Source organism: Klebsiella sp. JN_Kp122 (assembly GCF_040062085.1).
GTDB classification, from domain to species: domain Bacteria; phylum Pseudomonadota; class Gammaproteobacteria; order Enterobacterales; family Enterobacteriaceae; genus Klebsiella; species Klebsiella aerogenes.
In genome coordinates, this window is sequence record NZ_JBEAHW010000021.1 from 57161 (window position 1) to 104465 (window position 47305).

47 protein-coding genes and 1 pseudogene (1 of these 48 only partly in view) are annotated in these 47305 nt (G+C 57.5%); 38 read left to right on the forward strand and 10 right to left on the reverse strand.

All coding sequences use genetic code 11. From position 1 onward, the window contains the following. The 3 genes from ABLU78_RS10060 to yjiA form a co-directional block, all read left to right on the forward strand. Positions 1-1201, forward strand: partial view of a carbon starvation CstA family protein gene (locus ABLU78_RS10060; RefSeq protein WP_015368441.1) — the 3' portion only. It extends 950 nt beyond the left edge of the window; only the last 1201 of its 2151 coding nucleotides appear in the window; its start codon lies beyond the left edge, outside the window; it ends in the stop codon at positions 1199-1201. 109 nt (positions 1202-1310) lie between these two features. Further along, positions 1311-1514 carry a YbdD/YjiX family protein gene (locus tag ABLU78_RS10065; RefSeq protein WP_002887451.1) on the forward strand — a complete coding sequence of 68 codons (204 nt, stop codon included), beginning with the start codon at positions 1311-1313 and terminating at the stop codon, positions 1512-1514. A gap of 11 nt (positions 1515-1525) precedes the next feature. Further along, positions 1526-2482, forward strand: coding sequence for a GTPase (gene yjiA, locus ABLU78_RS10070; protein ID WP_015368442.1), 957 nt, complete (start codon positions 1526-1528; stop codon positions 2480-2482). A 57-nt stretch (positions 2483-2539) separates the two neighbouring features. Here yjiA and ABLU78_RS10075 read toward each other — a convergent pair whose 3' ends face one another. After that, complete coding sequence (locus ABLU78_RS10075) at positions 2540-3910, reverse strand: NAD-dependent succinate-semialdehyde dehydrogenase (RefSeq protein ID WP_048230064.1); 1371 nt, start codon at positions 3908-3910, stop codon at positions 2540-2542. A gap of 166 nt (positions 3911-4076) precedes the next feature. After that, positions 4077-4412: pseudogene (locus ABLU78_RS10080) on the reverse strand (ISNCY family transposase); the annotation flags it as partial. 57 nt (positions 4413-4469) lie between these two features. Here ABLU78_RS10080 and ABLU78_RS10085 point away from each other — a divergent pair. The 5 genes from ABLU78_RS10085 (at position 4470) to ABLU78_RS10105 (ending at position 9360) form a co-directional block, all read left to right on the forward strand. Next, positions 4470-5762, forward strand: a complete 1293-nt coding sequence (locus tag ABLU78_RS10085) for a DUF445 domain-containing protein (RefSeq protein WP_162866938.1) — start codon at positions 4470-4472, stop codon at positions 5760-5762. A gap of 56 nt (positions 5763-5818) precedes the next feature. After that, complete coding sequence (gene mdtM / locus ABLU78_RS10090) at positions 5819-7063, forward strand: multidrug efflux MFS transporter MdtM (RefSeq protein ID WP_020079709.1); 1245 nt, start codon at positions 5819-5821, stop codon at positions 7061-7063. Between the two features lie 117 nt (positions 7064-7180). After that, positions 7181-8332: a double-cubane-cluster-containing anaerobic reductase gene (locus tag ABLU78_RS10095; protein ID WP_048230063.1), complete on the forward strand. Its 1152-nt coding sequence runs from the start codon at positions 7181-7183 to the stop codon at positions 8330-8332. A 9-nt stretch (positions 8333-8341) separates the two neighbouring features. After that, entirely contained in the window at positions 8342-9109 is a 768-nt protein-coding gene (gene yjiL, locus ABLU78_RS10100; RefSeq protein ID WP_048230062.1) for a putative 2-hydroxyacyl-CoA dehydratase activator YjiL, read from the forward strand. Continuing rightward, complete coding sequence (locus tag ABLU78_RS10105) at positions 9106-9360, forward strand: DUF3343 domain-containing protein (RefSeq protein WP_045411641.1); 255 nt, start codon at positions 9106-9108, stop codon at positions 9358-9360. The genes yjiL and ABLU78_RS10105 overlap by 4 nt, the downstream gene beginning before the upstream one ends. Here ABLU78_RS10105 and ABLU78_RS10110 read toward each other — a convergent pair. The 4 genes from ABLU78_RS10110 to ABLU78_RS10125 all read right to left on the reverse strand — a co-directional run bounded on the left by ABLU78_RS10110 (position 9357) and on the right by ABLU78_RS10125 (position 12260). Continuing rightward, complete coding sequence (locus ABLU78_RS10110; protein ID WP_045365322.1) at positions 9357-10421, reverse strand: DUF2955 domain-containing protein; 1065 nt, start codon at positions 10419-10421, stop codon at positions 9357-9359. The genes ABLU78_RS10105 and ABLU78_RS10110 overlap by 4 nt on opposite strands. After that, on the reverse strand, positions 10411-11478 hold the full coding sequence (locus ABLU78_RS10115; RefSeq protein WP_015704273.1) for an HlyD family secretion protein: 1068 nt from the start codon (positions 11476-11478) through the stop codon (positions 10411-10413). The genes ABLU78_RS10110 and ABLU78_RS10115 overlap by 11 nt, the downstream gene beginning before the upstream one ends. Before the next feature lie 6 nt (positions 11479-11484). Beyond that, entirely contained in the window at positions 11485-11949 is a 465-nt protein-coding gene (locus ABLU78_RS10120; protein ID WP_015368454.1) for a MarR family transcriptional regulator, read from the reverse strand. Positions 11950-12095: 146 nt separating this feature from the next. After that, positions 12096-12260 (reverse strand): DUF1127 domain-containing protein, encoded by a 165-nt coding sequence (locus ABLU78_RS10125; protein WP_015368455.1) that lies wholly within the window; start codon positions 12258-12260, stop codon positions 12096-12098. Positions 12261-12437: 177 nt separating this feature from the next. Between ABLU78_RS10125 and ABLU78_RS10130 the strand changes: the two genes are divergently transcribed. The 3 genes from ABLU78_RS10130 to ABLU78_RS10140 all read left to right on the forward strand — a co-directional run bounded on the left by ABLU78_RS10130 (position 12438) and on the right by ABLU78_RS10140 (position 16545). Next, the gene (locus ABLU78_RS10130; RefSeq protein WP_020079716.1) at positions 12438-13850 is read left to right on the forward strand and encodes a PLP-dependent aminotransferase family protein; all 1413 of its coding nucleotides are present in this window, start codon (positions 12438-12440) and stop codon (positions 13848-13850) included. Positions 13851-14294: 444 nt separating this feature from the next. After that, the gene (locus ABLU78_RS10135; RefSeq protein ID WP_015704270.1) at positions 14295-15212 is read left to right on the forward strand and encodes an acetamidase/formamidase family protein; all 918 of its coding nucleotides are present in this window, start codon (positions 14295-14297) and stop codon (positions 15210-15212) included. Continuing rightward, a complete protein-coding gene (locus ABLU78_RS10140; RefSeq protein WP_048230060.1) occupies positions 15202-16545 on the forward strand; it encodes an APC family permease in 1344 nt (447 codons plus the stop codon). Before ABLU78_RS10135 ends, ABLU78_RS10140 begins: the two co-directional genes overlap by 11 nt. Before the next feature lie 157 nt (positions 16546-16702). Here ABLU78_RS10140 and fosA read toward each other — a convergent pair whose 3' ends face one another. Further along, entirely contained in the window at positions 16703-17122 is a 420-nt protein-coding gene (gene fosA / locus ABLU78_RS10145; protein WP_015704268.1) for a FosA5 family fosfomycin resistance glutathione transferase, read from the reverse strand. 178 nt (positions 17123-17300) lie between these two features. On the opposite strand from fosA, the gene dagR reads away from it, so the two are divergent. From dagR to trpS, 24 genes are all read left to right on the forward strand, one after another. Continuing rightward, the gene (gene dagR / locus ABLU78_RS10150) at positions 17301-20102 is read left to right on the forward strand and encodes a transcriptional regulator DagR (RefSeq protein WP_048230059.1); all 2802 of its coding nucleotides are present in this window, start codon (positions 17301-17303) and stop codon (positions 20100-20102) included. Positions 20103-20221: 119 nt separating this feature from the next. Further along, on the forward strand, positions 20222-20650 hold the full coding sequence (locus ABLU78_RS10155) for a PTS fructose transporter subunit IIA (protein ID WP_020079721.1): 429 nt from the start codon (positions 20222-20224) through the stop codon (positions 20648-20650). 10 nt (positions 20651-20660) lie between these two features. After that, complete coding sequence (locus tag ABLU78_RS10160) at positions 20661-21146, forward strand: PTS system mannose/fructose/N-acetylgalactosamine-transporter subunit IIB (protein ID WP_015368462.1); 486 nt, start codon at positions 20661-20663, stop codon at positions 21144-21146. A 25-nt stretch (positions 21147-21171) separates the two neighbouring features. Further along, entirely contained in the window at positions 21172-21921 is a 750-nt protein-coding gene (locus tag ABLU78_RS10165) for a PTS sugar transporter subunit IIC (RefSeq protein WP_015368463.1), read from the forward strand. After that, the gene (locus ABLU78_RS10170) at positions 21918-22778 is read left to right on the forward strand and encodes a PTS system mannose/fructose/sorbose family transporter subunit IID (protein WP_015368464.1); all 861 of its coding nucleotides are present in this window, start codon (positions 21918-21920) and stop codon (positions 22776-22778) included. The genes ABLU78_RS10165 and ABLU78_RS10170 overlap by 4 nt, the downstream gene beginning before the upstream one ends. A gap of 3 nt (positions 22779-22781) precedes the next feature. Beyond that, a complete protein-coding gene (locus ABLU78_RS10175; protein ID WP_048230058.1) occupies positions 22782-23891 on the forward strand; it encodes a DgaE family pyridoxal phosphate-dependent ammonia lyase in 1110 nt (369 codons plus the stop codon). Then, positions 23878-24624 (forward strand): 2-dehydro-3-deoxy-phosphogluconate aldolase, encoded by a 747-nt coding sequence (locus ABLU78_RS10180; RefSeq protein ID WP_048230055.1) that lies wholly within the window; start codon positions 23878-23880, stop codon positions 24622-24624. Before ABLU78_RS10175 ends, ABLU78_RS10180 begins: the two co-directional genes overlap by 14 nt. A gap of 165 nt (positions 24625-24789) precedes the next feature. Further along, positions 24790-25374, forward strand: coding sequence for a TetR/AcrR family transcriptional regulator (locus tag ABLU78_RS10185; RefSeq protein ID WP_015704263.1), 585 nt, complete (start codon positions 24790-24792; stop codon positions 25372-25374). A 21-nt stretch (positions 25375-25395) separates the two neighbouring features. After that, positions 25396-26199, forward strand: coding sequence for a winged helix-turn-helix domain-containing protein (locus tag ABLU78_RS10190; RefSeq protein ID WP_048230054.1), 804 nt, complete (start codon positions 25396-25398; stop codon positions 26197-26199). Then, on the forward strand, positions 26196-26714 hold the full coding sequence (locus tag ABLU78_RS10195) for a FidL-like protein (protein WP_023322003.1): 519 nt from the start codon (positions 26196-26198) through the stop codon (positions 26712-26714). The genes ABLU78_RS10190 and ABLU78_RS10195 overlap by 4 nt, the downstream gene beginning before the upstream one ends. 446 nt (positions 26715-27160) lie before the next feature. Then, a complete protein-coding gene (locus ABLU78_RS10200; protein ID WP_012542984.1) occupies positions 27161-27439 on the forward strand; it encodes a BMC domain-containing protein in 279 nt (92 codons plus the stop codon). A 17-nt stretch (positions 27440-27456) separates the two neighbouring features. Then, positions 27457-27741, forward strand: coding sequence for a BMC domain-containing protein (locus ABLU78_RS10205; RefSeq protein WP_002442227.1), 285 nt, complete (start codon positions 27457-27459; stop codon positions 27739-27741). A 12-nt stretch (positions 27742-27753) separates the two neighbouring features. Then, on the forward strand, positions 27754-28032 hold the full coding sequence (locus ABLU78_RS10210; RefSeq protein WP_004146125.1) for a BMC domain-containing protein: 279 nt from the start codon (positions 27754-27756) through the stop codon (positions 28030-28032). Positions 28033-28085: 53 nt separating this feature from the next. Then, on the forward strand, positions 28086-29687 hold the full coding sequence (locus tag ABLU78_RS10215) for an acetaldehyde dehydrogenase (acetylating) (RefSeq protein WP_048230051.1): 1602 nt from the start codon (positions 28086-28088) through the stop codon (positions 29685-29687). 24 nt (positions 29688-29711) lie between these two features. Further along, positions 29712-29969: a EutN/CcmL family microcompartment protein gene (locus tag ABLU78_RS10220; RefSeq protein ID WP_015368471.1), complete on the forward strand. Its 258-nt coding sequence runs from the start codon at positions 29712-29714 to the stop codon at positions 29967-29969. Positions 29970-29986: 17 nt separating this feature from the next. Next, positions 29987-31141 (forward strand): 1-propanol dehydrogenase PduQ, encoded by a 1155-nt coding sequence (locus ABLU78_RS10225; RefSeq protein ID WP_048230049.1) that lies wholly within the window; start codon positions 29987-29989, stop codon positions 31139-31141. Positions 31142-31166: 25 nt separating this feature from the next. After that, on the forward strand, positions 31167-34553 hold the full coding sequence (cutC, locus tag ABLU78_RS10230; protein WP_048230047.1) for a choline trimethylamine-lyase: 3387 nt from the start codon (positions 31167-31169) through the stop codon (positions 34551-34553). 85 nt (positions 34554-34638) lie between these two features. Further along, positions 34639-35586, forward strand: coding sequence for a choline TMA-lyase-activating enzyme (gene cutD, locus ABLU78_RS10235; protein ID WP_047056429.1), 948 nt, complete (start codon positions 34639-34641; stop codon positions 35584-35586). Between the two features lie 12 nt (positions 35587-35598). Next, a complete protein-coding gene (locus ABLU78_RS10240; RefSeq protein ID WP_015368475.1) occupies positions 35599-35997 on the forward strand; it encodes a BMC domain-containing protein in 399 nt (132 codons plus the stop codon). Further along, on the forward strand, positions 35994-36614 hold the full coding sequence (locus ABLU78_RS10245; protein ID WP_015704257.1) for a phosphate propanoyltransferase: 621 nt from the start codon (positions 35994-35996) through the stop codon (positions 36612-36614). The genes ABLU78_RS10240 and ABLU78_RS10245 overlap by 4 nt, the downstream gene beginning before the upstream one ends. A 12-nt stretch (positions 36615-36626) precedes the next feature. Further along, positions 36627-37295 (forward strand): hypothetical protein, encoded by a 669-nt coding sequence (locus ABLU78_RS10250; RefSeq protein WP_048230045.1) that lies wholly within the window; start codon positions 36627-36629, stop codon positions 37293-37295. A gap of 31 nt (positions 37296-37326) precedes the next feature. Continuing rightward, the gene (locus ABLU78_RS10255) at positions 37327-37740 is read left to right on the forward strand and encodes a multidrug efflux SMR transporter (protein ID WP_015704255.1); all 414 of its coding nucleotides are present in this window, start codon (positions 37327-37329) and stop codon (positions 37738-37740) included. A gap of 17 nt (positions 37741-37757) precedes the next feature. After that, positions 37758-38087 (forward strand): multidrug efflux SMR transporter, encoded by a 330-nt coding sequence (locus ABLU78_RS10260; protein WP_004146135.1) that lies wholly within the window; start codon positions 37758-37760, stop codon positions 38085-38087. 200 nt (positions 38088-38287) lie between these two features. Next, entirely contained in the window at positions 38288-39295 is a 1008-nt protein-coding gene (trpS, locus tag ABLU78_RS10265; protein WP_045358971.1) for a tryptophan--tRNA ligase, read from the forward strand. Positions 39296-39342: 47 nt separating this feature from the next. Here trpS and ABLU78_RS10270 read toward each other — a convergent pair whose 3' ends face one another. Next, positions 39343-40737 carry a GGDEF domain-containing protein gene (locus ABLU78_RS10270; RefSeq protein WP_048230044.1) on the reverse strand — a complete coding sequence of 465 codons (1395 nt, stop codon included), beginning with the start codon at positions 40735-40737 and terminating at the stop codon, positions 39343-39345. Between the two features lie 370 nt (positions 40738-41107). Between ABLU78_RS10270 and ABLU78_RS10275 the strand changes: the two genes are divergently transcribed. The 3 genes from ABLU78_RS10275 to ABLU78_RS10285 are packed head-to-tail and all read left to right on the forward strand — an operon-like array spanning position 41108 to position 46052. Next, entirely contained in the window at positions 41108-42172 is a 1065-nt protein-coding gene (locus ABLU78_RS10275) for an HlyD family efflux transporter periplasmic adaptor subunit (RefSeq protein WP_015704252.1), read from the forward strand. Continuing rightward, positions 42169-44928 (forward strand): ribosome-associated ATPase/putative transporter RbbA, encoded by a 2760-nt coding sequence (gene rbbA, locus ABLU78_RS10280; protein ID WP_323806297.1) that lies wholly within the window; start codon positions 42169-42171, stop codon positions 44926-44928. The genes ABLU78_RS10275 and rbbA overlap by 4 nt, the downstream gene beginning before the upstream one ends. Next, complete coding sequence (locus ABLU78_RS10285) at positions 44928-46052, forward strand: ABC transporter permease (protein WP_048230042.1); 1125 nt, start codon at positions 44928-44930, stop codon at positions 46050-46052. The genes rbbA and ABLU78_RS10285 overlap by 1 nt, the downstream gene beginning before the upstream one ends. Positions 46053-46080: 28 nt before the next feature. Here ABLU78_RS10285 and ABLU78_RS10290 read toward each other — a convergent pair whose 3' ends face one another. Both ABLU78_RS10290 and ABLU78_RS10295 read right to left on the reverse strand, forming a co-directional pair. After that, entirely contained in the window at positions 46081-46398 is a 318-nt protein-coding gene (locus ABLU78_RS10290) for a hypothetical protein (RefSeq protein ID WP_015368484.1), read from the reverse strand. 324 nt (positions 46399-46722) lie between these two features. Further along, complete coding sequence (locus tag ABLU78_RS10295; protein WP_072057568.1) at positions 46723-46998, reverse strand: DUF2574 family protein; 276 nt, start codon at positions 46996-46998, stop codon at positions 46723-46725. Between the last annotated feature and the right edge of the window lie 307 nt (positions 46999-47305).

Here is a 47305-nt window from a genome sequence, read left to right on the forward strand (position 1 = left end):
TGGTACCGGCCCGCTGTGGAAAGGCGCGCTGTTCCCGTTCCTGTTTATTACCATCGCCTGCGGCGCGGTCTCCGGTTTCCACGCGCTGATCGCCTCCGGCACCACGCCGAAGCTGCTGGCCAACGAGACCGACGCCCGCTTTATCGGCTACGGCGCGATGCTGATGGAATCCTTTGTTGCAGTCATGGCGCTGGTTGCGGCCTCGATTATCGAACCGGGCCTCTACTTCGCGATGAACACCCCGCCGGCAGGCCTTGGCATCGTCATGCCAAACCTGCATGAAATGGGCGGTGAAAACGCGGCGATGATCGCAGCGCAGTTGAAAGAAGTCACCGTCCACGCGGCGGCGACCGTCAGCTCCTGGGGCTTCGTAATTTCACCAGAGCAGATCCTGCAGACGGCCAAAGATATCGGCGAACCTTCAGTCCTGAACCGCGCCGGCGGCGCACCGACGCTGGCCGTTGGTATCGCCCATGTGTTCCATAAAATCATCCCGATGGCGGATATGGGCTTCTGGTACCACTTCGGTATCCTGTTTGAAGCGCTGTTTATCCTCACCGCGCTGGATGCGGGTACCCGCGCAGGCCGCTTTATGCTGCAGGATCTGCTGGGTAACTTCGTGCCGTTCCTGAAAAAAACCGACTCGCTGGTCGCCGGTATTATCGGTACCGCCGGCTGCGTCGGGCTGTGGGGCTACCTGCTGTATCAGGGCGTGGTCGACCCGCTGGGCGGCGTGAAGAGCCTGTGGCCGTTGTTCGGTATCTCTAACCAGATGCTGGCCGCGGTGGCGCTGGTGCTTGGCACCGTCGTGCTGGTCAAGATGCAGCGCACCAAATATATCTGGGTCACCGTTATCCCGGCTGCGTGGCTGCTGCTGTGTACCACCTGGGCGCTGGGCCTGAAGCTGTTCAGCAGCAACCCGCAGATGGAAGGCTTCTTCTTTATGGCTCAGCAGTATAAAGAGAAGATTGCCGCCGGCGGCGAGCTGACCGCACAGCAGATCGCCAACATGAACCATATCGTGGTCAACAACTACACCAACGCCGGCCTGAGCATTCTGTTCCTGGTGGTGGTGTATAGCATCATCTTCTACGGCATCAAAACCTGGCTCAATGTCCGCAACAATAAGGTGCGTACCGATAAAGAGACTCCGTACGTGCCGGTACCGGAAGGCGGCGTGAAGACCTCGTCACATCATTAATCCTGATGCCGGATAGCGCTACGCTTATCCGGCCTACAAAAAGCACATTAACGTAGGCCGGATAAGGCGCGAGTCGCCATCCGGCTTTATTCGTTATCTGGAACTTACAATGTTTGGTAACTTAGGTCAGGCAAAAAAATATCTCGGTCAGGCGGCGAAAATGCTGATCGGCATTCCGGATTACGACAACTACGTCACCCATATGCAAACCAACCATCCGGATCAGCCGTACATGACTTATGAAGAATTCTTCCGCGAACGCCAGCAGGCCCGCTACGGCGGCGACGGCAAAGGCGGCGTACGCTGCTGTTAATGGAGGCAATAATGGCACCGATTGCAGTCACCCTATTAACCGGTTTTCTCGGCGCAGGAAAAACCACCCTGTTGCGCCACATCCTTAATGAGCAGCACGGTTTCAAAATCGCCGTGATTGAAAATGAATTTGGCGAAGTGTCCGTTGACGATCAATTGATCGGCGACCGCGCCACGCAGATTAAAACCCTGACCAACGGCTGTATTTGCTGCACGCGCTCAAACGAACTGGAAGATGCCCTGCTCGATCTGCTCGACAGCCGCGATCGCGGCGAGATTGCCTTCGACCGACTGGTGATTGAATGCACCGGCATGGCCGACCCAGGGCCGATTATTCAGACCTTTTTCTCCCACGAGGTGCTTTGCGAACGCTATCTGCTGGACGGCGTGATTGCCCTGGTCGACGCCGTCCATGCCGACCAGCAGATGGATCAGTTTACCATTGCCCAGTCGCAGGTCGGCTACGCGGACCGGATTCTGTTAACCAAAACCGATGTCGCCGGCGACACCGAAAAGCTGCGCGAACGGCTGGCGCGCATCAACGCGCGGGCGCCGATTTATACCGTCATCCACGGCGATATCGATTTAAGCCTGCTCTTTAATACCAGCGGTTTTATGCTGGAAGAGAAGGTTGTCAGCGCCACACCGCGCTTTCATTTTGTGGCGGAAAAACAAAACGACGTCTCGTCGATTGTGGTCGAGCTCGACTATCCGGTGGATATCAGTGAAGTCTCACGGGTGATGGAAAACCTGCTGCTCTCCTTCGCCGAGCAACTGATGCGCTATAAAGGCATGCTGTGGATCGACGGCGAGCCAAATCGCCTGCTGTTCCAGGGCGTGCAGCGCCTCTACAGCGCCGACTGGGATCGCCCGTGGGGTGATGAAACGCCGCACAGCACGCTGGTGTTTATCGGCATTCAACTGCCGGAAGAAGAAATCCGCGCCGCGTTTGCCGGGCTCCGTAAATAGCCGCCGCAAGGAAGAATCCCTCCCCCGATGGGAGAGGGATACTTCATGATGGATGGTTTAGCGGCGAACGACCACCAGCTTCTGATTCACAAACTCTTTGATACCGAGGTCGGAAAGCTCACGGCCAAAGCCGGAGCGCTTCACGCCGCCAAAAGGCAGCTCCGGCGCGGTATCCGTTAACCAGTTGATATAGACCATGCCGGTTTCAATCCCCGAGGCCATACGCTTCGCCCGCTCAATGTCCTGACTAAACACCGCGCCGCCCAGGCCGTAGTGAGAGTCGTTGGCGAGCTCAATCGCCTCATCATCGTCTTTCACCACGTATATCTGCGCCACCGGGCCAAAGAACTCTTCGAAGTACGCCGGGTTCTCACGGGTAATTCCCGTCAGAATGGTGGGTTCGTAGAAATTACCTTCGCCGGAAACCGGCTTGCCGCCGAGGTGTAATTTGGCGCCATACTTCACCGCCTCATCTACCTGTTTACTTAAGGTTTCCAGCGCCTCTTTCGACGAGAGCGGGCCAAGGGTGGTGCTTTCATCGAGCGGATCGCCGATCTTCACCTGGCGGAAGGCATCGCTAAACTTGCTCAGGAACGACTCGGCGATTTTTTCATGCAGAATGAAGCGTTTAGCGGCGGTGCAAACCTGCCCGGCGTTGTTCAGCCGCGCCTGTACGCCTATTTTCACCGCGCGTTCCAGATCGGCATCGTCGAGTACCACAAACACATCGTTGCCGCCCAGCTCCAGCGTCGCTTTCTTAATATGTTTCGCCGCCTGCGATGCCACGATGCCGCCCGCTTTTTCCGAGCCGGTCAGCGCCACCCCCTGCACCCGATCGTCAGCGATGATTTTCGCCACCTGATCCTGGGAGATAAACAGGTTGGTCCACGCCCCTTCCGGCGCGCCAGCCTCGCGCACCAGATGCGCGAAGGTCTCGGCGCATTGCGGAACGATGCTGGCATGTTTAGCAATAACCGGATTACCGGCCGCCAGATTTGGCGCCAGCACGCGCATTAACTGGTAATAGGGGAAGTTCCACGGCTCCACCGCCATTAAGACGCCGATGGGATGGTGTTCAACCCAGGCTTCGCCAAGGTCGGAGGGATACTTCACCGGCGCCAGGAACCGTTCGGCGTTGTCGGCATAATAGCGGGCAATCTGCGCGCAGAGTTTGACCTCGCCGCGGCTCTGTTTAATGAGCTTGCCCATCTCCTGGCTGGCGATTTTCGCCAGCTCCTCCGTCCGGCTGTCGATAAGGTCGGCAAGCTTATGCAGCACCGGCAGACGCTGCGCAATATCGCCTTTCGCCCACGCAGAATGATAAAGCGCATCTGCCTTCTGCAGCGCTGCCTCCACGTCCGCATCGCTGTGTGCGGGGTAGCTCTTAATTAGCTGGTTATTCGCAGGATTCACTGTCTGATAAGCCATATCGCATGTCTCCTTGTTATCGCTATTAACGCAGTCAAAAATGCCGCTAAGGATATTAAGGGTAGTCGAGATGGCTGACGATGCGGGTAAAGTTAGGTATATCCGGAATATTCCATGAGAATGGATAGCAAGGGCGCCTTGAGGGCGCCCCGGCATAACGGCTTTATCAATGTGGTAACGTGGCTATCTCTTCGGCAGCCAGACCGGTGATCTTCAGTACGGTTTCAGGTGCAATACCGTCGGCAAGCATCATCCTCGCAATTCGCTGCGCTTCGGCGTGCTGCCCTTCTTGCCATCCTTCAAGCCGCCCTTCACGTTTGCCTTTTCTGCGGCCAACTTCCTGTAATCTTTCGGCGATGGTCATCAATCTCTCCCTATGCTGAGGAACCCGATGCGCGACTTCGCGAATAAACCGGCCGAAGCGGCGCACGTTGCCAGTTTGCAGCAAATAATTAAATAGCGTTTTTAGCTGCCTGTCATTAGCGTAACCGCTAAGTAAAATTGATCCGCGCGTACAGGAAGTTGTGCCGATTTTTGCATGACCTCGCCGTCAGGTTATATGCTTAACCTTATGGAAAAACTCGCTGAATTAAAACGCGCCAAACTGCTGGCGCTGTCGCTGCTGCTGATTGCGGCGGCGCTGTTTATCACTACGCTGCTGCTACCGCCGACGCCGTGGGTCAGCGCGCTGAAGGCTATTTCCGAAGCGGCGATGGTCGGGGCGCTGGCCGACTGGTTTGCGGTGGTGGCCCTGTTTCGCCGAATTCCGCTGCCGTTTGTCGCCCGCCATACGGCGATCATCCCGCGTAATAAAGACCGTATCGCCGATAATCTTGGCCATTTCGTGCAGGAGAAGTTTCTTGATACTCCCTCACTGGTGGCGCTGATTCGCCGCTACGAACCGGCCTTGATGCTCGGTAACTGGTTTAGCCAGCCCGAAAACGCCCGCCGTGTGGGCCAACATCTGCTACAGGTGATGAGCGGTTTTCTCGAGCTCACCGATGATACCCGTATTCAGCGTCTGCTGCGGCGCGCGGTGCACAAGGCTATCGATAAGGTCGACCTGACGCAGACCAGCGCCATGATGCTGGAGGGGCTAACCCGCGATAACCGTCATCAAAAGCTGTTGGATTCACTAATAAGCCAGCTGATCGCCCTGCTACAGCGCGACAGCTCACGCGCCTTTATCGCCCGCGGTATCGTGCACTGGCTGGAGACCGAACACCCGCTGAAGGCCAAACTGTTACCCACCGAGTGGCTTGGCGAGCACAGCGCCGAAATGGTCACCGACGCGGTAAATACGCTGCTCGATGAGGTCACTCAGGACCGCAGCCACCAGATTCGCCAGGCCTTTGACCGCGCGGCGCAGAAGCTTATCGACAATCTGAAATCCGATCCGCAAATGGCGCAAAAAGCCGATAACATCAAAGCGTATCTGAAAAACGATGAGACCTTTAATCGCTATCTCGGCGAGGTGTGGGCGGATCTGCGCGGCTGGGTGAAAAACGATATCAGCAGTGACGATTCGCGCATCAAGCAGCGGATCGCCGAGGCCGGTCAGTGGTTCGGCGAAACGCTGGTGCGCGACGACGCGCTGCGTGAATCGCTGAATGAGCATCTGGAGCAGGCAGCGCATCGGGTGGCACCGGAATTCTCCGCTTTCCTCACTCGCCATATCAGCGATACGGTCAAAAGCTGGGACGCGCGCGATATGTCGCGCCAGATCGAGCTCAACATCGGCAAGGATCTGCAGTTTATTCGCATCAACGGCACGCTGGTCGGCGGCACTATCGGCCTCGGCCTGTGGCTGTTATCGCAAATTCCGGCCCTGCTGCATCTGCATATCGGCTGACAATGGTAGCATCATAACCATTCTAACGATGAATACCCGACGGCAAGGAGAAGGTTATGTCATGGATTTCGCGATTGAGCGCCCGCTACTGCGCATCGCTATTCTTTCCGATGGCGCTGATCCTGTACGATTTTTCCGCCTACCTGACCACCGATCTCATCCAGCCGGGGATCCTGCACGTAGTGCGGGATTTTAACGCCGATGTGGCGCTGGCTCCGGCCTCGGTGAGCCTGTATATGGCCGGTGGAATGGCGCTACAGTGGCTGCTGGGGCCGCTATCCGATCGTATTGGCCGCCGACCGGTACTGCTGAGCGGCGCGCTGATTTTTACCCTCGCCTGCTTCGCCACCCTGTGGACGACCTCAATGACCCAGTTCCTGATTGCCCGTTTTGTGCAGGGCACCAGCATCTGTTTTATCGCCACCGTCGGCTACGTCACCGTGCAGGAGGCCTATGACGAAAAGCGGTCGATCAAGCTGATGGCGGTGATTACCTCCATCGTGCTGGTGGCGCCGATCGTCGGTCCGCTTTCCGGGGCGGCGCTGATGCACTTTATCCACTGGAAAGCGCTGTTTGGCATTATCGCCGCGATGGGGCTGGTGGCCTGGCTGGGTTTACTGTTTAACATGCCGGAGACGGTGCGTCGCGGCGACGTGCCATTCAGCCCACTCGGCGTGGTGCGCGATTTTCGCGACGTCTTCCGCAACCGCATCTTTTTACTCGGCGCCGCCACGCTGGCGCTGAGCTATATTCCGCTGATGAGTTGGGTGGCGGTATCGCCGGTGATTTTAATGGACGCCGGCGGGCTCACCACCAGCGAGTTTGCCTGGAGCCAGGTGCCGGTCTTCAGCGCTGTCATTATCGCTAATCTGTCGGTGGCGCGCTGGGTGAAAGACCCGACTCGCCCGCGCTTTGTGTTAAGCGCCGTGCCCATCCAGATGGTTGGTCTGGCGATCCTGATTATCGGTAATCTGACGTGGCCGCACGTCTGGCTGTGGTCGGTGCTCGGCACCTGCTTCTACGCCTTCGGTATCGGGCTGATTTTCCCGACGCTGTTCCGCTTTACCCTGTTTTCCAACGACTTGCCGAAAGGTACCGTGTCCGCCTCGCTGAATATCGTGATCCTTAGCGTCAGCGCGTTATCGATTGAAGGCGCGCGCTGGTTGTGGTTCCATGGCGGCAGATTACCGTTCCACCTGCTGGCGGTAGCCGCCGGGATCGTCGCCGCCTGCTGTCTGGCAGGGTTACTCCGTAATTTGCGCCAGCGTTCAGAGGCGGTCATCGAAGCCCGGCAATCCTGAATTTAAAGAAGGTCTATTAACGCCGTCAGGATGGGCGGGAGATCAATAAATACACACAAATAACATGGTTATAATGGCGACTCTTTCATCATCTCCCGTGTACGGGGAAGGAAAATCATGTCGCTTATCACCGAACTACCCACCCTCTTCGATCAATTCTCAGAAGCTCGCCAGAAAGGCTTTCTCAGCGTAATGGAACTCAAAGAGCAGAACGTGCCGCTGGTCGGTACCTACTGCACTTTTATGCCCCAGGAGATAGCCATGGCGGCGGGCGCCGTGGTCGTCTCACTGTGTTCCACTTCTGATGAAACCATTGAAGAGGCGGAGAAAGACCTGCCTCGCAATCTCTGCCCGCTGATTAAAAGCAGCTACGGCTTCGGCAAAACCGATAAATGCCCCTACTTTTATTTCTCCGATCTGGTGGTCGGCGAAACCACCTGCGACGGCAAAAAGAAGATGTACGAGTACATGGCCGAATTCAAGGCGGTACACGTAATGCAACTGCCGAACAGCGCCAGCGACGCCGCCTCCCGCGCGTTGTGGAAAGCGGAGATCAAGCGTCTGCAGCAGGTGATTGAAACCCGCTTCGCCACGCCCATTAGCGAAGCGGCGCTGCGTGAAGCCATCGTACTGAAAAATCGCGAACGCCGCGCGCTGGCCAACTTCTATCGCCTCGGGCAGCTCAATCCGCCGGCGCTTAGCGGCGGCGATATTTTAAAGGTGGTTTATGGCGCCACCTTCCGCTTCGACAAAACCGCATTGATTGACGAACTCAATGCCATAGCGGAAAACATCCGCCGACAATGGCAGGAGGGAAACCGGTTAGCCTCCCGCCCGCGCATTCTGATCACCGGCTGCCCGATCGGCGGCGCGGCGGAAAAAGTCGTCCGCGCTATCGAAGAAAACGGCGGCTGGGTGGTGGGCTACGAGAACTGTACCGGCGCGAAGGCCACCGAGCGCTGCGTGGCGGAAGATGGCGACGTCTACGATGCCTTAACCGATAAATATCTCGCCATCGGCTGCTCCTGTATTTCACCTAACGACCAGCGCCTGCAATTGCTAAGCCAGATGGTTGAGGAATACCAGGCCGACGGCGTGGTCGATGTCATTCTGCAGGCTTGCCATACCTACGCCGTGGAATCGCTGGCGATTAAGCGTCACGTTCGCCAGCGGCACGACATTCCTTATATCGCGATCGAGACCGATTATTCGACGGCGGATCTCGGCCAGCTCAGTACCCGCGTCGCCGCGTTTATCGAAATGCTATAAGGAGCAAGCGTGATCTACTCGGTAGGTATTGATTCCGGCTCCACCGCCACCAAAGGCATCCTGCTGGCAAACGGCGCCATCGTGCGCCGTTTCCTCAGCCCGACGCCCTTTCGCCCCGCCGATGCCATTCATGATGCCTGGGAGACGCTGCGCGCGGACCTCGCGGCAACGCCTTTCTTAACCCTCACCGGCTATGGTCGCCAGTTGGTCGATTTTGCCGATAAACAGGTCACCGAAATTTCCTGTCACGGGCTCGGCGCGCGCCTGCTGGCGCCGGAAACCCGCACGGTGATTGATATCGGCGGCCAGGACAGCAAAGTCATTCAGTTGGATGCGCAGGGCAACCTCAGTGATTTTCTGATGAATGACAAATGCGCCGCTGGTACCGGGCGCTTTCTGGAAGTGATTTCACGGACCCTCGGCGCCAGCGTCGACCAGTTGGACGCCATTACCGAAGGTGTAGAACCGCACGCCATCACCAGCATGTGTACGGTGTTCGCCGAGTCGGAAGTCATCAGCCTGCGTTCCGCGGGGGTTGCCCCGGAGGCGATTCTGGCCGGAGTTATCAATGCCATGGCGCGGCGCAGCGCGAACTTTATTGGCCGTTTATCGGCGCAGGGACCGCTGCTGTTTACCGGCGGCGTCAGCCACTGCGCCGCCTTCGCCCGCATGCTGGAGACACATGTTGGCATGCCGGTCGCGACCCATCCCGACGCCCAGTTTGCCGGGGCAATCGGCGCGGCGCTGATCGGCCAGCGCCAGCGGAGGCGCGGATGAGCAAATATCTATTCTTATTCCATTCAACGGCGGGCGTCGTGCGGATGCGCAAAGCCCTGCAGGCGGCAGCGATGACCTTCGAGGTGAAGGATATTCCCCGCCAGCTGCGCAGCGGCTGCGGGTTGTGCGTATTGATTGAGGGGAGCGAAAAAACAGCGCGAAGTTGGATAATCGCCGGGCATACTGCGGCGCTGTATCAGCAAAACGGGGAAGCGTGGCGCTGCATCGCCCGCTTCCCGCAGGAGGATTAATCGGTCACTACAAAACGCGTCGGCGCGAAGCAGTTCAGTACCCGATGGACCAGAAACACCATGGTCAGCGTCGCCACCAGCGATACCGTGACTGAAGTAATACGGTACAGATCGCTGAACACCAGATCCTGATTCGGATGCAGATTCTGGCCAAACATAATACCGATAGTGGTGATGCTGGCGAATCCCACGCCCGCGCCCACTTTTTCCATCACGTGCAGGCGGGCGCTAAAGGCCAGACCAAGACCAATCAACGGCATCATCAGGATCATGTGGTTGCTGAAATCATAGATAATCAGCTGCACCACCAGAATGTACAGACAAGCCAGTACCACCCCCGCCACACGCCAGATCGAGCTGATTACCGCGCCGCGATAATGCATCGGGAACAGGATCAGTACCCCGGCCATCAGCGCAGATAGCGAATCGCTCAGATCGCAGATCTGAAAGATCACAAAGATAATGGTCGCAACCGTGCCGGAAAGCAGCGATTCATGACGGATCCGCGCGGCGTCTTTCTCTATGCGCGGCGGCGGCTTACGCGGTTCAACATCCGGGATCAAATAGTGCAGCAGCGCGCTCAGCGCCACCGCCATCACGCAGGCCTCCATATTGGAGAACATCAGCGTGTGCCAGTTGCTGGTGGGATAGCTCATAAAATTGAGCATCGTGCTCTGGCACACCACGCCCATCGACCCCAGCAGGAACAGCGGCCCCTGGCTCATGAAGCGAAAGCGCATCACATACAGACCGAACACAACTAACGTCATGATCACCGGCCACTGCGACAGATAGCCAACGATGAGCACCATTTCGACGCAATTGACCGCCGCGCTGAACACAAACTGCCGGGCGACGTGGCGGTTGAATACCGGCACCAGCGACATCAGCATCAGCGGATAAACGACGAAAAACACGCCGTACTGCACGTCGTAGAAGGTCGAAATACTCAGCGCGATGGTCCCGGCAACGGCAATGCGTACCGTCTGGCGAAAATCATTGGCCGTATAGACGATATTGCCGTGCGGGGTAAAGACGTGCGCCAGGGTGTTAATAGACATAGTGCAACCAGCTCACCAGGTGGATCTGCAGGCCGGCAAAGGTGCGGGCGAAGGGGCCGTCGCTATTGTACAACTGGACGGTGGCGCGGGCGCCGGTCGGCAGCGGCTTATCCAGAGGTTGATCCAGCGCGACGTGAATCCGCATGCGCTGCGCATCGCGCACCCAGCGGGTAGACTGCTCAGGCTGCGACAGTTGGCCATTCACCGCTTCCTGACCGGCAAGAATACCGGCGTCGCTGCTGGTCACGTGCGCCGGGAACACTTTACCCGGCAGGGCATCGAAAACCACCGCCGCGTCGGTATTCACCGCCGTATGGCGCAGGCTTTTTTCACGAAAGTCGGCGACGATATCGGTATTGTTGTTAACCAGCGCCAGCACGGCGGTAGCGGCGGTGGCGTAAATTCCCGGATTAAGCTGCAGGTTGCTGACCATACCGTCGGTCTCAGCGCGCACCTGGGTCCAGCCGAGGTTGAGCTGCGCCTCTTCCAGCGCGTTGCGATATTTCTGCAGCGTCACGTTGCGCTTGTCGTCGCGCTCGCCGCGCTGGATCAGCAGGTTCTGAATCTGCGCATTCAGGGCGCTGACCGATTGTTCGCTGGTCTGCCATGTCGTGCGCACCTTATCGAGATCCGATTGCGACACGTTTTGCATGGTGCTCAGGCGCTGGTAGCGGTCGAGAGTGACTTTGTCATTACGCGCGGTGTACTGCGCGGTGCGCAGGTTGGCGCGAGCGGCGGCGATTTGCGCATCCAGCTGCTGGTTGCTCAGTTTGGCCTGTTGCAGGGCGATTTGCGCCGCTTCAACTTTATTAATGAATGGCGTGGGATCGAGCTCATACAGCAGATCGCCCTTTTTCACCTGGCTATTGTTGTGCACGTAGACGTGCGAGACGTAGCCGGAGACCCGCGACGAGACCGGAGTCACCACGCGCATCACGGTGGAGTCCGGGGTCAGTGGGATCCAGATATCGGCAACGATAAACCAGGCGAATATCACCAGGAAAGCGGCAATACTTACCCTTACCCAGCGGGCAAATTTTTGTTCTGGCGTCATCATAGTGTTTTAGATCTTGTTATCTTCTTCGCGGATTGTCCGCAAGTTGCAGGCGATTTGATTTAACGTGGCGCTGAAGGTGTCGAGATCCGCATCGGGGATGGTTTCCGTCACGCGCCGTTGATAAGTCTCAATGACGCGGTTCAGCTTTTCCAGGATGGTACGGCCTTCTGCCGTCAGCGTAAGCAGGCGGATGCGCTTGTCGTATGGCGATGTTGAGCGCAGTAGATACCCCTGCTTTTCCAGCTGCGTGAGAGTGCGCATCAGCGGCGGCAGTTCAATACCCTGCACTTCCGCCAGTTCGCTTACCGAGACGTTGCACCCCAGCTGATGCAGCTGCATCAGCACCGTCCAGCTTGACTGGGTCAGGCCGGTATCGGTAATGGCGCTGTCGATAATCGCGCGCCACTGGCGCACCACCATCGCCATGCGCATCCCCATCGGGCGGCGGGCAAACAGTTCGTCTTCGGTCATGTTACTTTCCTCACTTAGCTGTGGGGAAAATAATACTTATCAGGGTAAGTATCAAGAAACGAAGGATGTAGAAGCATCAATTGATAAATTTTGTGAATGTAATTCCCCGGTAGCGCTGACGCTTACCGGGCTACAAAACGCACTTTTTAATTAATCTGATCCCGGCGCAACCCGACATCTTTCAGCTGTTCGTCGCTCATTCGCTGCAATATTTTGCGCGTTTGCCCACGAAGCCACCATTTTTTAATCGCTCGCACCAGAAATACCCAGCCGATAAACGGCTGTTTTGCCCGATTCTCGTGAAATTCCATCCTCTACCTCCTCGCCTTGCCAGAGGCTTTATCTTCACGGATCCGGGCCAGAACAATACAGATTCACAAAACACTTTTCTTTAACATACAGATTGGCTAAAACGTACACCATGCCCCATTTTTGACCGCCATCTGTACTGGTTTATCTATCTGTATGGCGATAATTAAGGATACAGCATGACCCGTTATCAACATCTGGCCAGCCTGCTGGCTGAGCGTATCGAACAAGGTCTGTATCGCCACGGCGAAAAGTTGCCGTCGGTGCGCAGCCTGAGCCAGGAGCATGGCGTCAGCATTAGTACCGTTCAGCAGGCCTACCAGACGCTGGAACAGCAACAGCTGATCGTGCCGCAGCCGCGCTCCGGCTATTTCGTCGCCCCGCGCAAAGCCCAGGCGCCGGTGCCGCCGATGTCGCGCCCGGTGCAGCGCCCGGTGGAGATCACCCAGTGGGACCAGGTGTTGACCATGCTCGATGCGCGCAACGATAAATCGATCATCACCTTTGGCGGCGGTTCGCCGGACGTCACCCAACCAAGCCTTAAGCCTATCTGGCGCGAACTGAGCCGGGCAATTCAGCACAACCTCAGCGAAGTGCTTAACTACGACGAGCTGGCCGGGCGTCGCGAACTGCGCGAACAGATCGCCCGCCTGATGCTCGACGGCGGGTCAGTCGTCACCGCCGACGATCTGCTGATCACCAGCGGCTGCCACAACGCATTATCGCTGGCGCTGCTATCGGTGTGTCATCCCGGCGATATTGTCGCCGTCGAATCCCCCTGCTACTACGGCACCATGCAGATACTGCGCGGCCTGGGGCTGAAAGCCATTGAGATCCCAACCGATCCGGAATCCGGGATCAGCATCGAGGCCTTAGAACTGGCGCTGGATCAGTGGCCAATCAAAGGGGTGATCCTGGTGCCTAACTGCAACAATCCGCTGGGATACATCATGCCTGACGCGCGCAAACGCGCGGTGCTGTCCCTTGCCCAGCGCCACGATATCGTGATTTTCGAGGATGATATTTACGGCGAGCTGGCGACCGAATACCCGCGCCCGCGCACGATTCATTCATGGGATATCGACGGTCGGGTGATACTTTGCAGCTCGTTTACCAAGACCATCGCCCCCGGCCTGCGCATCGGCTGGATTGCCCCCGGGCGCTACTACGATCGTCTGCTGCAGATGAAGTACGCCGCCAGCGGCACTAACGTCCCCTCCACCCAACTGGCGGCCTGTAACTTTATTCGCGAAGGCCATTACCACCGCCACGTGCGGCGGATGCGGCAGATCTATCAGCGTAATATGGAGATCTACACCTGCTGGCTGCGGGAGTTTTTCCCCTGCGGCATCTGCGTCACCCGACCGAAAGGCGGCTTTATGCTGTGGGTCGAGCTACCGGAGCAGGTAGATATGGTCTGCGTCGCCAAGCAGCTGTGTCGGCTGAAGATCCAGGTCGCGCCGGGATCGCTGTTTTCAGCATCCGGGAAGTATCGCAACTGCTTAAGGATCAACTGCGCCCTGCCGCCGATTGAGAAGCATAAAGAGGTGATGGTCAAACTGGGGGAAGCGGTGAAAGTGGCGATGGAGTGATTTTCCGCTGACGCTGTACTCACCGGAGCGATGGGTTTATCACCCTGCGCCAGCTCGTTGCCAGGCAAGAGATTGCTATCTTCTTCTCTGCTCAGTCGAAGTGCTGGCGAAAATAGTAAGAGTTATTGATAATTACTATGGGTGTATCTCGCGGATCGCCAATTTAATTATACTTGGCATAATATGCTGCAAAATAAGCAGGTGAGCAGTAAAAATCAGGAAATTAGCTATAGTGAATAAGACAATAAACAAAAAAACATTAGATACACCACTTTATTATATTTAATACAACCAAGTATAAAATTTTGATTTTAAATAATAATCACCGCAAACACTCTTAGGCCACTCATAATTGCCTTCCTGCGATATTCCCGATACATTCACCCTTTCCCCGACGGGAAATACCAAATAAAAAAACACAACAATATTACCGGGATGAATCTAATGAAAATAACCAAAGATCGGGTGGTTTACGCCATGTCGCGCGATAACGTTCCTTTCGCCACCGTCAACAGTGGAAGTGAAGTATTATTCGAAACCTGCGACTGCTTCTCCGATCAAATCACCTCAGCCGATGCCGTCTTTAATGAACTGGACTGGCAGCGCATTAACCCGGCGACCGGCCCCGTCTTTATTGAAGGCGCAGAGCCGGGCGATTGCTTAAAAGTCAGCATCAAACGCATCACCCTGACGGCTCAACAGGCGGTGATGGTGACCGCGCCGCAGCTCGGCGTCATTGGTGATGAACTGCATGAGCCCACGGTCACCATCGTCCCAATCGTCGAGGATCATGCGGTCCTCCCGGGGAACGTGCGCGTGCCATTGAAGCCGATGATCGGCGTCATTGGCGTTGCTCCAGCAGGAGAACCCATATCCTGCGGCACGCCGGATAGTCACGGCGGCAATATGGACTGCAAAATGATCGCCGCCGGCAGCACGCTGTGGTTGCCGGTCAACGTGCCCGGCGCGCTATTCGGGCTGGGTGATTTGCACGCCGCGATGGGGGATGGCGAAGTGTCTGTCTGCGGTCTGGAAGTACCGGGCGAAGTCCTCGTCGAGTTAACCGTTGTTAAAAACCGTCAGCTACCCTTACCGATGCTGGAAAACAACGAAACGATTTTCACCCTCGCCTCCGCCGTTACCCTAGACGATGCGGCAGCCCTTGCGGCACGTAATATGGCCCATTTCATCGCCGACAATACCGCATTAACGCTGGCTGAGGCGATCAACGTGCTGAGCATCGCCGGAGACCTACAAATTTGCCAGGTCGTTGATCCGCTGAAAACCTGCCGCTACGCGCTGCCGAAAACGGTCGCCAAACAGCTTTCTCTGTCGATTGATGGGGGCAAGCATGAGCGTTGAACAGTTCGGCTATAAACAGGAGCTCCATCGAGCGCTGACCTTCCGCGATCTGCTGGTTTACGGCATGATTTTTATGGTGCCCATCGCCCCTTTCGGCGTCTTCGGCTACGTCTGGGATGGCGCGCAGGGCATGGTGGCGCTGGCTTATCTGATCGGCATGGTGGCAATGTTTTTCACCGCCATGAGTTACTGGTCGATGTCGCGCGCATTCCCGGTTTCCGGTTCGGTATACGCTTACGCTCAGCGCGGAATACACCCTATCGTCGGCTTTTTTGCCGGCTGGCTGATATTGCTGGACTACATTCTGGTGCCATCGCTGCTGTATATCGTCAGCGCGGCGGCGCTGGGGCCGATGCTGCCGGGCGTTCCGGGCTGGGTCTGGATTATCGGCTTTATCGCGATTAACAGCCTGATTAACTTACGCGGCATTACCTTTACCGCGCGAGCGAATAATACCATTTTGGTTGCTGAAATCGTGGTCCTCGCGATTTTTGTGGTGCTGGGATTTATTGCACTTTATTCCGGAGCCGGGGCAGGCCACCTGACGCTCGACCCCTTGTTTAATGCCGATAAATTCAGCCTGCCGCTGGTGATGGGCGCAGTCTCGATTGCCGTACTCTCTTTCCTCGGCTTCGATGGTATATCGACGCTGTCGGAAGAAACCAAAGGCGGCGTCGATACCGTCGGCAAGGCCTCGTTAGGCGCCCTGATGCTGGTGGGGACGCTGTTCATTGTCCAGACCTGGATTGCCGCGGATCTGGCGCAGGGTATGAAATTTGGCAGCCTCGATACCGCGTTCTACGACACCGCCAATCTGGCCGGCGGCCAATGGCTGAAATACGTCACCATGTGGTCCACGGTGATTTCCTGGGGGATCGCCAACGCGCTGGTTGCCCAGGCGGCGGTTTCACGCATCTTGTTTGCGATGGCCCGCGATAAGCAGCTCCCGCAGCTGCTGGCGAAGGTGCATCCACGCCTGAAAACCCCGTATGTCAGTACCTTATTTGTCGCGCTGATTTCACTGGTTTCCGGTCTCTGGTTCTACGGCGATATCGACAACCTCAGTCGGCTGGTGAACTTCGGCGCGCTGATGGGCTTCTTGGTGCTGCACGTGGCGGTGATCAACCACTATCTGATCCGCCAAAAGTCGCGCAATCTGGTGATGCACCTGCTCTTCCCGGTGATTGGGCTGTGCATTATCGGCTTTGTCATTTATGAGATGGATGTTGAAGCCAAAGTGCTCGGCCTGAGCTGGCTGGCCGTCGGCGTGGTCTATTACGCCATTATGCGTCTGGTGCTTAAGCGCAACGTGGAGCTGAATCTGGAAGGGTAAACATCACTGGGCGTCGGGCTCGCCGCTATTTGCGGGCCCGACGCCCCTGAGTATTTCCCCGCTCGCGCTGCGCTTAGCGGGGCTACTGGTTCACAGCCGTTTACGGGCCGGTAGCCCCGAAAAGGCGCGGCAAGCGCCGCCTCCGGGAGCCTCTCTATCACTCGCCAAAAAACACCATCCCCTTATACGGCTGCTCGCGGCAGGCGGCCAGGCGCTGGGCGAGGTTGCCAACATGTAGCTCCAGCTTGTGGCCGTCGGGGTCGAGGAAATAGTGCGATTCGCCTTCGCTACGGTTTAGCTTCCATACCGCTACGCCAGCGACCTCAAGACGGGCGGCAAAGCTGGCGAAATCCGCCTCGCTGATGCTAAACGCATAATGGGTGTAGTCGCTCTCCTCCGGCGGAGTGACGCGCCGCTGCGGATCCAGCGACAGGCACAGCCACAGATCGCCGCAGGAAAGATACGCGCCGCTATCCCAGCGCGCGTGCAGCGTCATGCCGAGTAGCTGATGATAAAACGCCACGCTCGGCGCCAGCTGGCTGACCGCCAGGGTCAGATGATTTAATCCGCTCAACATATCTGTTCCTCCGGTGAGATGCGCTAACCATACCCAATCCCACCCTAAACCACCATTGTGGCAGCGAAAGGACATCCTGCTGGCCGCTAAGGACCGGCAACTTCGCCCCCGGTCTCTTTCTGACGCCGCGTAATAGTGTATGTTCTCAACTATCGACATTGAACAACCCGGTAATGAGATGAGACGTATTGAGATAGTACTGCGGGAGCTGGAGAGGCTGAGCCAGGCCGTGACGCTGGAGGATTTAGCCAGGGGCTCGAACGCCTTCACCGCAGAGCAAATCGGCTTTAACCTCGGGCTGGCGCGCAACTCGGTGAGTAAAGATCTCAATCAGCTGTGGAGCGACGGGCTGGTGATTAAAACGCGCGGCCGCCCGGTGTTCTTTTTACATCGCCGGACGACGGAAACGCTGCTCGACCGTACGCTGACGGAAAGCGAACGCGAGCCGGCAACGCTCGCCGCTCTCCTGCCGCAGCCACAAGATAACAATGAGGCTGTCGACCCGTTCGCCATGCTGATCGGCCACGATCGCAGCCTGCACGATGCCGTGGAAAAAGGGAAAGCCGCGGTATTGTATCCCCACGGCCTGCACGTCCTGCTGACCGGCCCTTCCGGGGTCGGCAAAACCTTTTTTGCCGAACTGATGCACCGCTACGCCTGCGAGCATGCCGGTGAAAAACGGCCGCCGCTGGTCTACTTCAACTGCGCGGAATACGCCAACAACCCGGAGCTGCTGTCATCGCATCTCTTTGGCCACCGTCAGGGCGCCTTTACCGGGGCGACGGAAAACAAAAGCGGGTTGATCGAGCAGGCCGACGGTGGCTATCTGCTGCTGGATGAAGTGCATCGCCTGCCCTATGAAGGGCAGGAAAAGCTCTTCTCGCTGCTGGATAAAGGCGAATATCGCCCGCTCGGCGCCAGCGGCCCAGCGCGCAATATCGCCGTACGTCTGATTTGCGCCACCACCGAGCCCATCAGTTCATCGCTATTACGCACCTTTCAGCGCCGTATTCAGGTCACCATCGATCTACCCGGTATTCGCCAGCGTTCGGTAGAAGAGCAGATTGAGCTGATCATCGGCTTTTTACAGCGTGAAAGCCGCAAGATCGAACGCACGGTAAGCGTAGATAAACCCTTGCTGCTGTGGCTGTTGAATAAGCCGCTGGAAGGCAATATCGGCCAGCTCAAAAGCGATATCCAGTTTTTGTGCGCCCAGGCATGGGCCTCGGGGATGGCGGCCCATAACGAAGTATTGCTACTGGATAGCAAACTGGCGGACGGCCCGATCAATGCCACGCCGGAGCAACGACAGCTGGTCGATGCGCTGTTTAATGGCCGCAACCTACTGAATATCGACGCCCGCACGCTACCGCAGTTGAAAAGCCCGGCAGCCGATGACAGCGTCGAGGAGAGCGACCTGTTCTACAGTTTCCTGACCCGCGAGTACGTTAACCTGCGCAACAGCAACGTGCCGCCCGCCGAGACGCTGGCGATCCTTAAAAATAAGCTCAGCTCGATTTTTGAATATGGCCTCTATAGCCGCGATAACGCCAGCCATGCCCCGCGCTATGGCGATCGGATTGAAGAGCGGGTGGATCTGCTGATCGGTTACGTTGAGCAGGTACTCGGCTTCGTCCTGCCGGAAAACCTGGTCAACCCGCTGCGTAAACACTTTCTCGCTCTCATCAGCTACGTACAACGCGGCCTGATCCCGCAGTTATACTCTTCGAGCCTGATCCTCGATCGCTGCAAAGATGAATACGATAACGCCACTCTGTTGTGCAAGAAGATCAACGATCTGCTGCATATCCAGTGCCCGGCCACCGAGGTGGTCTGGCTGTGCCTGTTCCTCAAAGAGTGCCGCCATTACCGCCAGCGCATCAACGCCAGCCCGGACTGCGGGGCGATCCTCATAGCCCATGGCGCCACCACCGCCACCAGCATGGCGCAGTACGTCAATCGGGTGCTGGAGCGCGAATTGTTCAACGCTATCGACATGCCGTTCGAACAATCGGTGCACGATACGCTGGAAAAGCTGATCCAGTTGATCCACAGCAAAGGCTGGCAGCGGCTGATCCTGATGGTAGACATCGGATCGCTGGTTCATTTCGGTAGCACCATCAGCAAACTGTTCCAGATCGATGTCCTGCTGATGCCGAATATCACCCTGACCAGCCTACTGGAGATCGGTCTCGATCTCAGCTACGAAACCGGCGACCTGCCGCGGTTGGTCAATCTGATGCAGGAAAAAGGTATCGCCAGCCAGCTATGCACGCCGCAGCAGGAGAACGCCGGCAAGGTGCTGGTTATCTCCTGCATTACCGGCATGGGCACGGCGGAAAAAATCAAAAAGGTGCTGGAGGAGAGCTTTGGCGAGCTGATGTCGCAGGATACCCGGATGGTTATCCTCGATTACAACGAAGTTCGCAGCCCGGAGCGCCTGCAGCAGGCGATCAGGGCGCATGAACGGCTGGCGGGTATTGTCGGGACATTCCAGCCGGGGCTGCCCGATATCCCGTTTATCTCGCTGGAGGAGCTGTTTTCCGAGCAGGGGCCGGAGCTGGTGCTCAGCCTGCTGACCCCCGATTTGTCCAGCAGTGAACGTCGTCTGGAGATGGAGCGCAGCGCTTCACGGTTTATCAGCGCCCTGACCATGGAAAGCATTATCAACCATATTTCGGTGCTCAATCCGCAGCGCATATTAAAAGAAATGGAAGGGATCCTGAACCATCTCAGGAACACGCTGGCCATCGCGCCTAACCGCCAGGTGACACTACGCTTTCTGATCCACTGCTGCTGTATGGTCGAGCGTATCGTGATTAACCGTAAACCGTTACAAATGGCGCTGGAAACGCGGCCGGATATGGACGCTCAGGCATTTAGTGTCATCAAATCGGCTTTCCATCCGGTTGAAGAGGCCTATGCCATCCGTTTATCCGATGCCGAGTACATTTATATCTACGAATTATTATTTAGTTAACGCCTGTTCTGGCGCGGCTTTGCGGCCCGCCAGCCCTTTCCTCTTTGGTAGATGACACAAATTGTGGCACGCGCTTTGCTCTTATTAGTGCGTCAACGATTCGGCGCCAGGAGGCCACTTTGTCATCCACTGAACCTACCACCCAGTTACCCCAGATTCTGCTGCTGACGCACGGCGGCTGGGGCACGCAACTTTGCGACAGTCTGCGCATGGTGACCGGCGAAATCGCCGGCGTCAGCGAAATCGCGCTTATGCCGGTCGATACCCTCGGCGAGTTTTATCAGCGCGTCGAAGCGGCCGTGCAAGCGATGCCAGCAGGATCGCTGATTTTGACCGATTTTCTCGGCGGCACCACCTCCAACGTCGCCGCGCGCCTGAGCGCGGATTACCCCATCGCCGTCGTCTGCGGGCTCAACGCCTCGCTGCTGCTAGAGGCGTTGGATCTGCGCGAACAGGGTCCGCTCACCGGCTGCGTTGATGCGCTGGTCGAAGCCGGACGCAGCAGCTGCCGCGACGTTGTCGCCCACGTGAACCAGTTAACCTCTTAAGGAACCCATCATGGCAAAAATCGTTTTATGTCGTATCGATAGCCGTCTGATCCACGGTCAGGTCGTCACCAAATGGGTCGGCCAGTCGCAGGCCAATCGTATCGCCGTGGTCAGCGACGAGCTGGATGCCGATCCGTTTATGAAAAATATCTATTTAATGGCCGCGCCGCCGAACATCAAAGTCGACTGTTACGGCAACGCCAGCTTCGCCGCCGCCTGGAAAGAGAATCAGCTCGGCGATGGCAATGTGCTGGTGCTGTTCCCGTCGCTGTCGGCCGTTCAGGAAGCCGTCCAGTTGGGCTTTGACGTGCAGACGATTCAGGTTGGCGGGCTGGGCGGCGGGCCGAACCGCAAGGCCGTGTTCCAGAACATCACCCTTGATGAAAAAGATGTCGGCATCCTCGGCGCTCTGAAGGATAGCGGCATTCAGGTGTTCTTTCAGACCATCCCGGAAGATAAACCACAGTCACTGGACGACATCCTGAAAAAATTCTAACCAGTTGATAAAAAGGTAAAAAACTATGGATACCTTACTTTTTGCGAGCCTGATGGGGTTGTATTACTGGTTCGCCCGATTACGTTTAGGCTATACCTTCTCCGCCATGTTGCTGCAGCCCGTGGTGATCGCCGTATTCGTCGGCCTGCTGCTGGGCGATATGAAAACCGCGATGATCATCGGCGCGGGTATGCAGCTGGTCTATCTTGGAGTGACCTCCACGCCTGGCGGCAACGTGCCGTCGGACCCGGCGCTGGCCGCCTGTATCGCCATTCCGATCGCCGTGAAGGCCGGGATGGAGCCCAACCTGGCGATCGCGCTGGCAATCCCGTTTGGCGTCATCGGGGTATTCCTCGATCAGCTGCGCCGCACGCTCAACGCCGCGTGGGTGCATATGGCCGACAAACACGCCGAAAGCGCCAACATGGCGGGCATCATGCGCTGCGCCTTTATCTATCCGGCTCTGCTGGGGCTGGTGCTGCGCTTCCCGGTGGTCTTCGCCGCCAACTACTTTGGCCAAAGCGTAGTGGAAAAATTCCTCAAACTGATGCCGCACTGGCTGACCCACTCGTTTGAAATTATGGGCGGAATCCTGCCGGCGCTGGGCTTTGCCATCACCATCATGGTGATCGGCAAAAAGAGCCTGCTGCCGTGGTTTATCGGCGGATTTTTCGCGGTGCTCTACCTGAAGGTGGACATCATGGCGATGGCGATTTTCGGCACCTGCGTCGCCTTCCTGATTAAAGGCCTGGCCAAAAATGAAGGAGCTGCATGATGAGTAGCGATGTAATGGAACATGAACTGGTTGAACGCGCCCGCGAAACCCAGGCGCTGAGCAAAGCCGATATCACCAAGGCCTGGCTGATTTACTGGCTGGGGGCGGAGGTATCCAGCTCCTACGAACGTCTGCAGAGCCTGATTTTCTGCGCCTCAATGACGCCCATCATCAAAAAGCTGTACCCGGGAAAAGAGGAGCAGGCCGAGGCGCTCAAACGCCACCTGAACTTCTTTAACTCGGAGCAAACTTTCGGCTCGGTTATCCAGGGTATCTCCATCGCCATGGAAGAGCAGAAAACCCGCGGCGAGCCGATCAGCGATGCTTCAATCACCGGGATCAAAACCGGCCTGATGGGGCCGCTGGCCGGGATGGGCGACTCGATTATCTGGGCCGCGGTGATGCCGTTGCTGATTGCCATTTTCATCCCCTTCGCCGCCAGCGGCAGCGCGTTCGGCGGGATCGCCCCGCTGATCCTCTACCCGGCGATCACCATGGCGATAAGCTACGGACTGGTGCATAAAGGCTACACCCTGGGCCGTGACTCCATTATCGGCCTGCTGCAAGGGGGGCGAATTAAAGAATTGATTTACGGCGCCAACGTGCTGGGTCTCATCATGATGGGCGCGCTGTCGGCAAGCTACGTCAAAATCACCACCCCGCTGAAAATCAGCGCGCTTAAAGGCTCGGAAGTGGTGGTCCAGCAGATCCTCGACTCGATTGCCCCCGGCCTGCTGCCGCTGGCGGCAGTGTTCGCTATCTATTTCTACTTACTGAAAAAAGGGCCGCGCTACACCACCATTTTACTGTCAATCGTTGCTATCAGCATCGTCTGCTCGCTGTTGGGAGTGCTGTAAATCATGAACGGCAATATCTACCAGCAACTGGGCTTAAAACGGGTGATTAACGCCTGCGGCAAAATGACCATCCTCGGCGTGTCCGCCGTCGACCCGCAAGTGATGCAGGCCACCGCGCAGGCGGCGGGGGCCTTCGTCGAAATCGATAAATTAACCGACCGTGCGGGCGAGCTGATTTCCGCCCACACCGGCGCGGAAGACAGCTATATCACCTCCTGCGCCTCCGCCGGTATCGCTATCGCCGTCGCGGCGGCGATCACCCGCGGCGAGCCGGAAAAGGTGGCGCAGATGCCGGACAGCAGCCAGTGGCCGAACGAGATAGTGATACTGCGCGGGCATAATGTCGATTACGGCGCGCCAATCACCAGCGCCATCCGCCTCGGCGGCGGGCGCATTGTCGAAGTCGGCTCCAGCAATCTGGCGGCGCGCTGGCAGCTGGAGAGCGCGGTGAACGCACGCACGGCGGCGCTTCTGTATGTGAAATCGCACCACTGCGTGCAGAAAGGCATGCTCGGTATTGACGATTTCGTGCAGGTCGCTCGCCAGCATAATCTGCCGCTGATCGTCGATGCCGCCGCCGAAGAAGACTTGCGCCAGTGGGTCGCCAGCGGCGCGGAGATGGTTATCTACAGCGGAGCGAAAGCTTTTAATGCTCCAACCTCAGGCTTTATTAGCGGCAAGCGCACCTGGATCGCCGCCTGTAAAGCCCAGCACCACGGTATCGCGCGGGCGATGAAAATCGGCAAAGAGAATATGGTCGGTCTCGTCTACGCGCTGGACCGTTACCGGACGGCGGCGCCGGCGCCTGACGCCGCCGCGCTGCGTCCATTCGCCGAGGCGATTTCCGCGCTACCCGGCCTGTGCGCCGATATCGAACAGGATGAAGCCGGTCGCGCCATCTGGCGCATTCGGGTCAGCGTCGACGCCAATGAACTGGGACTCAGCGCCCGTGAGGTCGAAGCTCAGCTACGCGGCGGCGATATCGCCATTTACGCCCGCCGCTACTATCTGCATGAGGGCCATTTTAGCCTTGACCCCCGCACCGTCGGCGAAGGAGAAATGTCGCTCATCGTCGCGCGCTTACAGGAGATTACGCAACATGCAGCGGATTAACTTTTATCGCCAGCGGGTGGCGATTAATGTACTGGCCAAGGACATCGCCAACGCCCGGGAAATCCATGAAGCCGCCGAAGGGCACGCGGTGATTGGCGTACTCTCGGCGCAATTTACCAGCGTCGAACAAGGCGTTGCAGAAGTGCGCCGCTGGATGGCGGAAGTGCCTTCTATTTCCGTCGGTCTCGGCGCCGGCGATCCGGCGCAGTTTTACAAAGCGGCAATGATCGCCGCAAAGCTCCACCCCGCTCACGTCAACCAGACCTTCACCGGCAGCGGCTTTGCCGCCGGGGCGCTGGCGGCGACCGGAGGCCAGCAAACCTTTATTAATGCGCTGGTCAGCCCCAGCGGCACGCCCGGTGAAGTACGTATTTCCACCAGCGTGCGCAGCGCCAAGGGCATCCCGGCCCAGGTTTCCTGCGATGCGGCGGTCAGAATGATGCAGGATATGGGCGCGCACGCGGCTAAATTTTTCCCGATGGGGGGCGAAAAGTCGCTGGCGGAGCTGAAAGCGCTCGCCCAAAGCGCGACAGAAAACGGTATGACGCTGATTGAGCCCACCGGGGGCATCGATCTCGATAACTTTGCGCTGATTCTGCAAACCTGCCTGCAGGCCGGCGTCGCGCAGATCATGCCGCACGTGTACAGCTCCATTATCGATCCGCAAAGCGGCAATACCCGCCCGCAAGATGTCCATGCTCTGATGAACATCGTCAAGGAACTGGTCGATTAACCCCCCGCGCGTGCGGTGTAGGCCACTATTACCGCACGCGCTAACTTCCTGATCTGCTGAAGGTCACTGTCAATCTGTGAGCCTCCACGCAATAACCGCATCCCGCCGTGCAAAGCGCCCTCTCATATTGATAGCGATCAAGAATAATCATACCGTCTGGTCGGTATGATCCGGGCCATGAACATGGAAGCCCAGCATCGTAAAAAAGACCCCGTCCGTTTGCATCGTCAACTGCTTGAATCGGCGGCGATGATTGCCGGCCGGGACGGTATCGCCGCCCTGTCGCTGAACGCCGTCGCCCGCGAAGCTGGCGTCAGCAAAGGCGGGCTCATGCACCATTTTCCCAATAAACAGGCGCTAATTTTCGCCCTGTTCGCCCGGCTGTTGGCGATTATGGAAAAGGCGATTAGCGAACTGATGGCCGCCGATAACATCGCTTACGGGCGCTTTACCCGCGCCTATTTGCGCTATCTCTCCAACCCGGAGCTGACGGATACCCACGAAAGCCGGCAACTGATGGTGCTGTCGCTGGCGATGCCCGACGAACCGGTGCTGCGAAAATGCTGGCGCGACTGGATGCTGGATCATCTGGCGCAGGGCGATGCGCTCGATAACGGCCCGACCGGCACGCTGGTGCGCTATGCCGCCGACGGCATCTGGTTATCGGAACTGACCGAAGGGCGCACCATGAGCAGCGAACACCGCCAGGCGCTGGTAAACGATCTGACAAAAATGACGCTTCCCGCGTGAAGCGAGTAGAGTGAGGCCGCGATGCGCTACAACATCAATGCCCGTCTCATTTATGACGCAACGGACGGCACCCTAACATTACCGGGCGGCAATGAGCCGGATAGTCAGCTATCCATTACCGCCAACGCGCTGCTCTATTTTTTTCTTCGCCATACCGGCGTTGTCAGTCGCGATGAAGTGTTGAAAAAGGTCTGGGACGATAACGGCTTAACCTCATCCAACAGCAATCTCAATCAATACCTGAGCATGCTGCGCAAAACCTTTCGCCACTACGATATCGATAACATTATTGTCACCGTGTCGCGCGGCATGCTGCAGCTAAATCAGGATCTCAGCATCGAACTGCTCGACGCCGAGCCGACGCCCGCCGATGCCGTTCTCACATGCGCTACGCCTGATGAAGCCGCCCCCGCTGTGGCGCCAACGCCGCCCACCGCATCTCTACATGCGCGCGGTATGTGCTGGTATCTGGCCGGCGGCTGTCTGCTGCTCATCGCCCTGCTGCTGGTGGCATTTAGTCTCGCCGGCACCCACGTCGCCCGGCCAATCAATCTGACGCTGATGAGCCACAGCCAGTGCGAACTGCTGGCCAGCGATGAAATGCTGCGTTCGGTTTCCGCCACGGCCTACGGTAAGAATTTTGATGAGGTGCGTCAGCGGCTGAAGCTCAGCTGCAAGCCGGGGGAGCGTTTCGTTTTCTTCTACGGCGACCGGCTGGAGACTAACGGCCTGGGCCGGGTATTTCTCGCCCACTGCGCGATGCACGAAGACAACCCATTTAGCTATTGCGATAACTACTTTTACTACTCCTGGAAGCCGCAATGAGACTCGCGCCCCGCACCTTTTTCGCCCTCTCCGCCCTCGCGTTTATCGCCGCCGCCGGGTTTAGCGCCTGGCGCCTGCTGCCGGATGCCAACGACGGCGTGATGAGCTGCTCCACCAAAGCGATCATGCGTTTTGAGAACATGGAAAAAGAGAATGTGAACGGCAATATTCATTTTAATTTTGCCGCCAACGGTAACGGTTCGATGGTGGTGGAAGGCTATACCGATTCCGCCGCCGGCTGGCTCTACCTGCAGCGCTACGTCAAATTCAGCTACACCAGCCAACGTATCTCGGCAACCGAACGCCACTACCGCATTAAAAAATGGGAATCCAGCGCCTCATCCATCGACGAATCGCCGAATGTCATCTTCGACTACTTCATGCGCGAGATGTCCGACAGCCACGATGGCCTGTTCCTCAACGCGCAGAAGCTTAACGACAAAGCTATCCTGCTGAGTTCTATCAACTCGCCGCTCTACATCTGCACGCTGAAGTCCGGCAGCACGCTTAACTAACCCGTCCCCCCTGTACCGCCGCGAGGAAAATGCGCCCTCGCTCACGCGCCATTATTGCCCCCTCTTTCCACGATGCTAAAAGCGCACGTTTTGCATTTAGCTTCGACGCCAAAACATGAGCATACCCACAATTATCCCATGGCTATATTACTAACCGCTGGCAAGTAATTAGCATCTTATTAACATTCATCTCCCGCCGATAAATAGCCTAAAAAAGCGCCATATCATCATAAAAATAAATACGCATAAAACAGAACGAACAGATAAACAGAAGGCTAAATATGGCTAAATCACAGAGTAAAAACCTAAAATATTCATCCTCACGGATTTAAATTTCACTTCTTTCCCCATTCCCTATAGTGAACCCCGAACGCCGCTTCCGCGTGTTGATGCCGTTACGCGGACGGTTTTCCCGAATAACAAAACCTGTTCTGGAGGAAATCACGATGGGTGATGCATTGGGGCTTATCGAAACCAAAGGTCTGGTGGCCTGTATTGAAGCAGCGGACGCGATGTGTAAAGCCGCCAACGTCGAACTGATCGGCTATGAAAACGTCGGCTCTGGCCTTGTCACCGTGATGGTGAAAGGCGACGTCGGCGCGGTAAAAGCGGCGGTGGATTCCGGTGTGGAATCCGCGCAGCGCATCGGCGAAGTGGTGACCTCGCTGGTCATCGCGCGTCCACATAACGACATCAACAAAATCGTCATTAAACACAAGGCCTGAAGGCCAGGAGAACGCAAATGGGTGATGCATTAGGTCTGATTGAAACCAAAGGTCTGGTGGCCTGCATTGAAGCGGCGGATGCGATGTGTAAAGCCGCCAACGTCGAGCTTATCGGCTATGAAAACGTCGGCTCCGGCCTGGTCACCGCGATGGTGAAAGGCGACGTCGGCGCGGTGAAAGCAGCGGTGGATTCCGGTGTGGAATCGGCGCAGCGCATCGGCGAAGTGGTGACCTCGCTGGTTATCGCCCGTCCGCATAACGACATCAACAAAATCGTCTCGCATTACAAAATTGCGGACTAACGGAGAAACCTGATGAAAGAAGCGCTTGGTCTTATCGAAACCAAAGGTCTGGTGGCCTGCATTGAAGCCGCGGACGCGATGTGTAAAGCCGCCAACGTCGAGCTTATCGGTTATGAAAACGTCGGTTCCGGCCTCGTCACCGCAATGGTGAAAGGCGACGTCGGCGCGGTCAACGCGGCGGTCGACTCCGGCGTGGAAGCGGCGAAACGCATCGGCGAAGTCGTCAGCTCTCGCGTCATTGCGCGTCCACATAACGACATCGAAAAAATCGCGGCGCAGCACAAAGCATGACCTGACAGGGCGCGCCCCGTCTCCACTCTTTTCGTCTGATGAAGGATAGACTCATGATTGAACTGGATAACGATTTGCAATCCCGGCAGAACGCGCGGGAACTGGTGCGCAACGCCAAAAAGGCGCAGGCGATTCTGGCCACCTTTTCGCAACAGCAAATCGACGCCATCGTGAAAAACGTGGCCCAGGAAGCAGCGCACCACGCCGAAGCGCTGGCGAAAATGGCCGCGGAAGAGACCGGTTTTGGCAACTGGCAGGACAAAGTGCTGAAAAACCGTTTCGCCTCGCTGCGCGTCTACGACGCCATCAAAGATATGAAGACCGTTGGCATCATTCATGACGACCCGGTAAAAAAAGTGATGGACGTGGGCGTGCCGCTCGGCGTGATTTGCGCGCTGGTCCCCTCAACTAACCCAACCTCTACGGTTATCTACAAAGCGCTGATCGCCCTCAAGGCCGGCAACGCCATTATCTTCTCCCCTCATCCGGGCGCGCGTCAGTGCAGCTGGAAGGCGATTGAAATCGTCAAACGCGCGGCAGAAGCGGCCGGCGCGCCGGCAGGCAGCGTCGACGGCATCACCCAGTTAACGCTCGAAGCCACCTCCGAACTGATGCACAGCAAAGACGTGTCGCTGATCCTCGCCACCGGCGGCGAAGGCATGGTGCGCGCGGCCTACGCCTCCGGCACCCCGACCATCAGCGGCGGCCCGGGTAACGGCCCGGCGTTTATCGAACGCAGCGCCGATATCCACCACGCGGTGAAAGATATCGTCACCAGTAAAACCTTCGATAATGGCGTGATCTGCGCCTCCGAACAGTCGATTATCGTCGAACGCTGCATTTACGACGAGGTCCACCGCGAGCTGGAAGCGCAGGGCGTCTACTTCATGAATGAAGATGAGGCGGCGAAAATGGCGGCGCTACTGCTGCGCCCGAACGGCACCATCAACCCGAAAGTGGTCGGCAAAACCGCGCTGTACCTCAGCCAGATGGCGGGATTCTGCGTCCCGGCCAGCACTAAAGTACTGATCGCCGAACAGACCACCGTATCGCCGAAAAACCCCTACTCGCGCGAAAAACTGTGCCCGGTACTCGGCCTGTACGTGGAAGAGGACTGGAAAGCCGCCTGCCACCGCGTGGTGGAGCTGCTGACCAACGAAGGACTCGGCCATACGCTGGTGATCCACACCCGTAATCAGGACGTCATCCGCCAGTTCAGCCTCGAAAAACCGGTCAACCGCATTCTGATTAATACTCCGGCGGCGCTCGGCGGGATCGGCGCGACCACCAACATCTCTCCGGCGCTGACCCTCGGCTGCGGCGCGGTCGGCGGCGGCTCCAGCTCCGACAACGTCGGCCCGATGAACCTGCTCAATATCCGCAAAGTCGGCTATGGCGTGCGTTCGATTGACGAGCTTCGCGCGCCGGGCAGCCGCCCTGAACCACAGCCGACCATCGTTACTCCGGCGAGCGATCCGCAGCGCAGCATTCTTGATGACGTGCGTTTCAACGCCCCGGCCAGCCCCGCACCAGCGCGCACTGCAGGCAACGATGACCGTTTCGCCAGCGCAGGCGCCGCCAGTATGGAAGGTGAAATCAACGAACAAAACGTGGAACGCGTTATTCGCCAGGTGCTGGAGCGCCTCGCTAAGTAACGCACTGATATAAGGCGATAAACGATGATTCTCGCAAAGGTAACCGGCCATGTCGTCGCCACGCAGAAATGCGATGAGCTACGCGGCAGCAACCTGCTGTTGATCACCCGCTTAGATGACAAACAGCAGCCGATGAAAGACCAGACCTGGGTTGCCGTCGATAACGTCGGCGCCGGCATGCACGACATCGTGCTGGCGGAAGAGTACTTCGCGCTCAATAAAGACCGCTACAAAGCGATGTCGGTGGTCGCCATTGTCGAGAACGTGTTTCGGGACGCCTAACAGGAGTGAGTAGCCCAATGAGTGAATTTTTACTGAAACCGCGGATTTGCTTCGGTCAGGACGCCCTCTCGGTGCTGAACGAACTTTCCGCCCGCAGCGTGCTGCTGGTGACCGATAAAGCGATGGTCAAGTTTGGTCTCGCCGAGCGCGTCACCGCCCTGTTGCGCCAGCGCGGGATCGCCTGGCAGATGTGGGACGACGTGGTGGCGGATCCGGATATCGCCACCGTAGTGCGCGGCATGAAGTTAATGGATAACCACTACCCGGATCTGGTTATCGCGCTCGGCGGCGGTTCGGTAATCGATGCCGCCAAAGCGGTTATTTTCTCCCTGGCGCAAACCCGTCCGCAGACTGACCGCCCGCGTCCATGCTTTGTCGCTATCCCAACCACCAGCGGTACCGGCTCGGAAGTCACCGCCTTCTCGGTGGTGAAAGCCAACGCGGAAAAGCTGGTACTGGTGGATGCGTCGCTGCTGCCGGATATCGCCATTCTTGACCCGTCGCTGGTGGCTTCGGTGCCGCCGGCGATTACCGCCGACACCGGCATGGACGTGCTGTGTCACGCCCTTGAGGCCTACGTCTCCCGCGCCGCCAGCGACTTTTCCGATGCGCTGGCGGAGAAAGTGGTGCAGCAGGTATTTCGCTATCTGCCGACCTGCTGGCGCAACGGCGACAACCTGCAGGCGCGTGAAAAGATGCATAACGCCTCCTGCATGGCGGGGATGGCCTTCACCAACGCGTCGCTTGGGATAACCCACAGCCTGGCCCACGCCCTCGGCGGCGTCTTCCGCGTGCCACATGGCCGCGCCAACGCCCTGTTGATGGCGCAAGTCGTCGCCTGGAACGCCGATTTCGACGGCCAGTGCGACACCCTTGCAGCAACGAAATATGCCCGTCTGGCGCATCTGCTGGATCTGCCAGCCGCCTCGCCGCGCCAGGGCGTCGCCAGCCTGCTGGTCGCCATTCAGGCTTTAAAAGAAGAGATGAGCATGCCCTCCGGCATTAGCGACACCGGCATTGAGGCGGCTGAATTCGAACGCCGTTTGCCGGAGATGGTCGGCCAGGCGCTGCGCGACAGCTGTACCCCTACCAACCCACGCGCGCCGGACGCTAACACGTTAACCGAGCTTTATCGCCGGGCCTGGTCCGGTCATCCCGTACAGGGCCACTGATAACAAGATTTGGAGAACCTTACCCATGGCACACTACAGCTTAACGCCGCGCGTCAAAGTGCTGGCAGACCGTTTACGCTCGCAGGCAAGCACCCTGTGCACCGAGCACGCCGCGATCCTCAGCGCGCTGGATAGCGATATCGCGGGCATTCCCGCCGCCGTCAAACCGGCTCGCCGTATCTATGAACTGATGCGCCAGCTGCCGCTGACCATCAGCGCCGACGAACTGATTGTCGGTAACCAGACCCGTAAACCGCACGGGGCGATTTTCCATGATGAAAGCGCCGCGCATCGCCCATCCGTATTCCAGTTCCTCAACCTCAACAGCGATCTCGATTCACCGGATTACAAACTGGTAGTCGAAAAAGGCGTGCTGGCGATTAAACACCAGTTGGAAGAGAAAACCCGCGCCCTCGGTAGCGCCGTTAGCCGCAGCGGGATGGATGAAGTCAACGGCTGCCGCGCCGCCATCTACGCCTGCGACGCCCTGCTCGCGCTGGCGCAAAATCTGGCCAACAGCGCCGAACAGCTGGCGGCCGCGGAAACCAATGCTTATCGCAAAGCCGAGCTGCTCGATAGCGCGGCCATTCTGCACCACGTTCCGGCCCATCCGGCGCGTAATTTTAAAGAAGCCTGCCAGGCGTTCTATCTGTTCCAGCTGGCGCTACAGCTGGATAACGGCAGCTATGCGGTTAACCCGCAAGGGGCGGATATCGCGCTACTGCCTTACTTCCAACGCGATATCAACAGCGGCGCGCTGAATACCCAGCAGGCCTATGAAATCGTGGAGTGCCTGTGGTTCAAGCTGGCGGAACTGAGCGAAGTCCGCGCCGCCTGCGCCATTGACGGCTATCCGATGCTCGACGCCATGCTGCGCGGCGCCGCTTTTGACAACGCCGAAGTGAACGAACTCTCGGCGATGTTTATCAGCGCCCAGCGCAACCTCAGCGCGCTGAATCTGCCGGTACGTCTGTTTAGCGGCGTACAGCAGGTCAGCCACGCGCCGTTCGCCGCCTGCGCCGACACGCCGGCGATGGAAGGCTTAACCCCGCGTATGCAGCGCCTGCGTAACCACTACCTGACGGTGCGCCCGAGCGTCTCTATTTATCGCGCGCTGGCCTTTACCGAAGTGGTCAAAGCCAACCCTGGCATGCCGACTATTCTGCTACGGGCGAAAGCCTTCCGCCACGCCTGCGAAACCGCGCCGATTCTGATTCAGGACGATGAGCTGATCGTCGGCCATCCGTGCGGCAAGCCGCGCGCGGGCGCCTTCTCGCCGGATATCGCCTGGCGCTGGGTGCGCGACGAGCTCGACACCATGAGCACCCGCCCGCAGGATCCGTTTGAAATCAGCGAAGCAGATAAAAAAACCATTCGCGAAGAGATCGTCCCGTTCTGGGAAGGGCGTTCGCTGGATGAGATTTGCGAAGCGCAATACCGTGAGGCCGGCGTCTGGGCCTTCAGCGGCGAGACCTTCGTCAGCGATCTCTCCTATCACCAGATTAACGGCGGCGGCGATACCTGTCCGGGCTACGACGTGCTGCTATTCACCAAAGGGATGAACGGCATTAAAGCCGATGCCGAAGCGCATCTGGCCAGCCTGAGCATGGAAAACCCGGAAGATATCGACCGTATCTACTACTACAAAGCGGCGATTGAAACCTGTGAAGGGGTGGTCAACTACGCCCGCCGCATCGCCGCCCACGCCCGCGAACTGGCGGCTAAAGAGCAAAACGCCCAGCGCCGCGCCGAGTTGCTGACCATCGCCGACGTCAACGAAAACGTGCCGGCCAATCCACCGAAGACCCTGCAGGAAGCGCTGCAGAGTATCTGGACCGTCGAATCACTGTTTGAAATCGAAGAAAACCAGACCGGGCTGTCGCTGGGGCGCGTCGACCAGTACTGCTACCCGATGTTCGAAGCCGATATCCGCGAAGGCCGTCTGACCCACGACAGCGCGCTGGAACTGCTGCAGGCGTTCATCATCAAATGCGCCGAACTGATGTGGATGTCGAGCGAGCTGGGAGCGAAATATTTCGCGGGTTATCAGCCGTTTATCAACCTCACCGTTGGCGGCCAGAAACGTAGCGGCGGCGATGCCTGTAACGATCTGACTTATCTGATTATGGACGCCGTGCGCTTCGTGAAGGTTTACCAGCCGTCGCTGGCCTGCCGTATCCACAACCAGTCGCCGCAGAAATACATGGAAAAAATCGTCGACGTGGTGAAAGCGGGAATGGGCTTCCCGGCCTGCCACTTCGATGACTCCCACATCAAGATGATGCTGCGCAAAGGCTTCGATTTTGAAGACGCCCGCGATTACTGCCTGATGGGCTGCGTTGAGCCGCAAAAATCCGGGCGCATCTACCAGTGGACCTCCACCGGCTACACCCAGTGGCCTATCGCTATCGAATTCGTGCTCAACCGCGGGCGGATGGTGCTGTTCGATAGTTATCAGGGGCTGGATACCGGCGACCTGCGCGACCTGCGCACCTTCGAAGATTTCGACGCGGCGGTGAAACAGCAGATCGCCCATATCGTGCGCCTGTCGGCCATCGGCACCGTCATCAGCCAGCGCGTCCACCGCGATGTGGCGCCGAAGCCGCTGATGTCGCTGCTGGTCGAGGGCTGCATGGAGAGCGGCAAAGATGTCGCCGCCGGTGGCGCGATGGTCAACCACGGTCCGGGGCTGATTTTCTCCGGCCTGGCGACCTACGTCGATTCGATGGCGGCGATCCGCAAGCTGGTGTTTGAAGAGAAGAAATACACCCTTGAGCAGATCCGCGATGCGCTGCTGGCCAACTTTGAAGGTTACGAAGCGCTGCGCCGCGACTGCCTGAACGCGCCGAAATACGGTAACGACGATAACTACGTCGACCAGTACGCGCTGGATATTACCGAATGGACCGAGAAAGAGTGCCGTAAGTACAAGATGCTCTACTCGACCCTCAGCCACGGCACCCTGTCTATCTCCAACAACACGCCAATCGGCGAGCTGACCAACGCCACGCCGAACGGCCGCCTGGCGTGGATGCCGCTCTCCGACGGCATCAGCCCAACCCAGGGCGCGGATAAACAAGGCCCGACGGCGATTATCAAGTCGGTCAGCAAGATGAACGTGGAAACCATGAACATCGGCATGGTGCACAACTTCAAGTTCCTCAAAGGGCTGCTGGATACCCCGGAAGGACGCCACGGCTTGATTACCCTGCTGCGTACCGCCTCGATTCTCGGCAACGGCCAGATGCAGTTCAGCTACGTCGATAACGAAGTGCTGAAGAAGGCGCAGCAAGAGCCGGAGAAATACCGCGACCTGATCGTTCGCGTCGCTGGCTACAGCGCCTACTTCGTTGAGCTGTGCAAAGAGGTCCAGGACGAGATCATCAGCCGTACGGTGATTGAGAAGTTCTAGTTCTCTTAAAGAGAATTAAATGAGCTGTATTTGAGAAATAACCGGAAGTTCTCCGTCCCGTAACGGGACGGAGCGGGAGGCAAGCGTGATCGCAAAACAAGAATTAACGGGCCGAATTTTCAATATCCAGAAATATTCGATCTATGACGGCGATGGCATTCGCACGCTGGTGTTTTTTAAGGGCTGCAACATTCGCTGCCCGTGGTGCGCCAACCCGGAAGGGCTGAACAGCCAGTTCCAGGTGATGTTCTCGCACGACAAATGCATTAACTGCGGCGACTGCGTCAGCGTCTGTCCGGCGGGTATTCATTATCGGGCGGAAGAGAACGGCGAAATGAAGCACTTCGTCAACCGCAATAAAGACTGCATCGGCTGCCGCAAATGCGAAGAGATTTGCACCCAGAACGCGCTGGACATTATGGGCAAGGACGTCACCGTCAGCGAGCTGATGGAGATCATCATGCAGGACTACGACTTCTACATCTCCTCCGGCGGCGGCGTCACCATCGGCGGCGGCGAGATGAGCCTGCAGACCGATTTTGCCGTCGCCTTATTCAGCGAATGCAAAAAGATGATGATTAACACCGCCGTCGAAACCCAGGGCACCACCCCGCTTGCCAACTACCAGAAGCTGGCGCCGGTCACCGACACCTTCTTGTTCGACATAAAGCAGATTAACAGCGAACACCACAAGGCGATGCTCGGCATCGGCAACGAAGGGATCCGCCGCAATCTCGAATGGCTGGTGGATTCCGGCGCCAACGTCATTGTGCGTATGCCGCTCATTCGCGGCTACAACGACTCATTCGACGCCATTACCGGCGCCATTGATTACGTACAGAAGCTGGCGAAGCGTGGAAATATCCGCCGCATCGACATGCTGCCGTACCACCAGTTGGGACGCAAAAAGTACGAACGCCTGGATATGCCCTACCCGATTACCCAGGACCCGTCTTATACACCGGAAGAACTGGACCGGCTGGAAACCTTCTTCCAGCAATTTGATTTTGATATTCGCTTAGTCCGCCATTAACAGGAGCCGACCATGAAAAGTTTAGGCGTAATTGAAACGCGAGGATGGGTCGCCGCCATTCAGGCCGTCGACGCCGCCTGTAAAGCTGCGGGAGTGACCTGCATTGGCTATCGCAAACCAGGCTCCGGGCTGGTGAGCGTCTGCTTTGAAGGGGAGATCAGCGCCATCCACACCGCCATTGAACGCGGCGTGGCGGTCGCAGGCGCCGAGCACACCGTGAAGTCGCTGGTGATTGCCCGCCCGGAGCGCTGCGTGGTTGAAGCGTTAAGCAACCTCAAAGGCAACCCGCCGCGCGAGCAAAAAACGGCCGAACCGGTGGTTATCCCCGCCCCGGAACCTATTGTCCCCCCTGCCGCCCCGAACGAAACGGAAGATAAACATCCGGCGCTGAAGAAAGGGAAGAAGTCATGATCGACACCCTGGTTCGCGAAAAAATCGCCGCCCGCCTGAGCGCAACGGCGCCGGCGATCCCGGTGGGGATCTCCAACCGCCACGTCCATCTCGCGCAGCAGGACGTCGAGGCGCTATTCGGCAAAGGCTACAGCCTGACGCCGTTCAAACCGCTGCGCCAGCCGGGGCAGTTTGCCGCCCAGGAGTGCGTGACCATTGTCGGGCCGAAGGGCTCGCTGACCAACGTCCGTGTCCTCGGGCCGACCCGCCCGGTTTCGCAACTGGAGGTGTCGCGCGCCGACTGCTTCACGCTCGGGATTAAGGCGCCAGTTCGTGAGTCCGGCCAGCTGGAGAATGCCGGTAGCGCGCTGCTGATTGGGCCCGCTGGCCACGTTGAACTCCATTCGCAGGTGATCTGCGCCTGGCGGCATATTCACATGTCGCCGCAGGACGCACGCCGACTCAACGTTAGCAATGGCCAGAAGGTCAGCGTGCGCAGCAACGGCGAGCGCCAGCTGACTTTCGATGAAGTGGTGGTGCGGGTGCGCGATGACTTCGCGCTGGAGTTTCACATTGACACCGAAGAAGCCAATGCCGCCGGGTTGAAAAACGGCGCGCAGGTGACGCTCATCGGCTAACGGAGGCTCGCCATGACCGACGAACAGATTGAAGGTTTAGTTGCGCGTGTTTTGCAGCGCCTGCGCCCGCCGGTACTGGTGATGGTGACCGCCGCTGACGGCTATCGCGCGGCTATCCGCCAACGCCTGGCGGAAAGTGGCTATCCGCTACGCCTCGCGCTGGAGGATGGCCTCGCTGACGCCGCCGCGTGGCGGGAGGTCGGGGAGATAATTCCCTCTTCTGCCTGGCAGGATGCCCTGCCGTCAGCGCCATGGCGGGCGGTACTGCTGCCGTTTCTCGATTATCCGCTGGCTTCAGACCTGCTGAACGGCACGCTCAGCAGCCCACTCGCCCGCTGCGCACACGAGGCGCTGCTGGCGGGTATTCCCGTGCTGGCGCTGCGCTACCACTGCGATCCGCTCAGCGAACTCAACCAGCTACGTGGCGCGCAGGCCGACAGCGCCTATATCGGGCATCTGCAGGCCACGCTGGCTCGTCTGGAAGCCTGCGGCGTCTTCCTCGGCACCATGAATGAGCTGCTGGCGACGCTGGACGCGCCCACCGCGCCTGCCGCCGCCAGCGGCGAACCGCGCCGTTATCTCACCGTCACAGACGTGGTGAATAATCCGGCGCTGGCGGCGGCCCCGCACGCGCAGCTGACCGATGCGGCCATTGATTATTTAAAAAACAGAAAGATATGACCTTACCCAACTATGAACCTGGAGCTTAACGATGTCTTCGAAAACAAAATGCTGGTTATGGATGCTGCTGGTTATCCTCTCCGAAACCTCGGCAACCTCGACGTTAAAAATGTTCGGTAACAGCGAAGGCAGCACAAAAATGCTGCTGCTCGTATTGCTGATTGCGCTCTATTGCACCTGCTATTACTCGCTCTCAAGGGCGGTGAAAGATATCCCGGTCGGCCTGGCGTACGCCACCTGGTCCGGCACCGGTATCCTGGTGGTCTCGACGCTGGGAATGGCATTCTACGGCCAGCATCCGGATACCGCCGCCATCATCGGCATGGCGGTGATCGCCAGCGGCATCGTTATCATGAACCTGTTCTCGAAAATGGGTTCCGAAGAGAGCGAAGAGGCTGCGCCCGTCACGCCAGTCGCCTCCATGGATAAAAAAATCGCCAACTAACAGGAAAGGAACACCCTATGTTTAATCTCGGATTTTTATGGCTGGCGCTGTCTATCGGCTCCGAAATCACCGGCACCTCGATGATCAAAAAAACCAACGGTTTCAGCAAACTGGCGCCTTCGGTGCTGGTGGTCTGCGCCTACGGCCTGTGCTACTTCGCCCTCACCCGCGCGATGAGCACCATTCCGGTGGGCGTAGCCTACTCGCTGTGGTGCGGCTTCGGTATCGTCGGCGTCACCATCTGCTCCATGCTCCTCTATAAACAGAAGCCGGACCTGGCGGCCATTATCGCCATGGCGCTGATTATCTCCGGCGGCGTGATCATGAACGTCTTCTCGACCATGTAATACAAGGCGGGTTTACCCCGCCGTGATTTCGTGGCAGGATAAAAAGATGAACAGAAACGTTATCGTTACCTACCCCCATCGTTGGTGGCTGCCTGCATAACAGGCGGCAAGATACACGTTTCCATTTTCAAAGCCGCCGGAAGGCGGCTTTGTTATTTCCAGGACGTCTTTCGGCTGAACAGTCTGATAAGGAGTCCCTGATGAACCATCCACAAACCATCCTCACCGGCGACCGCCCGACCGGCCAACTACATCTTGGCCACTACGTCGGCTCGCTGCGCCAGCGCGTCACGCTGCAGCACGACCACCAGCAGTTTATCCTGATCGCCGACCTGCAAGGGCTCACCGATAACGGCAGCAACCCGCAAAAAATCAGCCACCATATCCTCGAAGTCATGGCCGATTATCTGGCCGTCGGCATCGACCCCAGGCTCACCACTATTTGCCTGCAGTCCGCTCTGCCCGCGCTGGCGGAGCTCAGCGCGCTGTATATGAATATCGTCACCGTCGCTCGCGTGGAACGTAATCCGACGGTAAAAAATGAGATTGCCCAGAAGGGATTCGCCCGCTCGCTGCCGGTTGGCTTCCTCGCCTATCCGATTAGCCAGGCCGCCGATATCACCGCCTTCAAAGCCGAGCTGGTGCCGGTGGGCGACGATCAGCTACCGATGATTGAGCAGACCAATGAAATCGTCCACAAAATGAATAGCCTCACCGGCGAACCGGTACTGCGCCACTGCAAAGCGCTACTCAGCGAAGTGAGCCGCCTGCCGGGCGTCGACGGTAACGCCAAAATGTCGAAATCGCTGGGCAATACGCTGACGTTATCAGCCAGTGAAGAGGAGATTCACCGCGCGGTCAGCGCGATGTATACCGACCCGACACACCTGAGAGTCAGCGATCCGGGGCATGTCGACGGCAACGTGGTGTTCACCTATCTCGACGCTTTCCATAGCGATAAGGCGCTGGTTGCCGAGATGAAAGCCCACTATCAGCGCGGCGGGCTGGGCGATCGCCAGTGTAAGAATGAACTGGAAACCTGCTTGCAGGAGCTACTGGCGCCGATCCGCGAACGCCGGGCTACCTACAGTCAGGATAAAGGAATGCTGCTGGAATTGTTGCGCCAGGGTAGCGAACGCGCCCACCAGCTCACGCAGCAGACGCTGCATGAAGTGAAGCGCGGGCTGGGGCTGCCGGTACTGTTCTGAGCTTCAGAGCCCTGCCCCGGTCGCGCTACGCTTGCCGGGGCTCGGTTTTATACCCTGCCTTTGTGCATTTTCACGCAGTTGCGCCCCTCGCGTTTGGCGGCGTACAGCGCATTATCGGCATCGCGCAACAGCAGGTTGTAATCAGGATGGCCGGAGTGCACGGCATAGCCAATGCTGGCGGTGATCGGGATCTGCGTGTCGCCGCCAACGTTAAACGCCAGTTGGCTAATTTTCTTGCGCAGGCGGTCGAGGATGGTAAACGCCTCTGACACGCCGGTCTCCACCAGCACCAGCAGAAACTCTTCCCCGCCGTAGCGGAAGATATAGTCGCTGGAACGGATATTATCGCTGAGCAGTTCCGCGACATGTTTAATCGCCCTGTCGCCGACCATATGGCCCCAGTTATCGTTAATGCCTTTGAAATGATCGATGTCGATGATCGCCACCGTCATCGGCAGCTCGTGCTCCATTGCCAGCGTCACTTCATGCTTCAGCACTACCGGCAAATAGCGGCGGTTAAGTAGGCTGGTTAACGCATCTTTGCCATTTTGCATCTGCGACAAGCTGCTAAAAATCACCCCCAGTTGGCTGCCTATTTGCTGGCAATGAATATGGATCCCCTGAATCAGGTTTTGTGTATTTTTATAATCCATGACAGAGGCGGATGCTCGCCAACCTATTAATAAGTCGTCAACCTGCGAAATTAATGCGGCAATTTCGTCCATCTGGCTATTTTTGTTAAAATAGCGTACGCATTTATGGCGGAACCATAGACCAAATTCTGATTCAGATAATAACGTAGCGTTAGTATTTGCTTTATTTTCGCTAACAATATTAAAAATTGCCGTATTTTCCCAACCGGAAAGCGCCGCCTGCTGTTTGCCATATTCCATCGGGACATTGTCCATCAAACTATACAGGCGATACGCCTCTTCGTTTTTGGTCGCCCGATAGTGCGATAAGGTATAGGCATGGCACATCATCTCAACGGCCATATTAATCGCCATAATAGCGTAATAGATGGCATCGACGGCAATCCGGCGGTCGTTAACGTGGCTGCGGATATACTCGATAAGCCCGGCCTTAATTTGCCGGGCGCCGCGCAGCACCGCCTCCGCCGGGATGCCGATCCGTGCGTGGATGCTGCCAATCTGATATTGCCGTTCCGCCAGCGCCGGCAACTGCGCTTTGCCGCTGGTCAGGATCTCCTTCACCCATAGCGCCAGCGAGCGGCTCAGACGCTCCTGAACTAAATCATAAGTCAGGTGGCGGGCAATATCCGGATCCTGAAAAATAAAATCATAAAACCGGGCCGCTAACGCTTCCGATTGCTCCTCTGCGATATTTTTAAGTACCTCCTTAACGGCTGGCGTCAGGCTGTCATACAGCGGTAGCCACTCCTTAAAAATAACAGAGATATATTTTTTGCTTTCATCGTTCATGAATAAAGCGCTCGCCGGGCGTTAGTCTATTTCGGGGTTGCCGATCATACATGAGTTGCCGCAGGTCAACCAGACGAAGAAAATCATAGGGATAGCGTAGTTCTCAGCCATTACAATGAGGGGTTCACAATTCCATAGTTTATATATGGACTTTGCCGCTACCGATGTTAGTATCCAGATTATAAATATGCGTGTTTCATTTAAGGCCAGGATTGCTGATGATGACCACTCTAAAAGCACATCTTCCCCACCGGTTGGCAACGTAACAGGATTTTGCGCCGGACGGCCTTATCTCCCCTTTTTTATCGTCCCGCCGGGCGAAATAGCGAAACGCGCACCACTCAGCAATACGGAACAGAGCGAGTCGCGTATGGATAAGAACAAACGACGTTGGGCCGGGTATATCGTAGTTGCAGCGGTGGTTATCGCCGCTGCATGGTGGATGTTGCGCCCGGCCGGGCTCCCGCCGGGCTTCGCCGCCAGTAATGGCCGCATCGAGGCGACGGAAGTCGATATCGCCACCAAAATTGCCGGGCGTATCGAGACGATTCTGGTCAAAGAGGGGCAGTTCGTCCATAAAGGCGATGTGCTGGCGCGGATGGATACGCGGGTACTCAATGAGCAGCGCCTCGAAGCCGCCGCGCAAATCAAAGAAGCGCAAAGCGCGGTTGCCGCCGCCAATGCGTTACTCGACCAGCGGCAGAGCGAAATGCGCGCCACCGAAGCGGTGGTGAAGCAGCGCCAGGCGGAGCTCGATTCCACCGCTAAACGCCACGTCCGTTCCAGTACCCTTTCGCAACGAGGCGCCGTCTCCGCTCAGCAGTTGGATGACGATCGCGCGGCCGCTGAAAGCGCCCGCGCGGCGCTGGAATCGGCGAAAGCGCAGGTCTCTGCCGCCCGCGCCGCCATTGAAGCCGCTCGTACCAGCATTATTCAGGCTAAAACCCGCGTTGAAGCCGCCGAAGCGACCCATCGGCGGATCCTCGCCGATATTGACGATAGCCAACTGAAAGCGCCGCGCGACGGCCGCATCCAGTATCGCGTTGCTGAGCCAGGCGAAGTGCTGGCCGCCGGAGGGCGGGTATTGAACATGGTCGACCTGGCTGACGTCTATATGACCTTCTTCCTGCCAACGGAGCAGGCGGGCCTGTTGGCGCTCGGCAGTGAAGCGCGCTTGATCCTGGATGCCGCGCCAGAGCTGGTGATCCCGGCAAATATCAGCTTTGTCGCCAGCGTCGCACAATTCACGCCAAAAACGGTAGAAACCAGCGACGAGCGGCTCAAGCTGATGTTCCGCGTCAAGGCGCGCATTCCGCCAGAGCTACTGGAGCAGCATCTGGAATATGTCAAAACCGGCCTGCCTGGGATGGCCTGGGTACGACTGGATAAGCAGAAAAGCTGGCCTGAAGCGCTGACGGTGAGGTTGCCGCAATGAAACTGACGCCGCAGGATACTTCGCCCCCCGTCGCCCTGCTGGAAAACGTTGGCCAGCAGTTTGGCGCCACCATCGCGTTGCGCGATATCAACCTGGCGATCCCGGCGCGGCGTATGGTTGGCCTGATTGGCCCGGATGGGGTCGGCAAATCAAGCCTGCTCTCGCTTATCGCCGGGGCGCGGGCCATCGAGCAGGGTAACGTGATGGTGCTCGGCGGCGATATGCGCGACGTTCGTCACCGCCAACAGGTATGCCCGAAAATCGCCTGGATGCCGCAGGGCCTGGGGAAAAACCTCTACCATACACTATCGGTCTATGAAAACGTCGACTTCTTCGCCCGCCTGTTTGGTCACGATAAAGCCGAGCGTGAACTTCGTATCAACGAACTGCTGCAGAGCACCGGGCTGGCGCCGTTTCGCGATCGCCCTGCCGGTAAACTCTCCGGTGGAATGAAACAAAAGCTCGGCCTGTGCTGTGCACTGATCCACGACCCGCAGCTACTCATCCTTGATGAACCGACAACCGGCGTCGACCCGCTCTCCCGCGCGCAGTTCTGGGATCTAATCGACAGCATTCGTCAGCGCCAGCCGGAAATGAGCGTGCTGGTCGCCACCGCCTACATGGAAGAGGCCGAGCGCTTCGACTGGCTGGTGGCGATGAACGCCGGCGAGATTCTGGCGACCGGTAGCGCGGCGGCGCTCAAAAAACAGACCGGCAGCCAGACACTGGAACAGGCATTTATCGCCCTGCTGCCGGAAGCGCAGCGCCTGGCGCATAAAGACGTGGTCATCCCGCCGCGCGACAGCAGTGAGGAAGAGATCGCTATTGAAGCGCGCGGCCTGACCATGCGCTTCGGCAACTTTGTCGCCGTCGACCACGTTAACTTTCGTATCGCCCGTGGCGAAATTTTTGGCTTCCTCGGCTCTAACGGCTGCGGCAAATCCACCACCATGAAGATGCTCACCGGCCTGTTGCCCGCCAGCGAAGGCGAGGCCTGGCTGTTCGGCCAGCCGGTCGACCCGAAAGATATCGCCACCCGCCAACGAGTGGGTTATATGTCGCAGGCTTTCTCGCTCTATAGCGAACTGAGCGTACGGCAAAACCTGGAGCTGCACGCCCGCTTGTTTCACATTCCGGACCATGAAATAGCTGGCCGGGTCGCAGAAATGAGCAAACGCTTTATGCTGACCGAGGTTGAAGACGCGCTTCCCGCTGACTTGCCGCTGGGGATCCGCCAGCGCCTGTCATTAGCGGTCGCGGTAATCCATCGCCCGGAGATGCTGATCCTCGATGAACCCACCTCCGGCGTTGACCCGGTGGCGCGCGATATGTTCTGGCAGCTGATGGTCGACCTGGCGCGGCAGGATCGTGTCACCATCTTCATCTCTACCCACTTTATGAATGAGGCCGAACGCTGCGATCGCATCTCGCTGATGCACGCCGGCAAGGTGCTGGCCAGCGATACGCCGCAGGCGCTGGTTGAGCAACGTGGCTCCGCCAGACTCGAAGAGGCGTTTATCGCCTGGCTGCAGGAAGCGGCGGATGCCGCGCAACCGACCGTTTCTGTCTCTACCACGCCCGCGCCGTCTGCTGTCGCATCACACCACAAGAACGCGTCCCCACGCCAGTCATTCAGCCTGCGCCGCCTGTTTAGCTATAGCCGCCGCGAAGCGCTGGAACTGCGCCGCGATCCGGTACGATCGACGCTGGCGCTGCTGGGAACGGTGATCCTGATGTTTATCATGGGGTATGGGATCAGTATGGATGTCGAGGATCTGCGTTTTGCCGTCCTCGACCGCGATCAAACGATCAGCAGCCAGAACTGGTCGCAGAATATCGCCGGCTCACGCTACTTTATCGAGCAGGCGCCACTGCAGAGTTATGACGAATTGGATCGTCGAATGCGTAACGGCGAGCTGGCGGTAGCGATAGAAATCCCGCCGAACTTTGGCCGCGATATCGCCCGCGGAACGCCGGTGCAAATAGGTGTTTGGGTGGACGGCGCAATGCCAAATCGCGCGGAAACGGTGCGCGGATACGTACAGGCGATGCATCTGGCCTGGCTGCAGGAGATGGCCGGGCAGCAAAGTAGCCCGAATCGTGATACCTCGATTATTTCCATCGAGACCCGCTATCGCTATAACCCGGACGTAAAGAGCCTGCCGGCCATCGTCCCGGCGGTGATCCCGCTGCTGCTGATGATGATCCCGGCGATGCTCAGCGCGCTGAGCGTAGTGCGTGAAAAAGAGCTCGGTTCGATCATCAACCTGTACGTGACGCCGACCACCCGCAGCGAGTTCCTGCTCGGCAAACAGCTGCCTTACATCGTGTTGGGGATGTTTAACTTCTTTCTACTATGCGCTTTATCGGTCTTCGTATTTGGCGTCGCGCATAAGGGCAGTTTCCTGACCCTCACCCTGGCGGCTCTGCTGTATGTCACCATCGCTACCGGGCTGGGATTGCTGATCTCGACATTTATGAAGAGCCAAATCGCCGCTATTTTCGGTACCGCGATTATTACGCTGATTCCGGCCACCCAGTTCTCCGGGATGATTGACCCGGTGGCATCGCTGGAGGGGCCAGGTCGCTGGATCGGACAAATCTACCCGACCAGCCATTTCCTGACCATCGCCCGTGGCACCTTCTCCAAGGCGCTGAATATTAGCGATTTGTGGGTTTCGTTCATTCCACTATTGATTGCGGTGCCGCTGGTGCTCGGGCTGAGCGTGTTGCTGCTGAAAAAACAGGAGGGATGATGCGCGGATTACGCAATATTTATAACCTCGGTATCAAAGAGCTGCGCAGCCTGCTCGGCGATAAAGCGATGCTGGCGCTGATTGTGTTTGCTTTTACCGTGTCGGTTTACTCCTCGGCCACGGTAATGCCCGGCTCTCTGCACCTGGCGCCTATCGCCATTGCCGATATGGATAAATCACAGCTCTCATCGCGGATCATTAACGGCTTTTATCGGCCGTGGTTTTTAACGCCGGAGTTGATCAGCGCCGATGAAATGGATGCCGGGCTGGATGCGGGACGATACACATTCGCCATCAATATTCCACCAAACTTCCAGCGCGATGTGCTGGCCGGTCGTCAGCCGGAGGTGCAGGTCAACGTCGACGCCACGCGAATGAGCCAGGCCTTTACCGGCAACGGCTATATCCAGAATATTATCAGCGGTGAAGTGAACAGCTTTGTCGCCCGCTATCGCGACAACAGTGCGCTGCCGGTAGAGCTGGCGGTGAGGATGCGCTTTAACCCTAACCTTGAGCAAGAGCGCTTCGGCGCGGTGATGGCGATTATTAACAACATCACCATGCTGGCAATTGTCCTCACCGGCTCGGCGCTTATCCGCGAGCGAGAGCACGGCACCATTGAGCACCTGCTTGTGATGCCGGTAACGCCGTTTGAGATAATGATGGCCAAGATCTGGTCGATGGGTCTGGTGGTACTGGTTGTCTCCGGGCTGTCGCTACTGCTGATGGTACAGGGAGTTTTGCAGGTACCGATTGAGGGGTCGATTCCGCTATTTATGCTGGGGGTTGCGCTCAGCCTATTCGCCACCACCTCCATTGGCATTTTTATGGGCACGCTCGCCCGTTCTATGCCGCAACTGGGGCTACTGATGATCCTGGTGCTGCTGCCGCTGCAGATGCTCTCCGGCGGCTCCACGCCACGGGAGAGTATGCCGCAGCTGGTTCAGGACATTATGTTGACCATGCCGACCACCCATTTCGTCAGCCTCGCGCAGGCGATACTTTACCGCGGCGCCAGCTTTACCATCGTCTGGCCGCAGTTTTTGATTTTGTTCGCTATCGGCGGCACTTTCTTTACCATTGCGCTGCTGCGTTTTCGCAAGACAATTGGTGAGATGGCATAAAACCTGGAGCAGGCGCTGCGCCGATGGCTTATTTTTGACGATTCATAAAGCGGCGCAGACCCCAGGTGAAGGCCATCGCCATACTGAAAAGGATGAATAACAGCACAATCCAGCTGATAGAAATGCGCAGCAACGTGCCGGGCGTCATAAAAGGTTGAAGATAAACGGTGAAAGAGTGGGCTGGCGATTTTCCCAGCAGTTGATAAGTGCTATCAGTAAGCCACACGCCAACCCGGCAGAACAGCCAGATAATCGCCGGCCAGCAGAGCAGAACCAGAAAGGTAAAGCGCTCCTGAATGTAAGTAACGATCTGGCGCAGCGGCGGCCAGTTAAGCAGGATTTTCATTTATATTCTCATATTGCCAGCCGATGACCTGCAACATTCATCGCAAGGCATTCCGGGCAGCATCCATACAGGCAATCTACCCTATTTGTATATCAAATTTACCGTCACTTAAACCAGATCAAGTTAACAAAGTGTTAATGATGTATCGCATCAATACCAAAAAGCGCGGATAACGCCTGCCGATCGTGGAAATAAGCGGGGGAGAAGTATTCAACGGCGGGAATAAATTTTCAAGCCAACAAATAGCTGATTTTTATGGCTGATAGCAGCGCGCCATTATTTCACCACTGGGCAATATAATGGCGCGGAAATATAAGTGGGTGATTAATCGTAGCTGCTGATAATTATTTTCCTGTTTGCATCATTCGGTAAATTCACCGTTTGGGTAACCACCCCGTGAGATGGGACTGCCATATTTTGCGTGTTAATGAGGTAAGTATTTTTCCCACAACGCTGTTGAGCTTTTTCGTTAATGATATTGGTGCTGCAGGTAGGTGTAGCCACACGCCCGGAGATGGTTAATGTAGCGGTATCAGCAGCGAATGCAGGCAAGCTCAATCCATAAGCTAATGTCAGAATCCCAATTAGCGGTTTTTTCATTGAATTTATAACCAGTTAACAGGATGAGAAATAAGCGATTTGCTTTCTATTTTTCTCCCTCAGGAGAAGTGATGCGTTGATGTCATCACGCAGGAAAGATAATCCATATAATTAATAAGGACAATTATACTGAGAGCTATTAGTGTGATAGGTATTACTGATGTTAACGAACCAGGCGGCCGGGCAGGATGTTTCCCCGGAGGCGGTGCTGCGCACCTTTTCCGGGCTACGGGACTGTAGCCCCGGTAAGCACAGCGCCACCGGGGAAGATGGCGGCGCGTCTGGCCGCAAAACACAAAAACAAAAG

Bases quoted from the DNA above. Each gene is read 5' to 3' on its own strand.
- ABLU78_RS10170 (WP_015368464.1), top strand. From the start codon at position 21,918: ATGATGAGTAGCGATGTAATGGAACATGAACTGGTTGAACGCGCCCGC.
- ABLU78_RS10205 (WP_002442227.1), top strand. From the start codon at position 27,457: ATGGGTGATGCATTAGGTCTGATTGAAACCAAAGGTCTGGTGGCCTGC.
- ABLU78_RS10120 (WP_015368454.1), bottom strand. From the start codon at position 11,949: ATGACCGAAGACGAACTGTTTGCCCGCCGCCCGATGGGGATGCGCATG.
- ABLU78_RS10165 (WP_015368463.1), top strand. From the start codon at position 21,172: ATGGATACCTTACTTTTTGCGAGCCTGATGGGGTTGTATTACTGGTTC.
- dagR (WP_048230059.1), top strand. From the start codon at position 17,301: ATGAGACGTATTGAGATAGTACTGCGGGAGCTGGAGAGGCTGAGCCAG.
- trpS (WP_045358971.1), top strand. From the start codon at position 38,288: ATGAACCATCCACAAACCATCCTCACCGGCGACCGCCCGACCGGCCAA.
- ABLU78_RS10110 (WP_045365322.1), bottom strand. From the start codon at position 10,421: ATGTCTATTAACACCCTGGCGCACGTCTTTACCCCGCACGGCAATATC.
- ABLU78_RS10175 (WP_048230058.1), top strand. From the start codon at position 22,782: ATGAACGGCAATATCTACCAGCAACTGGGCTTAAAACGGGTGATTAAC.
- mdtM (WP_020079709.1), top strand. From the start codon at position 5,819: ATGTCATGGATTTCGCGATTGAGCGCCCGCTACTGCGCATCGCTATTC.
- ABLU78_RS10135 (WP_015704270.1), top strand. From the start codon at position 14,295: ATGAAAATAACCAAAGATCGGGTGGTTTACGCCATGTCGCGCGATAAC.
- ABLU78_RS10130 (WP_020079716.1), top strand. From the start codon at position 12,438: ATGACCCGTTATCAACATCTGGCCAGCCTGCTGGCTGAGCGTATCGAA.
- ABLU78_RS10245 (WP_015704257.1), top strand. From the start codon at position 35,994: ATGATCGACACCCTGGTTCGCGAAAAAATCGCCGCCCGCCTGAGCGCA.
- ABLU78_RS10200 (WP_012542984.1), top strand. From the start codon at position 27,161: ATGGGTGATGCATTGGGGCTTATCGAAACCAAAGGTCTGGTGGCCTGT.
- ABLU78_RS10290 (WP_015368484.1), bottom strand. From the start codon at position 46,398: ATGAAAATCCTGCTTAACTGGCCGCCGCTGCGCCAGATCGTTACTTAC.
- ABLU78_RS10185 (WP_015704263.1), top strand. From the start codon at position 24,790: ATGATCCGGGCCATGAACATGGAAGCCCAGCATCGTAAAAAAGACCCC.
- ABLU78_RS10275 (WP_015704252.1), top strand. From the start codon at position 41,108: ATGGATAAGAACAAACGACGTTGGGCCGGGTATATCGTAGTTGCAGCG.
- ABLU78_RS10125 (WP_015368455.1), bottom strand. From the start codon at position 12,260: ATGGAATTTCACGAGAATCGGGCAAAACAGCCGTTTATCGGCTGGGTA.
- ABLU78_RS10160 (WP_015368462.1), top strand. From the start codon at position 20,661: ATGGCAAAAATCGTTTTATGTCGTATCGATAGCCGTCTGATCCACGGT.
- ABLU78_RS10095 (WP_048230063.1), top strand. From the start codon at position 7,181: ATGTCGCTTATCACCGAACTACCCACCCTCTTCGATCAATTCTCAGAA.
- ABLU78_RS10195 (WP_023322003.1), top strand. From the start codon at position 26,196: ATGAGACTCGCGCCCCGCACCTTTTTCGCCCTCTCCGCCCTCGCGTTT.
- ABLU78_RS10085 (WP_162866938.1), top strand. From the start codon at position 4,470: ATGCTTAACCTTATGGAAAAACTCGCTGAATTAAAACGCGCCAAACTG.
- yjiA (WP_015368442.1), top strand. From the start codon at position 1,526: ATGGCACCGATTGCAGTCACCCTATTAACCGGTTTTCTCGGCGCAGGA.
- ABLU78_RS10210 (WP_004146125.1), top strand. From the start codon at position 27,754: ATGAAAGAAGCGCTTGGTCTTATCGAAACCAAAGGTCTGGTGGCCTGC.
- ABLU78_RS10270 (WP_048230044.1), bottom strand. From the start codon at position 40,737: ATGAACGATGAAAGCAAAAAATATATCTCTGTTATTTTTAAGGAGTGG.
- ABLU78_RS10190 (WP_048230054.1), top strand. From the start codon at position 25,396: ATGCGCTACAACATCAATGCCCGTCTCATTTATGACGCAACGGACGGC.
- ABLU78_RS10065 (WP_002887451.1), top strand. From the start codon at position 1,311: ATGTTTGGTAACTTAGGTCAGGCAAAAAAATATCTCGGTCAGGCGGCG.
- ABLU78_RS10220 (WP_015368471.1), top strand. From the start codon at position 29,712: ATGATTCTCGCAAAGGTAACCGGCCATGTCGTCGCCACGCAGAAATGC.
- ABLU78_RS10215 (WP_048230051.1), top strand. From the start codon at position 28,086: ATGATTGAACTGGATAACGATTTGCAATCCCGGCAGAACGCGCGGGAA.
- cutC (WP_048230047.1), top strand. From the start codon at position 31,167: ATGGCACACTACAGCTTAACGCCGCGCGTCAAAGTGCTGGCAGACCGT.
- ABLU78_RS10250 (WP_048230045.1), top strand. From the start codon at position 36,627: ATGACCGACGAACAGATTGAAGGTTTAGTTGCGCGTGTTTTGCAGCGC.
- ABLU78_RS10260 (WP_004146135.1), top strand. From the start codon at position 37,758: ATGTTTAATCTCGGATTTTTATGGCTGGCGCTGTCTATCGGCTCCGAA.
- ABLU78_RS10075 (WP_048230064.1), bottom strand. From the start codon at position 3,910: ATGGCTTATCAGACAGTGAATCCTGCGAATAACCAGCTAATTAAGAGC.
- ABLU78_RS10115 (WP_015704273.1), bottom strand. From the start codon at position 11,478: ATGATGACGCCAGAACAAAAATTTGCCCGCTGGGTAAGGGTAAGTATT.
- fosA (WP_015704268.1), bottom strand. From the start codon at position 17,122: ATGTTGAGCGGATTAAATCATCTGACCCTGGCGGTCAGCCAGCTGGCG.
- ABLU78_RS10180 (WP_048230055.1), top strand. From the start codon at position 23,878: ATGCAGCGGATTAACTTTTATCGCCAGCGGGTGGCGATTAATGTACTG.
- ABLU78_RS10285 (WP_048230042.1), top strand. From the start codon at position 44,928: ATGCGCGGATTACGCAATATTTATAACCTCGGTATCAAAGAGCTGCGC.
- ABLU78_RS10255 (WP_015704255.1), top strand. From the start codon at position 37,327: ATGTCTTCGAAAACAAAATGCTGGTTATGGATGCTGCTGGTTATCCTC.
- ABLU78_RS10225 (WP_048230049.1), top strand. From the start codon at position 29,987: ATGAGTGAATTTTTACTGAAACCGCGGATTTGCTTCGGTCAGGACGCC.
- ABLU78_RS10295 (WP_072057568.1), bottom strand. From the start codon at position 46,998: ATGAAAAAACCGCTAATTGGGATTCTGACATTAGCTTATGGATTGAGC.
- ABLU78_RS10240 (WP_015368475.1), top strand. From the start codon at position 35,599: ATGAAAAGTTTAGGCGTAATTGAAACGCGAGGATGGGTCGCCGCCATT.
- ABLU78_RS10105 (WP_045411641.1), top strand. From the start codon at position 9,106: ATGAGCAAATATCTATTCTTATTCCATTCAACGGCGGGCGTCGTGCGG.
- ABLU78_RS10140 (WP_048230060.1), top strand. From the start codon at position 15,202: ATGAGCGTTGAACAGTTCGGCTATAAACAGGAGCTCCATCGAGCGCTG.
- rbbA (WP_323806297.1), top strand. From the start codon at position 42,169: ATGAAACTGACGCCGCAGGATACTTCGCCCCCCGTCGCCCTGCTGGAA.